At 64.0% G+C, this 55637-nt stretch carries 60 protein-coding genes and 1 pseudogene (1 of these 61 running past the window's edge); 38 read left to right on the top strand and 23 right to left on the bottom strand.

Features of this window, described 5'->3' with window-relative positions; translation table 11 throughout:
- Window positions 1-686 carry the start of a PrkA family serine protein kinase gene (locus tag ACWNC0_RS00470; protein WP_449468819.1) on the bottom strand. 1258 nt of this gene lie to the left of the window's left edge, so 686 of the gene's 1944 nt are visible here — the first part of the coding sequence; its start codon is at window positions 684-686; the stop codon falls past the left edge of the window.
- Between the two features lie 306 nt (window positions 687-992).
- Here ACWNC0_RS00470 and ACWNC0_RS00465 point away from each other — a divergent pair, with 306 nt between their 5' ends.
- The 14 genes from ACWNC0_RS00465 (at window position 993) to ACWNC0_RS00400 (ending at window position 15740) form a co-directional block, all read left to right on the top strand.
- On the top strand, window positions 993-1187 hold the full coding sequence (locus ACWNC0_RS00465) for a hypothetical protein (RefSeq protein WP_449468818.1): 195 nt from the start codon (window positions 993-995) through the stop codon (window positions 1185-1187).
- A 288-nt stretch (window positions 1188-1475) separates the two neighbouring features.
- Entirely contained in the window at window positions 1476-2291 is an 816-nt protein-coding gene (locus ACWNC0_RS00460; RefSeq protein WP_449468816.1) for a universal stress protein, read from the top strand.
- A 273-nt stretch (window positions 2292-2564) separates the two neighbouring features.
- Window positions 2565-3473 (top strand): Flp pilus assembly protein CpaB, encoded by a 909-nt coding sequence (gene cpaB / locus ACWNC0_RS00455; RefSeq protein ID WP_449468815.1) that lies wholly within the window; start codon window positions 2565-2567, stop codon window positions 3471-3473.
- A complete protein-coding gene (locus ACWNC0_RS00450; protein ID WP_449468813.1) occupies window positions 3470-4624 on the top strand; it encodes a type II and III secretion system protein family protein in 1155 nt (384 codons plus the stop codon). The genes cpaB and ACWNC0_RS00450 overlap by 4 nt, the downstream gene beginning before the upstream one ends.
- A gap of 2 nt (window positions 4625-4626) precedes the next feature.
- Window positions 4627-5787, top strand: a complete 1161-nt coding sequence (locus tag ACWNC0_RS00445) for an AAA family ATPase (protein WP_449468812.1) — start codon at window positions 4627-4629, stop codon at window positions 5785-5787.
- Window positions 5784-7118: a CpaF family protein gene (locus tag ACWNC0_RS00440; RefSeq protein ID WP_449468810.1), complete on the top strand. Its 1335-nt coding sequence runs from the start codon at window positions 5784-5786 to the stop codon at window positions 7116-7118. The genes ACWNC0_RS00445 and ACWNC0_RS00440 overlap by 4 nt, the downstream gene beginning before the upstream one ends.
- Complete coding sequence (locus tag ACWNC0_RS00435; protein WP_449468808.1) at window positions 7115-8014, top strand: type II secretion system F family protein; 900 nt, start codon at window positions 7115-7117, stop codon at window positions 8012-8014. The genes ACWNC0_RS00440 and ACWNC0_RS00435 overlap by 4 nt, the downstream gene beginning before the upstream one ends.
- Entirely contained in the window at window positions 8014-8901 is an 888-nt protein-coding gene (locus tag ACWNC0_RS00430; RefSeq protein WP_449468807.1) for a type II secretion system F family protein, read from the top strand. The genes ACWNC0_RS00435 and ACWNC0_RS00430 overlap by 1 nt, the downstream gene beginning before the upstream one ends.
- Window positions 8898-9506 (top strand): tetratricopeptide repeat protein, encoded by a 609-nt coding sequence (locus ACWNC0_RS00425; protein WP_449468806.1) that lies wholly within the window; start codon window positions 8898-8900, stop codon window positions 9504-9506. Before ACWNC0_RS00430 ends, ACWNC0_RS00425 begins: the two co-directional genes overlap by 4 nt.
- Before the next feature lie 214 nt (window positions 9507-9720).
- Window positions 9721-11481, top strand: a complete 1761-nt coding sequence (locus tag ACWNC0_RS00420) for a TadG family pilus assembly protein (protein WP_449468805.1) — start codon at window positions 9721-9723, stop codon at window positions 11479-11481.
- 69 nt (window positions 11482-11550) lie between these two features.
- Window positions 11551-11730, top strand: coding sequence for a Flp family type IVb pilin (locus tag ACWNC0_RS00415; RefSeq protein ID WP_449468804.1), 180 nt, complete (start codon window positions 11551-11553; stop codon window positions 11728-11730).
- A gap of 7 nt (window positions 11731-11737) precedes the next feature.
- Window positions 11738-12187, top strand: a complete 450-nt coding sequence (locus tag ACWNC0_RS00410) for a TadE family protein (RefSeq protein ID WP_449468803.1) — start codon at window positions 11738-11740, stop codon at window positions 12185-12187.
- A gap of 230 nt (window positions 12188-12417) precedes the next feature.
- Window positions 12418-13380 carry an aldo/keto reductase gene (locus tag ACWNC0_RS00405; protein WP_449468801.1) on the top strand — a complete coding sequence of 321 codons (963 nt, stop codon included), beginning with the start codon at window positions 12418-12420 and terminating at the stop codon, window positions 13378-13380.
- Window positions 13381-13586: 206 nt separating this feature from the next.
- Entirely contained in the window at window positions 13587-15740 is a 2154-nt protein-coding gene (locus tag ACWNC0_RS00400) for an oxidoreductase (RefSeq protein WP_449468799.1), read from the top strand.
- Between the two features lie 299 nt (window positions 15741-16039).
- Here ACWNC0_RS00400 and ACWNC0_RS00395 read toward each other — a convergent pair whose 3' ends face one another.
- The 7 genes from ACWNC0_RS00395 to ACWNC0_RS00365 all read right to left on the bottom strand — a co-directional run bounded on the left by ACWNC0_RS00395 (window position 16040) and on the right by ACWNC0_RS00365 (window position 23269).
- On the bottom strand, window positions 16040-17536 hold the full coding sequence (locus ACWNC0_RS00395) for a flavin-containing monooxygenase (RefSeq protein WP_449468797.1): 1497 nt from the start codon (window positions 17534-17536) through the stop codon (window positions 16040-16042).
- 99 nt (window positions 17537-17635) lie between these two features.
- Window positions 17636-19099, bottom strand: a complete 1464-nt coding sequence (locus ACWNC0_RS00390; RefSeq protein ID WP_449468796.1) for an FAD-dependent oxidoreductase — start codon at window positions 19097-19099, stop codon at window positions 17636-17638.
- A gap of 31 nt (window positions 19100-19130) precedes the next feature.
- Window positions 19131-19886 (bottom strand): SDR family NAD(P)-dependent oxidoreductase, encoded by a 756-nt coding sequence (locus ACWNC0_RS00385; RefSeq protein WP_449468794.1) that lies wholly within the window; start codon window positions 19884-19886, stop codon window positions 19131-19133.
- 22 nt (window positions 19887-19908) lie between these two features.
- The gene (locus ACWNC0_RS00380; protein WP_449468792.1) at window positions 19909-20724 is read right to left on the bottom strand and encodes an SDR family NAD(P)-dependent oxidoreductase; all 816 of its coding nucleotides are present in this window, start codon (window positions 20722-20724) and stop codon (window positions 19909-19911) included.
- Window positions 20725-20729: 5 nt separating this feature from the next.
- The gene (locus tag ACWNC0_RS00375) at window positions 20730-21521 is read right to left on the bottom strand and encodes an SDR family NAD(P)-dependent oxidoreductase (RefSeq protein WP_449468791.1); all 792 of its coding nucleotides are present in this window, start codon (window positions 21519-21521) and stop codon (window positions 20730-20732) included.
- Window positions 21522-21559: 38 nt separating this feature from the next.
- On the bottom strand, window positions 21560-22633 hold the full coding sequence (locus ACWNC0_RS00370; protein WP_449468789.1) for an alkene reductase: 1074 nt from the start codon (window positions 22631-22633) through the stop codon (window positions 21560-21562).
- A gap of 6 nt (window positions 22634-22639) precedes the next feature.
- Window positions 22640-23269, bottom strand: a complete 630-nt coding sequence (locus tag ACWNC0_RS00365; protein WP_449468788.1) for a nuclear transport factor 2 family protein — start codon at window positions 23267-23269, stop codon at window positions 22640-22642.
- Window positions 23270-23347: 78 nt separating this feature from the next.
- Between ACWNC0_RS00365 and ACWNC0_RS00360 the strand changes: the two genes are divergently transcribed.
- Entirely contained in the window at window positions 23348-24448 is a 1101-nt protein-coding gene (locus ACWNC0_RS00360) for an AraC family transcriptional regulator ligand-binding domain-containing protein (protein WP_449468786.1), read from the top strand.
- Here ACWNC0_RS00360 and ACWNC0_RS00355 read toward each other — a convergent pair.
- Window positions 24435-25304, bottom strand: coding sequence for an LLM class flavin-dependent oxidoreductase (locus ACWNC0_RS00355; RefSeq protein ID WP_449468785.1), 870 nt, complete (start codon window positions 25302-25304; stop codon window positions 24435-24437). The two genes, ACWNC0_RS00360 and ACWNC0_RS00355, sit on opposite strands and share 14 nt — an antisense overlap.
- A gap of 274 nt (window positions 25305-25578) precedes the next feature.
- Between ACWNC0_RS00355 and ACWNC0_RS00350 the strand changes: the two genes are divergently transcribed.
- On the top strand, window positions 25579-26367 hold the full coding sequence (locus ACWNC0_RS00350) for an SDR family oxidoreductase (protein ID WP_449468783.1): 789 nt from the start codon (window positions 25579-25581) through the stop codon (window positions 26365-26367).
- Between the two features lie 19 nt (window positions 26368-26386).
- Entirely contained in the window at window positions 26387-27199 is an 813-nt protein-coding gene (locus ACWNC0_RS00345; RefSeq protein WP_449468782.1) for a nuclear transport factor 2 family protein, read from the top strand.
- Window positions 27200-27345: 146 nt separating this feature from the next.
- Here the strand turns inward: ACWNC0_RS00345 and ACWNC0_RS00340 are convergent, their stop codons facing one another.
- Together ACWNC0_RS00340 and ACWNC0_RS00335 are read right to left on the bottom strand one after the other, a co-directional pair.
- Window positions 27346-27903 carry a carboxymuconolactone decarboxylase family protein gene (locus ACWNC0_RS00340; protein ID WP_449468780.1) on the bottom strand — a complete coding sequence of 186 codons (558 nt, stop codon included), beginning with the start codon at window positions 27901-27903 and terminating at the stop codon, window positions 27346-27348.
- Window positions 27904-27949: 46 nt separating this feature from the next.
- The gene (locus tag ACWNC0_RS00335; protein ID WP_449468779.1) at window positions 27950-28732 is read right to left on the bottom strand and encodes a glucose 1-dehydrogenase; all 783 of its coding nucleotides are present in this window, start codon (window positions 28730-28732) and stop codon (window positions 27950-27952) included.
- A 165-nt stretch (window positions 28733-28897) separates the two neighbouring features.
- On the opposite strand from ACWNC0_RS00335, the gene ACWNC0_RS00330 reads away from it, so the two are divergent.
- The gene (locus ACWNC0_RS00330) at window positions 28898-29686 is read left to right on the top strand and encodes an SDR family oxidoreductase (protein ID WP_449468777.1); all 789 of its coding nucleotides are present in this window, start codon (window positions 28898-28900) and stop codon (window positions 29684-29686) included.
- Between the two features lie 43 nt (window positions 29687-29729).
- On the opposite strand, the gene ACWNC0_RS00325 is transcribed toward ACWNC0_RS00330, so the two are convergent.
- The 12 genes from ACWNC0_RS00325 to ACWNC0_RS00270 all read right to left on the bottom strand — a co-directional run bounded on the left by ACWNC0_RS00325 (window position 29730) and on the right by ACWNC0_RS00270 (window position 39345).
- A complete protein-coding gene (locus ACWNC0_RS00325; protein WP_449468776.1) occupies window positions 29730-30242 on the bottom strand; it encodes a DinB family protein in 513 nt (170 codons plus the stop codon).
- Between the two features lie 105 nt (window positions 30243-30347).
- Complete coding sequence (locus ACWNC0_RS00320; protein WP_449468775.1) at window positions 30348-30854, bottom strand: nuclear transport factor 2 family protein; 507 nt, start codon at window positions 30852-30854, stop codon at window positions 30348-30350.
- Window positions 30855-30925: 71 nt separating this feature from the next.
- Entirely contained in the window at window positions 30926-31411 is a 486-nt protein-coding gene (locus ACWNC0_RS00315; RefSeq protein ID WP_449468773.1) for an Lrp/AsnC family transcriptional regulator, read from the bottom strand.
- The gene (locus ACWNC0_RS00310) at window positions 31408-31890 is read right to left on the bottom strand and encodes an Lrp/AsnC family transcriptional regulator (protein ID WP_196227017.1); all 483 of its coding nucleotides are present in this window, start codon (window positions 31888-31890) and stop codon (window positions 31408-31410) included. Before ACWNC0_RS00310 ends, ACWNC0_RS00315 begins: the two co-directional genes overlap by 4 nt.
- Window positions 31891-31998: 108 nt before the next feature.
- Complete coding sequence (locus ACWNC0_RS00305; protein WP_449468771.1) at window positions 31999-32955, bottom strand: alpha/beta hydrolase fold domain-containing protein; 957 nt, start codon at window positions 32953-32955, stop codon at window positions 31999-32001.
- Window positions 32956-32992: 37 nt separating this feature from the next.
- Window positions 32993-33811 (bottom strand): sugar phosphate isomerase/epimerase family protein, encoded by an 819-nt coding sequence (locus ACWNC0_RS00300; RefSeq protein ID WP_449468770.1) that lies wholly within the window; start codon window positions 33809-33811, stop codon window positions 32993-32995.
- 65 nt (window positions 33812-33876) lie between these two features.
- Window positions 33877-34935, bottom strand: coding sequence for a 4-hydroxy-2-oxovalerate aldolase (dmpG, locus tag ACWNC0_RS00295; protein ID WP_449468768.1), 1059 nt, complete (start codon window positions 34933-34935; stop codon window positions 33877-33879).
- Window positions 34932-35879 (bottom strand): acetaldehyde dehydrogenase (acetylating), encoded by a 948-nt coding sequence (locus tag ACWNC0_RS00290; RefSeq protein ID WP_449468766.1) that lies wholly within the window; start codon window positions 35877-35879, stop codon window positions 34932-34934. Before ACWNC0_RS00290 ends, dmpG begins: the two co-directional genes overlap by 4 nt.
- Window positions 35880-35928: 49 nt before the next feature.
- A complete protein-coding gene (locus ACWNC0_RS00285; RefSeq protein WP_449468764.1) occupies window positions 35929-36723 on the bottom strand; it encodes a fumarylacetoacetate hydrolase family protein in 795 nt (264 codons plus the stop codon).
- Window positions 36720-37235, bottom strand: a complete 516-nt coding sequence (locus ACWNC0_RS00280; protein WP_449468763.1) for a flavin reductase family protein — start codon at window positions 37233-37235, stop codon at window positions 36720-36722. The genes ACWNC0_RS00285 and ACWNC0_RS00280 overlap by 4 nt, the downstream gene beginning before the upstream one ends.
- The gene (locus ACWNC0_RS00275; RefSeq protein ID WP_449468761.1) at window positions 37228-38064 is read right to left on the bottom strand and encodes an alpha/beta fold hydrolase; all 837 of its coding nucleotides are present in this window, start codon (window positions 38062-38064) and stop codon (window positions 37228-37230) included. Before ACWNC0_RS00275 ends, ACWNC0_RS00280 begins: the two co-directional genes overlap by 8 nt.
- A gap of 60 nt (window positions 38065-38124) precedes the next feature.
- Window positions 38125-39345 carry an acyl-CoA dehydrogenase family protein gene (locus ACWNC0_RS00270; RefSeq protein ID WP_449468759.1) on the bottom strand — a complete coding sequence of 407 codons (1221 nt, stop codon included), beginning with the start codon at window positions 39343-39345 and terminating at the stop codon, window positions 38125-38127.
- A gap of 288 nt (window positions 39346-39633) precedes the next feature.
- Here ACWNC0_RS00270 and ACWNC0_RS00265 point away from each other — a divergent pair, with 288 nt between their 5' ends.
- From ACWNC0_RS00265 to ACWNC0_RS00170, 20 genes and pseudogenes are all read left to right on the top strand, one after another.
- A complete protein-coding gene (locus tag ACWNC0_RS00265; RefSeq protein WP_449468757.1) occupies window positions 39634-40560 on the top strand; it encodes a VOC family protein in 927 nt (308 codons plus the stop codon).
- 9 nt (window positions 40561-40569) lie between these two features.
- On the top strand, window positions 40570-41469 hold the full coding sequence (locus ACWNC0_RS00260) for a CoA transferase subunit A (protein WP_449468756.1): 900 nt from the start codon (window positions 40570-40572) through the stop codon (window positions 41467-41469).
- A gap of 11 nt (window positions 41470-41480) precedes the next feature.
- The gene (locus tag ACWNC0_RS00255) at window positions 41481-42044 is read left to right on the top strand and encodes a hypothetical protein (protein WP_449468754.1); all 564 of its coding nucleotides are present in this window, start codon (window positions 41481-41483) and stop codon (window positions 42042-42044) included.
- Entirely contained in the window at window positions 42014-42277 is a 264-nt protein-coding gene (locus ACWNC0_RS00250; RefSeq protein ID WP_449468752.1) for a hypothetical protein, read from the top strand. Before ACWNC0_RS00255 ends, ACWNC0_RS00250 begins: the two co-directional genes overlap by 31 nt.
- A gap of 2 nt (window positions 42278-42279) precedes the next feature.
- A complete protein-coding gene (locus tag ACWNC0_RS00245; protein ID WP_449468751.1) occupies window positions 42280-43182 on the top strand; it encodes an enoyl-CoA hydratase in 903 nt (300 codons plus the stop codon).
- Window positions 43179-44270 (top strand): NAD(P)H-dependent flavin oxidoreductase, encoded by a 1092-nt coding sequence (locus ACWNC0_RS00240; RefSeq protein WP_449468749.1) that lies wholly within the window; start codon window positions 43179-43181, stop codon window positions 44268-44270. The genes ACWNC0_RS00245 and ACWNC0_RS00240 overlap by 4 nt, the downstream gene beginning before the upstream one ends.
- Window positions 44271-44285: 15 nt before the next feature.
- Entirely contained in the window at window positions 44286-45035 is a 750-nt protein-coding gene (locus tag ACWNC0_RS00235) for an enoyl-CoA hydratase family protein (protein WP_449468747.1), read from the top strand.
- Window positions 45035-46189: an acyl-CoA dehydrogenase gene (locus ACWNC0_RS00230; RefSeq protein WP_449468746.1), complete on the top strand. Its 1155-nt coding sequence runs from the start codon at window positions 45035-45037 to the stop codon at window positions 46187-46189. The genes ACWNC0_RS00235 and ACWNC0_RS00230 overlap by 1 nt, the downstream gene beginning before the upstream one ends.
- Window positions 46190-46200: 11 nt before the next feature.
- On the top strand, window positions 46201-47241 hold the full coding sequence (locus tag ACWNC0_RS00225; protein ID WP_449468744.1) for an acyl-CoA dehydrogenase family protein: 1041 nt from the start codon (window positions 46201-46203) through the stop codon (window positions 47239-47241).
- A gap of 2 nt (window positions 47242-47243) precedes the next feature.
- On the top strand, window positions 47244-48395 hold the full coding sequence (locus tag ACWNC0_RS00220) for an acetyl-CoA C-acetyltransferase (RefSeq protein ID WP_449468742.1): 1152 nt from the start codon (window positions 47244-47246) through the stop codon (window positions 48393-48395).
- Between the two features lie 14 nt (window positions 48396-48409).
- Window positions 48410-49060, top strand: a complete 651-nt coding sequence (locus ACWNC0_RS00215; RefSeq protein ID WP_449468741.1) for a gamma carbonic anhydrase family protein — start codon at window positions 48410-48412, stop codon at window positions 49058-49060.
- Window positions 49057-49503 (top strand): nuclear transport factor 2 family protein, encoded by a 447-nt coding sequence (locus tag ACWNC0_RS00210; protein WP_449468740.1) that lies wholly within the window; start codon window positions 49057-49059, stop codon window positions 49501-49503. The genes ACWNC0_RS00215 and ACWNC0_RS00210 overlap by 4 nt, the downstream gene beginning before the upstream one ends.
- A gap of 13 nt (window positions 49504-49516) precedes the next feature.
- Entirely contained in the window at window positions 49517-50422 is a 906-nt protein-coding gene (locus tag ACWNC0_RS00205) for an SDR family oxidoreductase (RefSeq protein WP_449468738.1), read from the top strand.
- Window positions 50422-51498 carry an acyl-CoA dehydrogenase family protein gene (locus ACWNC0_RS00200; protein WP_449468737.1) on the top strand — a complete coding sequence of 359 codons (1077 nt, stop codon included), beginning with the start codon at window positions 50422-50424 and terminating at the stop codon, window positions 51496-51498. The genes ACWNC0_RS00205 and ACWNC0_RS00200 overlap by 1 nt, the downstream gene beginning before the upstream one ends.
- Window positions 51495-52286, top strand: coding sequence for an SDR family oxidoreductase (locus ACWNC0_RS00195; protein ID WP_449468735.1), 792 nt, complete (start codon window positions 51495-51497; stop codon window positions 52284-52286). The genes ACWNC0_RS00200 and ACWNC0_RS00195 overlap by 4 nt, the downstream gene beginning before the upstream one ends.
- A gap of 3 nt (window positions 52287-52289) precedes the next feature.
- Complete coding sequence (locus tag ACWNC0_RS00190) at window positions 52290-52751, top strand: MaoC family dehydratase (RefSeq protein ID WP_449468733.1); 462 nt, start codon at window positions 52290-52292, stop codon at window positions 52749-52751.
- A 5-nt stretch (window positions 52752-52756) separates the two neighbouring features.
- Window positions 52757-53197 carry a nuclear transport factor 2 family protein gene (locus ACWNC0_RS00185; RefSeq protein ID WP_449468731.1) on the top strand — a complete coding sequence of 147 codons (441 nt, stop codon included), beginning with the start codon at window positions 52757-52759 and terminating at the stop codon, window positions 53195-53197.
- 57 nt (window positions 53198-53254) lie between these two features.
- Window positions 53255-54457 carry an acetyl-CoA C-acyltransferase gene (locus ACWNC0_RS00180; protein WP_449468729.1) on the top strand — a complete coding sequence of 401 codons (1203 nt, stop codon included), beginning with the start codon at window positions 53255-53257 and terminating at the stop codon, window positions 54455-54457.
- A 3-nt stretch (window positions 54458-54460) separates the two neighbouring features.
- A pseudogene (locus ACWNC0_RS00175) lies at window positions 54461-54769 on the top strand (acyl-CoA dehydrogenase family protein); the annotation flags it as partial.
- 79 nt (window positions 54770-54848) lie between these two features.
- On the top strand, window positions 54849-55634 hold the full coding sequence (locus tag ACWNC0_RS00170; RefSeq protein ID WP_449469828.1) for an acyl-CoA dehydrogenase family protein: 786 nt from the start codon (window positions 54849-54851) through the stop codon (window positions 55632-55634).
- Window positions 55635-55637 lie beyond the last annotated feature (3 nt).

Below are 55637 nucleotides of genomic sequence, written 5' to 3'. Positions count from 1 at the left end.
ACCAGCGAGCTGATGTCCTGGTTATTCTCATCGCCCGGCTCGGTCTTGGCGATGGCGATCTGCCGCATGCGCGAAGGCATCAGGCGAATGACCTTGAACTGCGAGATGTCGCCGGAAAACTCGTCCAGCCTCTTGCGCGCCCATGGGCTGATCATGCCGGTCAGGCGGCGGCGGGGAATGCTGTAATTTTCCTCGATGAACGCGCCGTGCGTTTCCGCGTCGAACAGGGCCAGCGGGCTTTCGAAGATCGGGCTGATCTCATCCCCGGCCTTCAGCGCATAGATGGGGTGCGTTTCCATCAACGCCTTGAGCCGTTCGGCCAGCGAGGACTTACCGCCGCCGACCGGGCCGAGCAGATAGAGGATCTGCTTGCGCTCCTCCAGACCCTGGCTGGCATGGCGCAGGAAGCTGACGATATGTTCGATCGTCGCTTCCATGCCGTAGAAATTGGCGAAGCTTTTATATCGGCGGATGGTGCGGTTCATGAAGATCCGCCCGAGCCGCTGATCACGGGACGTGTCTATGATCTCCGGCTCGCCGATCGCCGCCAGCAGGCGCTCCGGTGCTGATGCATGCATCAAAGGATCATTGCGGCACCCCAGCAAATAATCCTCAATCGACATCTCGGCTTGACGCCGTTCGTCAAAATTCCGCGTGAAGCTCGAAAACAGTTCGCTTTTCGTCACTGACGACTCCCGCCGCAGTAGTCATGTTACGAATATAATACGCGCGAGCCGGCAAAAATAGTCCTACAAAATTGAATGACTGTAAAAATTATTCCTGACCATCCGGATATTTCACGATAAACTGCCTGCGGGACGCGGGCACCTTGGCCATGCGCGCCTCCCGCCGCGAACTCTGTCGAAGCGAGCGGAGCGAGCCTCCTCGCTCCGCTCCCGACGCCTTACTTTTTGCCGTTGCCCGAGCTTCCATTCCCGGAACTGCCGTTCCCCGAACTCCCGTTGCCGGAGCTGCCATTTCCGGAGCTTCCATTGCCCGAGCTGGTGCCACCCGTCGTAGTCCCGCCAGTGCTCGTCGTCGTGGTGCCACCTCCGCCGGTGCTGGAGCTACTTCCGCCGGTCGATGAGCCGCCACCAGCACTCGATCCGCCGCTGGATGAGCTTGACGAACTGGTCGAGCTACTCCCTGCGGATGATGCGAACAAGGCTACCTGCTGGTTCATCTGACTGCCTACCGCCTGCCCCAACAGCCAGGTCGCCCCGACCATCCCGCCGCCGATGATGGCCAGCAAAAGCGCGTATTCGGCAGCCGTAGCGCCTCCACGATCGCGCCACAGTCTTGAAGCTGAAAAGATTCCAGGCATGATGCTTCCCCCATTCGCCGATGCGCCTTCCCGGCGCACGACGTCCACACCCGCCTTTGGATATATAGCATAAATGCTATTAACCGCGATGGGCAAAGAAGGGTATAAGAAGGCGACCATTTTCGCGGTCTTAAGAGCATGGAGAGGTGCGATGACATCCATTCTGCTCCACATTCACGACGATAGCGCCATGGAGAGCCGACTCCAGGCCGCCAGTGACATTGCCCGCGCGCTCGACGCGCATATCCACTGCGTACAGGTCACCTCCATGCCTAACCTTGTCGCCGGGGATCTTTATGGCGGGGCGTCCATCGCCCCCGCGATCATGGCCGAACTGCACCAGATCGATGCGCGCATGCGTGTTAAGGTAGAACAACGGCTGCAACGCGAAGACGTGAATTGGGATTGGCGGCAGGTCGATGGCGACATCGTTCACGGCCTGCTTTCAGCGTCCGCCTTATGCGACTTCATGATCGTGACGCTGCCCGCTGGCCCTCGGCGCGAAATGAGCGATCCTTTGCATCTCGCCGCCGATCTGGCGATGGGCGGCCGCACGCCGGTCCTCGCCGTGCCGGAGGACGCACGGGGCATGATGATCAAGGGCCGGGCGCTCGTCGCCTGGGAAGGATCGCGCGAGGCATCGGCGGCGCTCCGTCTGGCCGTACCGCTGCTGAAGCATGCCGCAGAAGTGGATGTGGTGACCGTTGAGGAGGCGGGCAAATACCCCTTCCCCGCGACCGATGCGCCCGAATATCTCTCCCGCCATGGCGTCAAGACGCAATTCCACACATGGCCGCAGGATGGCCGCACCGTAGAGGCGACACTGAAAGCCGCGATCAATGTGCTGAAGCCCGACTGGATGGTGATGGGCGCGTTCGGGCACAGCCGCTGGCGCGAACTCGTCTTCGGGGGCGTGACCCGCACGATGCTGCGCGAGGCCCATGTCCCGCTGTTGCTGGCGCACTGACGAGGCCGCAGCGAAGCTCCGATCCGGAGAGATTGCGCCAAATTGAACCTTTCGCGCGGTCGATCACGCGCAAAAAAAGCCCTTGCGCGCGCGGCGCCACGCAAATGCCGGGCGAAGAAGTTAACGCCGGGCAATCTTTACCCCTCTGGTCCCATCAAATCGGCGGCATCTCCAGTCCCCTCGGCCGCCGATAAAGCATAGATTCCCCGAAGCTACAGGGTCTTGCCTCGATGCGGGGCGATTTGCGTGGACGCAAGATCAAGGGGGGAATTGATGCAATTGGGGTGGAAAGCCAGGATCATGATGGTTGCGGGCATGGTTGCCGCCATGCTGTTCCTGCTGCTGGGCGTTCGCGAAATGCAGCGGTCATCAGCCGCGACGGTCCCACCGATCCGGTCGGCAGCGGACAGTCGATCCCCCCAACCCGTAATCCTTGCATCCGCCGCCCGCCCGATCCGGACGGGCGAGACGATCACCGCCGCCATGATCCGCAATGCGATAGCTGACCCCTCTCGCCATCCCGCCGCCGCCACGCCAGCCGAACTGATCGGCAAGGTCGCCACTCGCGCCATCGCCGCAGGCGCGCTCATCCCCAGGGACGCGGTCGGCGGCGAGGAAAAGCTCGCGATCCGCGTGCCGGTCGGCATGCGGGCGATCAGCATCGACACCACGGCCGAAATCGCGGTGGCGGGCCTCGTCCGCCCCGGCGACCGCGTGGACGTGCAGGTCGTCTATCCCGGCGCCGACGCCATCAGCGGCGCGCGCGGCGCAGGCCGCAGCCGCGCCCAGACATTGCTCCAGATGGTTCAAGTGCTCGCCGTGGGTGAGGCGGTCCTCGGTACGACGCCAGCATCAGGGAGGAAAGACCAGCTATCCTCCCCGCCACCGCCCGCCCGAACCGTGACACTGGCACTCGATCCGCGGCAGGTCTCCATCCTGTCGCTGGCGAAAAGCACGGGGGCGCTCACGCTCTCCCTTCGCAATCCGGTGGACAGCGAACAGGTCGCGGTCGCACCAGCCAATTCCAACGGTCCCGATCCCGCCCCGCTCGCCCAAGCCCTACCCGCGCGCCCTGCGCCCGTGGCCGCGCAGGCCCGTATCGCCCCTACCCCCCGCCAACCGATCGAACTGGTCATCGGCGACCGCCGCGAAACCATCTATTCGGGGAGCGCCCGCCGTTGAAACTCATCCTCGCCCTCGCAGTGGCGCTCGCCGCAACACCTCCCGCCCAGGCACAGGATCAAAGGTCGCTGTCGATCCAGCAGAAGCGCACGCTCACCTACCCCCGCCCCATCGGCCGGATAGAGGTGGATCGCGACGACATCATATCAGTCGCCGCGCCAACCGCCCGGTCCTTGAGCGTCACCGGAATAGGCGCAGGCACCACCACGATCAGCATATTCGGCCGCGACGGGTCGCTGATGGCGGAAACGCGCTTTGCCGTGTCCTCCTCCCCCGCAAGCTCGCGGGAGCCGGGCGCGCTCATTAGCCCCCGCATCATCGCTGGCGAACAGGTCGTCGCCGTCGATGTGCAATTCGCCGCCGTATCCTCCTCCACGCTCAAGGCATTGGGTTTCAACTTCTCCAAACTCAGCGGCGACATTCAGGGCGCGGTCGTCTCCCCCAGCAGCTTCAAGAGCGCCAGCTTCTCGCCCGGCGGCTCCTCGCTCGACGCCAGCGTGCCAATCCAGAATGCGTTCAACCTGTTCCTGTCCGCCCCCAATCGCGGCATCAACGCGGTGCTGAGCGCCCTTTCCTCCAACGGCCTGTCCGAATTGCTGGCCCAACCCACCCTGCTCGTCCGCTCGGGCGAACAGGCGAGCTTCCTCGCGGGCGGCGAGATCCCCGTGCCCGTGCCGCAAGCGTCGGGAAATGGCAACGCTATCTCCATCCAATATAAGGAGTTCGGCGTCCGCCTGTCCGTCACGCCCTTTGTCCTGTCGCCCGACCAGATCGTACTGAAAATCGCGCCGGAAGTCAGCGAACTCGACTATAATAGCGGCGTCCAGTTGCAGGGGTATGTCGTGCCCGGCCTGCGCCGCCGTTCGGCAGAGACCACGGTCGAACTGGGCAGCGGCCAGAGCTTCGTGATCGCGGGCCTCAGCTATTCCAGCCAATCGACCACACGAGAAAAGACACCCCTGCTCGGCGACATCCCCGTGATCGGCGCCTTCTTCCGCCGCCAGCAGACGCAGAAGGAGCGGCAGGAGCTGGTGATCGTCGCGACGCCCCGGCTAGTGGGGCCGGTGCAGGCAAAGGACGTGCCCGCACTGCCCGGATCGCTGCTCGACACCAAAGACCCGGTCGTCCCCTTCGGCGTGGTGAGGCCATGACCATGGCGCGCATCATCCTCCTATCGGTCGATCACAGCCTCGCCGCGCGGATCGGCGAAGCCATGCAAGGCCGCGCGGCCGTCGAGCTGGCACAAGCAGTCACGCCGGATATCGTCGAGGGGCCTTGCGTAATCCTGGTGGATCGGGACGCAATCCCTCCAGAACGCTCGATAGCAACAGCCCTGTCGGCAGTGGCCGAAGGCGCGACCGGACGCCCGATCGTGCTTGTCACCGGCGACACAGGCGCGGACGAGATATTACACGCCATCCGTTCCGGCGCCGACGATGTCATCCCCCGTGCGGCAGAGGGTGACGAAATCGCCACCATTCTCGGACGCCTGCTCAACCGCTCAACCGCCGATCATGGCAAGGGGGGACGGCTGACGCTGGTCCTTGGCGCAGATGCCGAAGCCGCCGCAATGGTCGCGACCGACATGGCGATCAGCCGCGCCCGCGCCGGTTCCTCTACGCTGCTGATCGACTTCACCATGCCGACCAGCGCGGCGGAAGCCTATCTCGACCTCCCGGTAAACTACGGCATCGCCTCAGCCATCGCCGACATAGAGCGGCTGGACGCAAGCCTGCTGTCAAGCGCCCTCGCCCGGCATGAGCCAAGCGGCCTGATGCTCCTCACGCTGGACGGCGGCTCAGGCACCGAACCTGCGGGCATCGCGCCAGCCGACATAGCCGCGCTCGTCCGCCTGTTGCGGGCCTGCTGCGGCGATCTCATCCTCTGCGCGGGCAGCCTGCGCCATCCGGGCCTACTGCGCACGCTAGCTTCGCTCGCCGATCGCATCGAACTGGTCTGCGCGCAATCAATCCGCGAAATGGACGCCTGCCGCCGCTTGCTCGACCGCATCGGCGAGGATGAAGCCACGCTCGCCCGCACACGCCTGCTCGTCTGGGATCATCAGCCCGCCATATTGCTGGACAGCCGCCGCATGAGCGACATCCTGCGTACCAGCAGCACCCAACCGCTCCCCATCGACCAAATACGCATGCGCAATGCCCTGAATGCGGGCCGCCCGCTCGCCATGGAGGCCACGCCAGACCGCTACATGCGCGCCATCCGCACCGCCTGCGGCATCGAACCGCAGCGTTCGTCCAAGAGCCTCGAACGCCTCCGCCGCCTGCTCCAGCGCCCGGTGGAACCAGCGGCATGAGCCTGCTCTTCGACACCAGCCTGCCGCGCAGCGCCGCCCGCCCCGCTCCAGTGGCGCAGCCAGCCGCCCAGCGGATGAGCGACAGCTATCAGGCCGTCATGGCCCAGACCTGCGCGCAAGTCATCGAACAGCTGGAAGCACGCGGGAGCACCGCCGAAACGCTGGGCGCCCGTGCCCTCCGCACCGAAATCGAACAGGTCATCACCAGCCGCAGCAGGCGCGGCCAACTCGCCCTCAATTCAGCAGAACGGCTGCTGCTGATCGAGGATGTGGAGGACGAAGTCGCCGGGCTCGGCCCGCTAGCCTCACTGCTCCGCGACGGCAGCATCGATGACATCATCGTCAACGGCCCCGGCACCATCTATGTCGAACGCAGCGGCCTGCTGGAGAAGGTCGACCGGCGCTTCCGCGACGACGCGCACCTCATGAACATCATTCAGCGCATAGTCGGCCCGATCGGCCGCCGCGTGGATGAAGCCAGCCCCTATGTCGACGCGCGCCTTGCCGACGGGTCCCGCGTCAATATCGTCATCCCGCCGGTCGCCCTCGACGGCCCGATGCTGTCCATCCGCAAGTTTCGGATGCAGGCGCTGGGCATAGAGGATTTCATCAACCGCCAGGTGATGAGCGCCGAAATGGCCGCTTATCTAGCCGCCGCCGTGCGGTCGCGGCTCAACATCCTCATCTGCGGCGGTACGGGCGCGGGCAAATCCACCCTGCTCAACATGCTGTCGCACTTCATCAGTGATTGCGAGCGGCTGATCACCATAGAGGACGCCGCCGAGTTACAGTTGCGGCAGGACCATGTCGTCCGGCTGGAAACCCGCCCTCCCAATGTCGATGGCAATCGCGAGATCAGCGCGCGCGAACTCGTCCGCAACGCGCTGCGCATGCGGCCCGACCGCATCATCCTGGGCGAGGTGCGCGGAGTCGAGGTGGTGGAGATGCTGCAAGCCATGTCCACCGGCCACGACGGATCGATGGCGACGCTGCACGGCAATTCCCCACGCGACGCCTTCGCTCGTCTCGAAATGCTGATGGGCTTTGCCGGGGTGCAGAATGACATCCGCGCGATCCGGCGCTTCATCGCCAGCAGCGTCCATGTCGTGGTGCATATCCAGCGCCTGTCGAACGGCAGCCGCCGCGTCACCGGCGTGACGGAAGTCACCGGTATCGAGGGCGAAGCCTATTCCTTCAACGAGCTGTTCAGCTTTCACGAACAGCCCGCCATGTCTGGCATAGGCGAATTTCGCAGCCACTCGCCCCGCCCCCATTTCGCCCCACGCCTGCGCGATTATGCGCCCGCCCCCTTCCGGCAAGGCATAGTATGAAGGCGGCGGCGTTCCTCCTGCTCGCGCTGTTGACGCTAGCGGCGACGGCCTCCCCGCTGCTGACCCTGCGCATGCGGGAACAGGCGCGGCTGTCGCGGCGGCTGGCGGCAATCGCGCCCGGCGACGCCCCAGCATCCCGCCAAAGCGTCCGCCTGACCGTCCCCAGCCTCGCCGCGCCACTGCTGGCCCGCGCGCAACTGGAGATCACCACGCGCGCGATAGGCATCTTCGGCGGCTGCATGGCGTTGTTCACCCTCGCCACATTGCTGGCAACCGGCCCAGTGATGACGGTCATCCTGCTACCGCTCCCGCTAGCCCTATTGTTCCTGTGGATCAGGTCGCGCGCTCAGCGCCGCGTGAACGCCCTCATCGAAGCGCTGCCCTTCTACATCGACGCCGTGCGCCAGATGCAGGCAGTCGGCAGCTCCCTGCCCCAAGCGCTGGAACGATCGCTCACCGACGCACCCGGCATCGTCCGCAGCTATTTAGCGCCAGCCGCACGCCGCCTCGAACTCGGCGCCCCGGTCAGCGAGGCAATGCAGCAGCTCGCCGACCGCCTGCGCGTTCCTGAAATGTCGATGCTGGCCGCCGCAATCCGCACCAACATGCGCTATGGCGGCCCCGTCAGCGCGGTGCTGTCGAACCTGTCCGCCATCCTGCGCGAACGCATCCGCATCGCGCGCGAACTGAAAGCCGCAACGTCCGAAGCCAAGGTCAGCTCCCGCGTGCTGATCGCCATGCCGATCGTCGCGATGGCGCTCCTGATGGCGTCCAACCCCGCCTATATCGACTTCTTCCTCGACGACGCGCGCGGCCACCGCATGGCTGTGATCGCAATCGGACTTCAGATCGCAGGCATGCTGGTCATGCGCCGGGTGATGAGGCTCGCCTTCTGATGCCCTCGGCCTTTCTCCTCGCCTGCCTCCTCATGGCGCTCATCGGAATTGGCATAGCGCTGCTCGGCGGCCGGATGCTGATCGCCGATCGACGGCTGGAGGCACGGCTCGCCCGGTTTACGCCAATCGGACAAGCCAAGCCCTCGCTGCGCCTACCCACCATACTCGGAGCCGAAGGCCGCAACCGGTCGAGCCTCGAACGCCAGTTACAGCTCGCAGGCTATCAAGACCCACGCGCCATCAACCACTTCCTCTGGCTGCGCCTAGCCGCAACCCTGCTAACCGCGCTGCTGGCCGCCCTCCTCTGCCGCGTCGCCTGGGGCGGCTGGCTATCCCGCCCGATGCTCATCATCATCGCCGCAGGACTCGCCTTCGTGGGCGCGCGCCAAACGCTGAATCTGCTCGCCTCCGGGCGGGCAAGAAAGATCACCGCCGAATTTCCCTTCCTGCTCGACCTCATGCTGATGATGCTGGAAAGCGGCGTATCGCTCGACCAATGCTTCCGCTCGATCGCCCGCGACGAACAGGTCGCGGTGCCGCACCACGGGCAGTTGATCGGCTTGCTCGTCACTGACCTAGACCGGGGCATGCGCTACGAACTGGCACTCGACCGCTGGGCCTCACGGGTAGCGGTCAGCGGCGCGAAGGAACTCGCCGCCCTGTTCCGCCAGGCCATGTTTCAGGGGATAGAGCTTGCCCCCGCCCTGCGCGAATTCGCCCGTGAATTCACCCAGCGCCGCGTCGCCCGCGCGCGCGAAGCGATGGGCGGCATCACCGTGCGCATGGTCGTGCTGATGATCCTCTTCTTCATGCCCGCCCTGTTCATCGTTCTGGGCGGGCCTCCCGTGGTCGCCATCCTCGACACATTGCGGGCGAGCGCACGATGATGTGGCTCCTCCCCCTGCTCCTCGCAGCCGCCGACACGTCCGGCGCGACCCGCAACCTCTACTTGCAACTCATCCATCAGGCCCGCGCCGATGGCAGGCCCCGCGCCGCCATCGCCTATCTCGACGATTTCGACCGCCGCTATCCCGGCGACCGCGACGCCCGCATCCTGCGCGTCAACAGCCTGCTAGATCTCAATGATCTCAATGGAGCCGAAGCAGCAGCCGCAGCGCTCCCCGATGGCGGCGGCAGCGCAGTGCGCGGCCACCTGCTCGCTGCGCGCGGACGCTGGTCCGAAGCCATCGCGCCCTACAGCCAAGCGGTTCAGGCAAGCCCCGCCGACCCCATGCTCCGCAACGCCCTCGGCTTCGCCCAGCTACGCGCGGGGCTAGCAGCGGAAGCGGTGGAAAGCCTGCGCGGCGCGCTGGACCTGTCGCCAGGCACCCCAGTGATCCGCAACAACCTCCTGCTCGCATTGAAGGCAGCCGGTCAAAATGCCGAGGCGGAAACCCTCCTCTCCACCATCCGCGATGAGCCTCAGCGTGACGCCCTCCGCCGCCAGATCGCCGCGCAAGCCGCTCGTCTCCCCGCACCAAAGGACCGCTGATGCTCTGCCTTTGCTTTCTATTGGCTTCCGCCCCCACGCTCCCTGAGGCCGATCAGGCACGCCGCGTGATCGAATGGCAGCTACGCTCACCACCCCGCGCGCAAGAAAGCGCCGGCCTCAGCGCGGAAGAAGCTGAGGTCATCCGCAACCGCTACCTACAATCCATCGGCCAACGTCTGCCCCGCTCCGCCGATCAGGACGCCCCCACCTTCCCATGATGCTGCTCCGCCGCCTCCATCCCCTGTGGCACGACCGGCGCGCGGCCGTGGTGCCGATGGTCGCGGCATTTGGCGCCGTGCTGGTCGGGGCGATGGGCTTCGCTCTGGACGCGGGCCTCTATTATGCCGGGAGCCGCGACCTGCGCGCCGCCACGGAAAGCGCCGCCCTCGCCGCCGCCATGTATCCCGCGCAAGCAGAGGCGCGCGCACGCGACAGCCTCATCCGCAACGGCTATGATCCCGCTATCCTGCGTTCGGTGGAGCTTGGCCGCTATTGCGCCGACGCGGCCCTTTCCGCGCCCCAGCGGTTCGACGCCAGCTTCACGCGCTGCCCCGGCAATGGCCAGCCCAATGCCATCCGCATCCGCACCGGCAATCCGAGCCGTCAATTCTTCACCCGCGTCCTCGGTGGCGCCAATCCCATCCCCGAACTCGCCGCCACCGCCACCGCCGCGCGCATCGACGAAGCAGGCGTAGGCGTCAGCTCCGGCATCCTCACCGTCACCAACGCGCTGGTGAACAGCGTCAACGACCTGCTCGGCGGGCTGCTTGGTATCCAGTTGCAGTTGGGAGCCAGCGACGTCCAGACGCTTATGGGCGGCTATGTCGATGCTGGCCGCTTCTTCGACGCACTGGCTCAGCGCGTCGGCGAAACGGGCAGCTATGGCACCCTGACCAGCCGCAGCGTGGGATTGCGCGACCTGATGCTGGCGGCGGCAAGCGCCGCCGACCAACCAGCCACCGCCGCCACCCTTACCCTCGTCGCAGGCCGGGTGAGCAACAGCTACGCCGTGCCATTGCAGGGCCTGTTCGGCCTTGGCGTATGGAAGAATATGCCCGTCGGCGAGGCGGACGAGCAACCCGGCCTGCGCGCAGGGCTCAACGCCTATCAGCTTTTCGCCTTCGCCGTTCAGGCGGGCAATGGCAGCATCGACCTGTCCGACGCCATCAGCCGCCTCGCATCGGGCAGCACGATCCGCCTCGCCGCCGTGGCCACCGGCCCCATCGACAGGCCGCGCTTCTCCTTCGGACCAGCGGGCGAGACCAGCGCCAGCACATCGGCGCTACGGTTGCAGCTGAACCTTGGCCTCAACCTCAACATATTGGGGATCGGCGTCGAATCCGTCCCCTTGCTTATCGACGTCGCCGCAGCCCGAGCGGACGTCAGCGCCATAGATTGCGCCAACACGGCGGAGCAGGCGCGCGACAGCCGGGTGAGCATTCTGGCCAGCTCCGGCCTCGTCAACGCCTATATCGGCCAGGCGCCCGCCAACGCCATGAGCCGCCCGATGCCGCCGCTTTCCGCCAGCGACATAGCGCCCGCGCGGATCCTGAGCGTCCTCAACCTCATCACCGCCGACGCCCGCGCGGTCGCGCAGCCGGTGATGGGCAATAGCGGAACGCTGCTTTTCGGGCCGGGCGGTCAGGGGACGATTGGCCGCCCCGGCACGCCCGGAACACCCGCCACCATCGGCAACGGGTCGCAAACGGGGCCACTGCTAACGTCCCTCACCAACAGCCTCAGCGGCCCGAACGGCCTTCAGGTGAAGCCGCTCAACCTCTGCATCTGGCCGGTCTGCGACGCAAGCGCCACGCGGTCCCAGCTGCTCGGCGCGATCACCACCCCGCTGGCCGCGCTCATCGGCAACACCGCCGATCCACTGCTCGACAATCTGCTCGCCGCGCTCGGCATCCAGCTTGGCCATGCGACCGTATGGGTCACGGGCGCCCGGTGCGGTGTGCCGGTGCTGATTTAAAGGAGACCGGCGGCGCGATCCCCTCCACGCGCCGCCGATCATGACCGGAGGGATTTAAGGAGAATGACGATGATCATCGATGTGGCACGAAAGTTCATGAAGCGCCTGGCGCGCGACGAAAAGGGCCTCACCGCCGTGGAATATGCCGTGCTGGGCGGCGTGGTCGTAGCCGCCATCTCTGCACTACGCGGCGACTTCACCGCAGCGCTGGACGGCGCCTTCACGTCCCTGTTCAACAGCGTCACCTAAACCCCCGATGAAAGCCCATCGCAGGAGGAGCCGCGCCCCCGCGTCCCGGCTCCTCCACTGTCAGAAAGGCATCGCGGCGCTGGAATTCGCGCTCGTCACTCCAGCGCTGCTGATGCTCATCTTCGCGATCATCATCTATTCCTTCTGGTTCTCGGCCCTGCTCGGCGTCCGCCATGCCGCTGCGGAGGGCGCGCGCGCCGCGATGGCGGGGCTTTCCTCCAGCGAACGCGCCACACTGGCCCGCACCCGCGCACAGGCCGTCATCAACGGCTATGGCGCACTGCTCTCTTCGGGAGGGACAGCCGACATTCAGGCCGCGCCAGACGGCATAGGGCAGTTCAAGGTTCAGGTTAGCTACGACATGAGCGGGTCGCCGCTCATGCGCTACGCCACCTTCATCCCGCTCCCCTCGACAACGCTCGGCGCGACAGTGATCGTCACCAACGGCAGCTATTGACCGGCCCGGATGCCCGCCTTGCCGTAACAGCTACGAATATCAACAATCCCCCTTTCCTTTTCGCCGACGGCTGCGTAACTGTCCGCTCTCGCCATGACGCGCGCGCAACATTGATTGTCCGCGCGTTACGGGATGTCCGGAGCGGCGCTGAGCACTAGTTCGGATGTCCGCGGGGTAGTTTAGGGCACGCTTTTGCACCCGCAAGAGACGCCGCCATGCAGGAGTTAGCCATGCTTTCAAAGGTCACGCTCGCCAATACCGACCTCTCGGTCAGCCGTCTGTGCTACGGCACCAACATGCTCGGCTGGTCGATCGACCAGGACCGCAGCAACGCGATCCTCGACAAGTTTCTGGAACTGGGCGGCAATTTCGTCGACACCGCCCGTTCCTACGGCGACTGGATGCCCGACGCGCCCAAGGGCGCCAGCGAACGCGCCATCGGCGCCTGGCTGAAGGGCAAGAAGCGCGAAGACGTCATCGTCGCGACCAAGGGCGGCCATTTCGACATGCGCGCTGGCGACTATCGCAACCGCGTCAACGCCACCGACATCGGCAGCGACCTCAATGAGAGCCTTGAGCATCTGGGCGTCGACACCATCGACCTCTATTGGGTCCACATGGACAATCCGGAAACCCCGGTTGCCGAACTGATCGACTTCCTGAACGAAGCGAAGAATGCGGGCAAGATCCGCTATTTCGGCGCGTCGAACTGGTCCGACGCCCGCGTGCTGGAAGCCAACGAATACGCCAAGGCAAACGGCAAGGCTGGCTTCATCGCCGTCGAACCCTTCTGGGGCCTCGCCAAGCCCAATGAAGAAGCTGCCACGGCCCAGGGCTACCAGATGTATTTCGAAGATCATGGCGGCAAGCTCAAGGATGCTGGTCTCGCCATCATCCCCTATTGCTCGCAGAGCCGCGGCTACTTCGCCTTCGCTGAAAAGGGTGAAGTGCCCGAGCATCTTCAGGGCTTCTACGACAACCCGGTCAACAAGGACCGTCTGGCCGCTGCCAAGGACGTCGCCGCCAAGCATGGCGTCAGCGTTTCGGACGTAGTGCTCGCCTATCTGCTGAACCAGCCGCAGCAGGTGATCCCCATCTTCGGCGCGTCCAGCCCAGCCCGTATCGAGGAAGCCGTCAAGGCCGCCTCGCTCACCCTGTCGGCTGACGAAGTCGCGGCGCTGAAGATCGGCTGATCTTCCTAAGCTCGAAAAGAATGAAAGGGGGCGATCGGGTGATCGTCCCCCTTTTTATTGTTCATCCCGATCAAATTTGCGCGAAGCGATCAATCGGGAATAGATCGCGCAAATTCTTACGCGATCACCATTATTTTTGCCTGACTAACGACAAAGAACGCGATAAAAGGATGACGACCATACGCATGTGGCAAATCTAGGAGATCATGATGACCGCTGCCCCTGCCCTTTCACAATCACGGTCTGGCGCAGCGCCTGCATCTCTCACCACACCGGGCCAGATCGGCGCGCTGACCCTCCCCAACCGAATCATCGTCACCGCCATGGGCGTCAGCCTGGCCGAAGCAGACGGCACGGTCAGCCAGCGCCTGATCGATTATCATGTCGCGCAGGCAAAGGGCGGCGCGGGCCTGATCATCATGGGCGTCACCGGCGTCGCTTGGCCCGTGGGCGCGGTTCAGCCTAACCAGACCGCAATTTCCGACGATCGTTTCCTGCCGGGTCTCACAAAGCTGACCGAGGCCGTTCACGCCGCTGGCGGACGGATCGCGGCACAACTCCATCATGGCGGCCTCGTCGCCGGGCATAGCGCGCAGGACGGCCATCCCCTCTGGGCTCCGGCTTATCCGCCCCCCTTCGCGGGCGATTTCCCCGACTATTTCCTGCCCGAAGAGATGGCGGCATTCGCGGGCGGCGTGGTGCCGGAAATCAAGGTTCTGGAGAAGGCCGACATCGACCATGCCGTCCGCCAGTTCGCCGACGCAGCACTCCGTGCCAAGCGCGCCGGAATGGACGGCCTGGAAATCCATGGCGGCCATGGCTATCTCCTTTCCTCCTTCGTCTCCCCGTCCACCAACACGCGGCAGGATGAATATGGCGGCGACGTGGCGGGCCGCGCGCGCCTGTTGCTGGAAGTCGTGCGCGCCGTTCGCGCGGCGGTCGGTCCCGACTTCCCGATGTGGGTCAAGATGGACTCGCGCGAACTGGGCAAGAAGAACGGCATCACCATCGACCATGCCCTCGAACTGGCGCCATTGGTCGAAGCAGCGGGCGCCGACGCCCTCACCGTCACCGCCTATCATGATGTGGGTCAGGGCAAGCTCCATTCGGGTTCAAACATCCCGCACGAACCCGCCTTCAATCTGGAAGCCGCCGCCGCCATCCGGAAGGTCGTTTCCATCCCGGTGATCGCATCGGGTCGGGTGGAAATCGATCGCGGCGAAAAGGGATTGGCGCAGGGCGAATTCGACTTCCTCGCCATGGGGCGCAAGCTGCTCGCGGACCCGGACCTGCCCCGCAAGTTGGCGGAGGGCCGGATCGCCGACATCCGCCCCTGCATCTACTGCTATACCTGCGTCAGCACCGCCTATCTGCGCGAACAGGTGCGCTGCGCCGTGCGATCGGAAACCGGCTATGAGGACCTCGATTGGTCCCCGGCCAAGGTCCCCGGCCATGTCGTGATCGTGGGCGGCGGCCCCGGTGGTATGGAGGCTGCGCGCAGGCTGGACCTTGCGGGCGCCAAGGTCACGCTCATTGAAAAATCCGATCGTCTGGGCGGTACGCTGCGCTTCGCAGGTCTCGCTTATGAACCCAATGAGCGGCTGCTCAACTGGCTGCGTGACCAGCTTGGCAAGTCGAAGGTCGATGTGCGCCTGAAAACGGTGGCGACCCCGGAACTGATCGCCAGCCTGATGCCCGACAAGGTGATTGTCGCGACCGGCGCCGTGCGCGACATGCCGCCGATCCCCGGCAATGATCAGGACTTCGTGCTGTCGGGCGACGATCTGCGCGGCATGATGCTGGGCGAGGACTCCGCTGAAATCCGCCGCAAGACCAGCTGGACGACCCGCGTGGCGACGAAGCTCGGCGCGGCCACCGGCGCGACCGCCAATCTCGACCTGGTGCGCAAGGCGACCCACGCCTGGATGCCGCTCGGCAAGCGCGTCGTGATCATCGGCGGCGAACTGGTCGGCGTGGAGCTAGCCGAATTCCTGATGGAGCGCGGCCGTGAAGTCACCGTCATCGGCGAAGCCCCCAGATTCGGCGGCGGCCTGCTGCTGGTGCGCCGCATGCGCCTGCTGGCGGAACTGCGCGAACATGGCGTGGCGATGTTCCCCGGCGCGAGCGGCATCGCGATCGGCAAGAACAACGTCAGCTTCACCAATACAGACGGCGAGCAGAAGAGCGTCGCTGCCGACCATGTGGTGGTGGCCATGGGCGCCCACGGCGACTCTACCCTCGCCAATGCGCTCCGTGCGCAAGGCCATGATGTAGTGGAGGTCGGCGACGGCACCGGAGTCACCTACATCGAAGGCGCAATCCGTGGCGCGGCTGAAGCCGTAGCCGCCATGGGCCGCTGATCGGACGTTCAACGTCAAAGAAAAGGGGAGCGCCGCAACGCTCCCCTTTCCTATTTGATCTGCCCCCTCCCCCGTTCGGGCTGAGCTTGTCAAAGCCCTTCACTTCTAAAGCCCCCTTCGACTGCCTGCTCGCAGGAGCCGCTCAGGACAGGCTTCGACAGGCTCAGGGCGAGCAGTAACGTGCAGTGATTTTTAGGGCATGATCATCTTTGAGTGATCGTCACCCCGGACTTGATCCGGGGTGACGGAAGGGAGCCTTATGCATCCGCGTAAGACGATCACGCTCCAACGCAAATGTCCTACCCCCCAACCAACTCCGCCCCAGCCTCAACCCGATAATCCGCCATCACCGGCGCCGCCATGGCATCGGCAAACGCCTCATAGCTCCAAGGCCAGCTAGCCGGGACGCCGGTCGCATCCAGATACCAGCTGTTGCAGCCCGATCCGAAGATCGTGGTGCGCGCCGCCGCGATGCGCCTTTCCTCATAATCAGCATGAGCGTCAGAGCTCGGTTCAACCGTCCGCACCTCTCCGGAGCGAAGGAGATCCAGCAACTGATCGACATAGGCCCATTGCTTCTCCGCAATGTCGATCAGGGAGAAGTTGCCGACAGGCCCGGTCGGCCCATTCAGCATGAAGAAGTTCGGAAAGCCCGGTATCGTCACCGCATAATAAGCGGTCGGCCGAACGGACCACACATCGTCCAGCGAAACGCCATCCCGCCCCAGCACCGTTGTCGGCCGGATGAAGCGATCAGCATGAAAGCCCGTCGCCAGCACCAGCGTATCGAGTTCATGGAGCCGTCCATCCTCCATCCGCACACCCTTGGCTTCGACGCGCGCGATGCGGTCACGCTCCACCTCGACATTCGGGTGCTGCACGGCGTCATAATAGGACCAGCTGTAGATCAGCCGCTTGCACGCTGCCCGATAATTGGGGCGCAACTTTTCCTTCAGCTCAGGATCGCGAATGCTGTTTTCCAGATTGTCGAGGCAATATTGCTCGATCGCCGCGATCTCCGGACCATGCGTGTCCGTGATCGCGTGAGTAAAGCGGAAGATGTTGTCCCAATATTCCTTATTGTTGCGAATGTCGTCGATCAGCGCGGGATCGCGACGGAATGCTTCCTTCTCTTCCTCGCTATACTGGAAATAGGGAACAGGCATGATCCACTGCGGCGACCGCTGGAAATGCACCAGTTTCGACGCACATGTATTGAGTGCCGTGATGATCTGCACGCCGGTAGACCCATTGCCGACCACGCCCACCCGCGCGCCATCGATCGCGGCATCATCCTGCCAGCGGGCACTGTGGAAAGCCTGCCCCTCGAAACTGTCCAGACCTTCGATGTCGGGCAGCTTGGGATGGTGCAACACACCAGAAGCGGCAATCACGACTTCGGCCTCAACCTCTTCGCCGGTGATCAGCCCCAACCGCCAGAGGCCAGCGCCCTCGTCCCATACAGTGGACACGACTTCGCTGTTGAAACGAACGTGCGGCATAATGCCATATTTCTCGGCCGTCTTTTCGAAATAGGTCTGTATTTCACCGCCCTTGGCATAATAGGCGTCCCATTCCGCATAGGGCTCAAAACTATAGGTATAGGCGTGCGCTGGCACGTCGCAGGTCAGGCCCGGATAGCGGTTTTCCCGCCAGGTGCCGCCCAGCCGCCCGGCCTTTTCATAAACGGTGAAATCCTCGCCCGCCTGGCGCAGGCGGATGGCGGCAAGGATGCCCGCCATGCCCGCTCCAATAATTGCGAAACGCAGACCTTTGCGGCCCTGATCGATGGACAAGTCACTCTCCTGTCGGTTGTGTTTCTGACCATCATGATGATGCGACGGGCAGCGCCGCGCATCATGCAAATGGATCAGGTCTTGACCGACAGGCGAAGATCAGCCCCGCGCCGCCTTCCGCCCGGCCTGACGCCCGAAGAAAGTGCAGTCGGCAAGGCTGAGGCCGGAGCTATAACCATGCCCCCAGGCCGGAAGACCCGAAGTACAGCGCCCCGCCGCGAACAGGCCCGCGACCGGCGCGCCAGCGCGATCCAGCACCTCGCCATCGGTCGATGTCCGCAGTCCCCCGAGCGTGAAGAAGCTGAAATAGCTGGTGGCGAAATTCAACTCCAGCGCCACGAACGGTCCCTGATCCAGCGGCGTCAGGATCGGCGCGCGCTTATGGAACAGCGGATCGCGCCCCTCCCGCGCATGTTCATTATAGAAGGCCATGGTGGCAGACAGCGTACCCGGCGCCATCTCCAGTTCGGCTTCCACCTCTTCCCAGCTGTCGCCAGTCCCCGCGATCGTCATGCCAGCCATCGGGAGCGGCTCGTCAAAATGGGCGATGTCGAGCAACAGATAGACCCTGTCGCCCATCTGGTCGACCGCAACGCGGCTCACCCGGCCATGATAGCAATCTTCGTTGATGAAGCGCTGGCCCATCTGGTTGACGAACACGCCATAGGCCTGCGGTTCGGGCATGGTCCAGGGACAGGTGGTGAAGAACTGCTCCATATGGACGGCGTCACCGCCCGCGCTGACGCCCAGTTCGATCCCCACGCCATCATCCTGATCGCCGATCGGGCTGCTGATCTTGAACGTTTCCGGGCAATAACGGCGGCGCATATCTTCGTTGAAGGCAAAGCCGCCCGTGCAGAGGATAACGCCCTTCGCCGCACGGACGAAGCGATTGACATTATCGATGCGCACGATGACGCCCACGACCCGGCGATCGTCATCCTGCACCAGCGCCACCGCCCGCGCGTCCGTCGTCACTTCAACGCCAAGCGCCTTCGCCCGCGCTTCCAGCAGATCGACCATCGGCCGACCCCCGCCCCAACCCATATGGGCGATCACATGCCCGCGCGGCGCAGGCTTCGCCTTCTCGCAAAAGGGCCATGCCGCTTCGCTGCCCGACCAGATCAGGGTGGAATCGTCCGTCGGTTCGATATGCTTTCCGGGCAGATAATTGCCGCGATAGGGGATGCCCTGCTCCTTCAGCCAAGCATAGTGGTTGAGAGACTCCTGCGCATAAAGATCGCACTTCGCCTCGTCCGCGCACGGCCCGCCCGCCGCCTTCAGATAGGCGGCCATATCCTCCGTGCTGTCCTCGAACCCCGCCGCGCGCTGGGCATCCGTCCCACCGCTGCCGCCGATATAAATCTCACCGCCCGACAAGGCCGACGCGCCGCCACTGCCCGAACCACGTTCGAACAGCATAACCCGCGCGCCTCCCGCCGCCGCTTCGATCGCCGCGCACGCACCCGTCGCGCCAAAGCCGATCACCGCGACGTCGGTTTCGAAATCCCACCGTTCGACCTTGCTGGCGGGATAGGGGCGATGAAGCGAAATGTCGGTCACGAAAAGCTGTCCTCTCCTTATGCGATCGAGATCAGAAGGCCTTTGTCTGCCCCCCATCCACCATCAGCGTTTGGCCGGTGATATAACCTGCCGCGTCGCTTGCCAAGAATACGGCGGCCGCGCCAATATCTTTTTCGCAATCGCCAATGCGCTTCAGTGATACCTTGCTGATCTGCGTATCATAATCGGCGGGCGCCCATTCCTTCCACGCCATCACGCCCGGTGAATTGGCGAACGGGCAAATGATGTTCACCCGCACCGCCTCCGCGCCCCATTCGCTGGCGGCGATCTTGGAAATGGCGCGGATCGCTTCCTTCGCCGCGCAGTAAGACCCCTGCGTCGGGATCGCATCGAACGCCGCGCCGGTCGCGAAGTTGATGACCGACCCCTTGGCTTTAACCAGATGCGGATAGGCTTCACGCATCAACACGAAAGTCGGCCAGAAGCCGGTGTCGAAAGCAAGTTCCATGGCCTCGTCGGTCGTTTCGGCCATCGGCAACTGGCGCGAAGCCTGCGCCGCGTTCACCAGCACATCCAAACCGCCGAAATGCCCGACCGCCGCCTCGACGATCTTCGGCAACTCCGCCCGCTGCGCCAGGTCAACCGCCAGGAAATGCACATCCCCGCCCAGCGCCCGCAATTCCGCCTCGGTCGCACGGCCAAGCTCTTCCTCCCGATCGACGATCAGCACGCGGGCTCCCGCCTTGACGAAGGCCGTCGCCACACCTTTGGCCACCCCGCGCGCGCCGCCGGTTACGATCGCTGCCTTGCCTTCCAGTGCCTTCATGTCCTGCTCCGATCCGCTCTGATTATGTGAAGTAAGCCCCGCCATTCACGGTCACGATGCTGCCCGTGGCAAAGCTGCCGTCATCGCCTGCCAGAAACGCCACGGCCCCCGCGATCTCGTCGGGCTGGGCCAGACGCTTCATCAGGCTGTCCGCCGCGATCATGTCCTTCATTTCCGCGGGCAGCGTCGCATAGATCGGCGTCTCGGTTGCACCGGGATTAACCGCATTGACCCGGATGCCACGATCCGCCAGCTCCCGCGCCATCGCCCGCGTCATGCCCAGCACCGCCGCCTTGGCCGCGCAGTAAGGGATAGGCCCATCGCCCTTCACGCCAGACGTCGATCCGATGTTGACGATGCTCCCGCCAGTCCCCTGTTCCGCCATCAACCGAACCGCCGCCCGGCTGCATTTGAACGTACCGTCCAACGTCACGGCCAGCACGCCGGACCAGCCCTCATCCCCGCAATGGATTGTCTGATCGACAAAGGTCGTCGGCGCCTCGCCCCGCGCGATTTGCTCAGCCCGCTCCCCCTGCGCCGCATAATAGCGGTCCATGCCGTCCCCTGCCGCGCTACCCCGCCCGGCATTGTTGACCAGCACGTCGACGCCGCCCAGCGCCTCCTTCACCTGCGCAAAGGCCCTGTCCACTGAAGCTGTGTCCGCAACGTTGCAGGCAATCCCCACATGCGGCGCAGGCAACACCGCGCCAGCCGCCGCCGCATCCAGATCAAGTATCGCGACCGTCGCCCCTTCGGCAGCGAGGCGCCGCGCAATAGCCGCACCAATCCCCTGCGCGCCGCCGGTCACGACAGCGCGTTTTCCTTTCAGCCGTTCCATGGCGATCAATCCTCTACTTCAGGACGCCAGGCGACGCCGTTCACATGCGCACCACCATCGGCAAAGAGGGTGTTGCCACTCATATAGCCGCCGCCCTCGCTAGCGAGGAACACCGCGATCGGACCAATATCCGCTTCCGCGTCGCCAAATCGCCCGGCCGGAACCTGTTGCAGGATCGCCTGCGTCATCTCAGGATTGGCCGCGAAATAATCCTTAGCCTGCGGACTCGTCGCGGAAGGACAAATGGTGTTGCAGGTGATGCCATGCGGCCCCCACTCCACCGCCGCCGTCCGGGTCAGCGCCCGCATCGCTTCCTTGCTGGCATTATAGGCCACGGTGAACATATGCGCGTTGACGCCGTTCAGCGATCCCAGGTTGATCACGCGGCCATAGCCTTGCGCCTTCATGATCGGGAAAGCCGCCTTCATGGCCCAGAACACGGCATAATAGTTGAGGGCGAAGGATCCCTCCATATCCTCGTCGCTATGCTTCTCGATCCGCTTGGGGAAGCTGGCGCCCGCATTGTTGACCAATATATCGAGCCGCCCGAACCGCTGGTGCACGGCCTCGACCATGGCTTCCACCTCGGCGCGCTGCGTCACGTCTGTACGGATGAAAAAAGCATCAACCCCATGCATGTCGCGCAGATATTGCGCCTCTTCCTCGCCCTGATCAGCCTTGCGCTGGGCAATAGCGACATTCGCCCCGGCGGCGGCCAGCGCCCGCACGATGCCCTGACCAACACCCTGCCCACCCCCGGTGACGAGCGCCGTGCGCCCTTCCAGCAGCTTTGCCATATTACCTCTCCTTATATTCTTGTGACCCTACCCGCCGCTCATGCGTCCAGCAGCGCATAATCCAGATAACCGACCCGATCGTCGCCACTGCCCGTGTAGAAGCTGGCCTTGTTGGCCTTGTTGAGGGCAGCCCCCGTCTGGAAACGCTCCACCAGATCGGGATTGGCGATGTAGAGATAGCCGAAGGACACGGCCTCGGCCTTCCCTTGCTCGACCACCGCCGAAGCCTTCTCCAGGTTCAGGCCGCCATTCTCGATCACCGCGCCGCTCCAGTTGGCACGGACCAGCTCCAGCGCGTCCTGCCCTTCCAGCGGAATGTGGATCAGATGGCAGTAGGCCAGGCCCATGCCGTCGATAGCGTTCAACAACGCCGCATAGGTTTCATGCGGGTTCGCATCATCCATGCCGTTGAACTTGACGCCCGGACAGATACGGAAGCCGACCCGGCCCGCACCCACGGCATCGGCCAGCGCTTCCAGCAACTCCACCACGAAACGAATGCGGTTCTCGACCGTCCCGCCATAGCGATCCGTGCGCTGGTTGCTGTTCGAAGACAGGAACTGCATCGGCAGGTAACCGCTGGCGCAATGCAGCTCGATCCCGTCCAGACCAGCGGCGATCGCGTTGCGCGCCGCCGTCACATATTCCGCAATGACGCCGGGAATCTCATCCGTTTCCAGCGCGCGCGGCACGACCGTTTCCACCGGAACGCCATCAGGGCCGGGGATCTTGTCCGGGCACTGAATGGCTGACGGCGAAATCGTCTCTGCGTCCGCATCCTTGTTCGCCTGCACGGCGGCGCGGCCGACATGCATCAGCTGCATGACGATCTTTCCGCCCACGCCATGGACAGCGTCGGCGACCTTGCGCCATCCTTCGACCTGCGCCACGCTATGGATGCCCGGCGTGCGCCAATATCCCTTGCCGGCGGGCGAAGGCTGCGTCCCCTCCGTCACGATCAGCCCGGCACTGGCACGCTGACGATAATATTCGACCATGATGTCGGTCGGCACGTCGCCCGGCCCCGCCCGGTCGCGGGTCATCGGCGCCATGACGATCCGGTTGGACAGCGCAATGTCACCCAATGTCACGGGCGAGAAAATATCCGTCATAGCAAATCAGCTCCGTACGCGCGGCTTGGGCAGCGGAGCGCCGCGCCGCATCGTTTCAATGAATTTTTCCAACGGCGCGGGCGCATCGACCGGGCCATCATGCGGCTGCCCATGCCGGTCCCAATAGCTTTTCCAGCTCGGGAACAGGTCGTGGAAACTGCCATGATAGGGCTGCACGCCCGGCCAGCGCATCTTGCGATCACCGATCGGCGGCTTGTTGAGGTCCGTCGCATACCAATAAAGCGGCAGGCGGCGACGGAAATACCAGCGCCCATCGATCCGCTCATATTTATCGAAATACATCATCTGCATGATGACCCATTCGGCGCCGGTCTCATGCTCATTCTTTGAATAGACGACGCCCTGCGCATGATCGGGATCATCGAAATCGATGATGTGGCCGCCAATATGGTGGGACGTGCCATCGAACTGCATCGAATGGGTTTCGTCGAACCAGTCGCGGAGCGCCTTCCGCCCCTGCTTGCCGCCACCGACCTTCACATCCTCAGGAAACAGGTTCACCCAGGCGTCGGAATCGCGCATGTCCAGCGCCAGCGAATATTTCGCGGCCAGCTGACGGATCGCATCCAGCGATTCCAGTCGGTCTATGCGCGCAATCAGGCTCTCGTCCGCCACCCTCTCGATCCTTTCTATTTAGACCGTTTGTTTCCCCTTTCTCCCTGCCTCTGGAAATGCCAGAATAGCTCAAAGGTCATGACAAAAAAGCTCAACGCCAAACATCTGTCCCGCCCGGTGGCGACGCGTGTCCCCGTCGCCATCGCTCGCGATCTGCTACGGCTGGTGGCGGAAATCGGAGTCGATCCCGCCGATCTTCTGCGGCAGGCGCGCCTGTCCCACCTCATAGGGCCGCCGATCGGCGGAACCGCCGCGCAGCGCGGGCTTTCGCAGGATGATTTCACCCGCCTCTACGCCCATTGCACCTGGGCTCTCGATGCGCAGGCAGCCCGTCAGGAAGGACGCGAGCCCCTGACCAAGGCGGGGGTGGACATGCTCTGCCACTGCATCATCACCTGCCGCACATTGGCGGACGTGATCGATCGCACGGATCGCTTTTCCGAGCTTATCGGGCCACGCGCAGGGCGGCTGCGGCTGAAGGTCGATGACGGCGTCGCGCGGCTCGACATGGCGACCCCGCGCCAGATCAGGAACGCCAGCGCCTATGTGTCCGACCTCGCGGGCCTCTCCACCTATTACCGGCTATTCGGCTGGCTGATCGGCGAGGATATTCCGCTGCTCGGCGCAGCGATGCGCTATCCACCGCTGCTGGACGAACAGACCATTTCCTACCTCATGCCCGTGCCCATGCAGCATGGCGCGCCCGAAAACAGCCTGCGCTTCCCCGCCAGCTATCTCGACCGCCCGGTCCTACGCAGCCATCATGAACTGGAGCATCTGCTCGAACGCTTCCCCTTCGACGTCGAACAGTCGCAATCGCTCGACGCGCCATTGTCGGAGCGCATCCAGCACCTCTTCAGCGCCATGCTGGGAAGTGGCGAAGCGCCCGCAACCGCATCGCAACTCGCCCGCCAGTTCAGCATCAGCGTCGCCACGTTGAAACGCCGCCTCGCTGATGAAGGCACATCACTGGTGCAACTCAAGACCGAAGCACGCCGCGCCCTCGCAACCCGGCTCCTGGACGACCCCCGCCTCACCATCACCGAAGTCGGCCGCCGCACCCAGTTCAGCGACACGGGCGCTTTCCGCCGCGCTTTCCAGCAATGGACCGGATCATCGCCTAGCCGCTGGCGCGAACTGCGCCAGGGCGGCGGCGAAAGGCCGATCAGTAGCGGCTGATGATCTTGTCGGCAAAGCGGTTGAGATCGTCAATCTTCTCCTGCAACGGCTGACTATCTTCTTCCACCGCATAGAGATTGCGGAAAGAGGCGACGACATCAGTCACGCCCGCATCCTCCTGCCGACGGATCATATCCAGATCGACCTCCCCCATGGCCGAACCGAAGATGCGGAATGGCGCGTCCTTGCGCCCAAGCTCCTCCCGATACGCCGCCAGCTTCTCCAGCATCGGCAGCATCATATCCATGCCACCCCCCGCAAACATCCAGCCATCGTTGCGCGCCGCGCGCTTCAGCGCCGGGTCGGAATGACCGCCGATCAGGATCGGCACCGGCTTTGTCGGGACAGGATTGAGCTTCACGGGGGGCAAGTCGAAAAACTCGCCATGATATTCGAAATAGCCGCCATTGGTGAGGCCCCGGACGATATCGATGCACTCATCGAACCGCTTGCCCCGCCCTTCCCACGGCACGCCCATGACCGCATAATCTTCCGGCCATACGCTCAGGCCCACGCCAAAGTTGAAGCGGTTGTCGAACAAGGCCTCGATCGACGCCACGATCTTTGCGACATAGAGTGGCGGCCGCACCGGCAGCTTCACGACATTGGTAGTGACCTCCAGCGTCTGCGTCGCGGCGAGCATCGCGGTCACATGGATGAACGACTCCAGGAACGGCTTGTTCTCCAGGAATTCGCGCCCGCCATCGTCGGTATAGCTATATTTGGTGCCGGAACTTTGCGGGTAGATCAGGCTATCGGGCACCGTGAACCCTGCATAGCCCGCCGCTTCGGCCGCCTTTGCCAGCGGCGCGTAATATTGGATCGCGGTCATCGACTCGCCCAGATGAAAGCGCATCGTCCTCTCCTTCCACATATTATTCTCAGGCCCGGCGGGCTGCGCCGATCAGACCCGATGCTTTCGACCTTATCCCTTCAGCGGGAAATTCAGTCAACTCCGCCTATGATCCGGTTCGTGCGCATTCGCGCTCGCTGCTACGCATATGTCGGCGTAAATGGCATACAGCGTTGCAAAAAGCGCATTGATCAATTGTTTTTTTCACCTATCCTATGCGCCAAAGCTGCACCCCGCATGACGGGCAGGCGGCCAAAGGATCAGGAAAGGAAAGAGGATGCTTCTCAAGGACAAGGTCGTGATCGTCAGTGGCGTTGGCCCCGGCATGGGTCAGGCGCTGGCCCGGATAGCGGCCGCCGAAGGCGCGAGCGTCGTGCTCGCCGCCCGTAACCAGGCCTTCCTCGATGAAGTGTGCAGCGACATCAAGGCAAAGGGCGGCAAAGCCATCGCCGTCCCCTGCGACGTCAGCGATGAAGCTCAGTGCAAGACGCTGGCCGAACGCGCCGCCGCCGAATTTGGCGGACGCGTCCACGGCCTCGTCAACAGCGCCTATTTCCACGGCGACTGGTGCTTTGTCGATAATGCCGACCTGGGCGACTTCGCCAAGGCGTTCGACGTCAACTGCCTCGGCGCCCTCCGCCTCACGCGCGCCTGCGTCCCCTATCTGCGCGACGGCGGCGCGGTCGTGAACGTGTCCACCATGGCGACGGTCAATCCCTATGGCACCGAAGGCGGCATGGAAATGCCCTATGCGGTGGCAAAGGGCGCGCTCAACACGCTGGGCAAATATATGGCGTCCGACCTTGGCCGCCACGGCATCCGCGTCAACACCTGCCGCATGGGCTGGATCCATGGCGAACCGGTCGAAGGCTTCATCGCATCGCAGGTCGACGCCGGTTTCAAGCGTGATGATGTGATCGCGGGCGTCACCAAGAATATCCCCATCGGCATCATCCCGCCCGAAGATGACTGCGCCCGCGCCGTGTTGATGATGATCTCCGACTATTCGCGCGTCGTCAGCGGCGCGGCGCTGGACGTCAACGGCGGCCAGTGGATGGCGCCCTAATCGTCAAGGAGGTGCGCTCATGTTCAAATGCATCGCACTACTGAAACGCAGGCCGGATCTCTCGCGCGAAGACTTTATCGCTTATTATGAAACCCAGCACGCGCCCCTGATACGGCGCGTGCTGCCGGGCATAGTCGATTATCGGCGCAATTATGTGGAGCTGGAGGGCGCCTTCCTGTTTCCGGGCGCCGCGCCGATCGACTTCGACGTGATCACCGAAATCTGGCTCGCCGACCGCGAAGCCTATGACCGCTTCACCGCCGCCGCCGCGCAAGAGTACATCGCCAACCAGATCGCGCAGGATGAGGAAAACTTCCTCGACCGCACGGCAACGCGCATGCTGGTGGTAGACGAAAAAGGCGCAAACATGCCCAACGCCATCACCCTCCAGGCATTGCTGGACGAACGGGAAATCATACGAGGTCTGTCCCGCTTCGCCCGCATCCTCGACAATAAACAGTGGGACCGCTTAAGCGACGTCTTCGCGCAGGACATCAGCTTCGACTATGGCACCGGCGGCGACCAGCACGGTATGGCGGCGCTCACCGCCAACATGCGCCGCTTCCTCGACCGCTGCGGCGGCACGCAGCATCTCATCGGAAGCATCCTGGTCGATGTCGATGGCGACCGCGCGACGAGCCGATCCTATGTGCAGGCCCGGCACCAGCGGGTGGACGACCCCGCCGGACCCATATTCGATTCCAACGGCGAATATGTCGATCAGTGGGAAAGGCGCGCCGAAGGCTGGCGCATCGTCCGCCGCGACGCGATCTGGGCCGCGCATACGGGCGACCCGATGATCCTGCACGCTGAACCCGGCAATCTCGGCTGACACCCAACTTCCCCTCTCCCCTTTAGGGGAGAGGGTGGCGAGCGCAGCGAAGCCGGGAGAGGGGCCTGCTCATTCCCCTCTCCCCAACCCTCTCCCCTGAAGGGGAGAGGGAGCAAGTCGCTTGGACACAACCAACCGTCTACTAATCACGCCACCTCGGCAAAGGGCAGACACACGCTATCAAACCCCAGCACATGGGCCACGCGGCCCAATCCGACCCACGCCGCCACGCTATGCGCCAGGTCGACAATCTCCTCGTCGGAAAACAGCGCATGCGCCCGCTCCCAGAAATCCTCATCTTGCGCAATCGACTTCGGCTCCTGCGCAAAGCGCTCCGCAAATTCAATCGCCGTCCGCTCGCGAGGACTGAAGACAGGCGACGTCCGCCAATTCTCGACCGCCGCATAAAAGTCCTCATCGGGCGCTGATCCATTGTCGGCAACCGTATGCCCCGGCCGCTGCCCCGATGCGGCAAACATCGATTGAACGTCCCGCGCCGCGCGAAATTGCTGGCAGATGACACAACCGTTTATCTGCGCCGTCCGCGACCGCGCGCCTTCAAATTCCCGCAGCGACAACAGGCTATGCTGATAGACCGCTTTCGAAAAGCCGCCCGCTGCCCCCATGATCTCGCGCGCATAATTGCGCGATGCATAGCCATAGGGGTCGGCGGCATCCTGCTCGGGTAAGTCGATACGGATCATGGCATCTCTCCTTATGTCGCTGTTTTGTTGTTCACACGCCCGCTATTCAATCCACGCCCGGCGCACCGGGAAATTGTGCATAATATTGCCCGGTCAGCATGCCGCCATCCACGGCGATCTCCGCGCCCGCCAGATAGGATGCCTCGTCGCTCGCCAGGAACAGGGTCGCGCGCGCCACTTCCTCCGGCGCGCCGACCCGTTGCAGCGGCACATTGCCGAACCGCTCGCTCACCTTTTCCCGCGTCGATCCGTCATGATTGGTCATCACCGTATCCACGCCGCCCGGATGCACCGAATTGACGCGAATGCCCCGATGGCCAAGCTCCAGCGCGGCGACACGGGTCAGCCCCCGCACGCCCCATTTGCTGGATGAATAAGCGGCAAGCCCGTTCGCCCCCTTCATCCCATCGACCGAAGAGATGTTGACGATCGCACCCTTGCCACGGGCGATCATCCCCGGCGCGACGGCCTTGATGCCCAGAAATTCGCCGGTCAGATTGACCTTCAACACGCGCTCATATTCGGCAAGGCTGGTGTCCAGCAGCGTGCGGAACAGCAGGATGCCCGCATTGTTCACCAATATGTCGACCGGCCCCAGATCTGCTTCGACGGCGCCGACCAGTTCGGCCCAGCCCTGCTCGCTCGTCACGTCATGATGATAGAAGCGCGCTGCATCGCCCAGTTCGGTCGCCAGTTGCGTGCCCACCTCATCCAGCACATCGGTGATGGCGACCTTCGCGCCCTCCTCGGCAAAGAGTCGGCTGGTGGCGGCGCCCATGCCGCGAGCGCCTCCGGTGATGATCGCAACCTTACCCTGCAAACGGCCCATGCGCCCTGCCTCTCCAAAAAAATTTCCGCACCGCGATACGCATTCTGGCGTTATTTCTTCGCAGGCATCTTGATACGCGTGGATAAACCGGCGCAAGAACAAGGGCAACCGGAATCGGGCCTTGGCCTCAAAAGGCGCCAGAATCCCGGAAAGGAGAGCGCAGCGATGCTGTTGAAGGACAAGGTGATCGTGATCAGCGGCGTCGGCCCCGGCATGGGTCAGGCGCTCGCAAAACTCGCCGCGCAGGAAGGCGCAAAGGTCGTCATGGGCGCCCGCAACATCGATTATCTCGAACAGGTGCGCGCCGAAATCGCGGATCAGGGCGGACAAGCCATAGCAGTTAAATGCGACGTCAGCGATGACGGGCAATGCCGCGATCTCGCTGAAAAGGCGGCCACCGCATTTGGCGGGCGCATCCACGGCCTCATCAACAGTGCTTATTATCACGGCGAATGGACTTTCGTTGACAATGCGGACGAAGCCCAATGGGCCGAAATCTATGACGTCAACTGCCTCGGCGCACTGCGCCTGACACGCGCTTGCGTGCCCCATCTGAAAGGCGGCGGCGCGGTGGTGAATGTTTCGACCATCGGCACGCTCCGGCCCGCTGGCGGCGAACATGGCATGGAAATGGGCTATGCCGTGTCGAAAGGCGGCCTCAACGTCCTCACCAAATATATGGCCGCCGATCTCGGCCGGTTCGGAATACGGGTGAACAGCTGCCGCATGGGCTGGATCTACGGCGCGCCCGTGCAAGCCTATATCGACTCCCTCGTGACGGAAGGAACCAGCGCGGAAGACGTCATCGCGGCGGTGACCAAGGACATTCTCCTCGGCATCATCCCGCCCCAGGATGACTGCGCCCGCGCGGTACTGATGATGCTTTCCGATTATGCGGCAGTCGTCACCGGCGCGGCGCTGGACGTAAACGGCGGCCATTGGATGGCGCCCTGACACGATCATGCGAGTGGCAGGGTCAGGCGAAGCTCGTCGCCGTCTACACCTGTTCGGAAAATATCAGGAAAGGCAGATCAAGCGGTTCATACTGGAAGCCCAGCATTGAAATCGCAGCGGTAATTTGGCCTCTGTGATGCGTGCCGTGATTGAAGACATGGAGCAGCGCGCTTGACATCGGAAGCGCGCGAGCCTGCCCCGTCGTCATTATATAGCGAAGATCGTCAGCCAATGCGGCCTCGTCCAGATTATCGACATAGCCGTGCCAACGGGCCGTTGCCGCGATCAAGCGGGACGCGAGTAGCGCGCGATTGCTCTCCAACTCTGCATCAAGGGAAAGGGCCGTTGTCTGCGCCTGCGTAAATCTCGGATACCAAATCTCGCTGTCTGTCAGCAGCAGATGATTGAGCGTTCCGTGGATCGATCCGAAAAAGAGGCCGCATGACTTATGATAAGGTTCGTCCGGGATCGACGCCACGGCCTCCAAAAGGCGTTCAGTCGCCCAACCATGATAGCGCGCCATCTGCATGAGCTGCATTTTGGCAGAGGCGGCCATACAATCCCCAATTTGCCGGAAGCTGCCATTCTCCAGTTCGTAAGAGCCAGCTTAGTCACCAAATAAAAAGGCAGGGACCGCAATCGCGCCCCTGCCCTCACGACATCAAGCCGCAGCGGGCATCTCACCCCAGGCCAGATAACGCGGCGTGCCATCCTCGCCAATCTCTTCGGTCAGGATAGACGTGACGCGGCTCACCGACTCCGCGATCCACCAACGCCCGTCCTGCTTGCGGTAGACATCCTGATATTCCACCGCGAGCCGGGTCACCGATCGGGTGGCGAGAATGATCGTCCGGAAATTGAGCGACCACAGCCCACGCGCTTCATCCGCGCTCACCAATTCAATATCCGCATTGGTCGCATGGTGAATGTCATAGACGCCGCCCGCCATCGCCATTTTCTGGAATATGGCGATAAACTCGTCGCGATCCGTGAATAGCGGGAAATTCTGGTAATCCAGCCTTATGCCCTGCGGCAGAAACGTCTCACGCAACTCGTCCACCAGCTTCAGGTCACAGGCGCGCAGGTAACGCGCCTTCAACTGACGGATGGCGTTGACGTCCTCCAATGCCGTCACGCGGGCGGCAAGCTCTTCCAGATTGATCGACATGATACTCTCCTCAGGGGTTGAACCTCCCCCCGTTTTTCTGCGGTTGGACAGATCGACCGTCCCCGCCTGTTTTAGGGCGTCTCTCGCGTGATTTTCGCGATGCCAGCCTCATATTTCAAATTATGGACGGACACGGACGTTTCCACCCGCTGGACGCCCGGCATGGGCCGAATGCGCTCCGTCACCAGGTCGTTCAATTGCTCGATATTGGTGAACAGCCCCATCGCCAACAGGCTGTAACGGCCCAGCAGAACGATAACGCAGGTGATTTCCGGAATTTCGGATAGACGGCGCGCCAACTCCGACACATGGGATGGATCGGCATCGATCCCCATCATGCAAAGGTTGGGCGATCCCGCCATGCGGAAATCGGTGACGACGGTGAACTGGATCAGCCCTTCATTCTGCAACCGCTTGACGCGTGTGCGAATGGTGCCCTCCGTCACGCCCAGTTCGGCGGCGATGGCGCGGTTGGAAATGCGCGCGTCGCGGGCCAGCTTTTCGACGATCCCCTGGTCCAGCTTGTCCAGGCGCGCCCAATCGGCCTTCCCGGTCACAGCGGCACCACGTTGAATTCATATTTCACGATATCCACCGCCACCCCTGATGTGATGTGAACGACCCCGTCCACGCTGGCGATATGCTCGAACAACATCTCCTGCACCTCGCCAAAATCCCTCAGCGCGACGAGCAATTCCACATCATGGTCGCCGCTCATGACATTGACGCTCAGCACTTCGGGAAGATCGGCCAGATCGCGGCCAACCTCCTGAACATTGCGGCCCTGGACCTTCACGCCCAGGGCGATGATCACATTATAGCCATGGGCCGCAAAATCGGTGACGGCAACAACGCGCATCGCTTTCCCGTCATCCATTTTTTGCAGCCGGGCCGAAACGGTGGCGGCGGTAACGGACAGCCGTTCTGCAATTTCCTGATTGGTTGCGCGGCCGTTGGTCCGGAGTATCTCTATGATATTCGTATCGAGAGTATCCAGCGATGGCGGCGTCGTTTTCCGCCCGCTTCTGATCTGCATTCTTGCCCCGCCTTCAAAAATGTAGCCGGTTTAATAGCGCGCACTTGCGGGCAGCACCAGTGTCAAAGCTGATGCCGCCGCAATTTGCGTGGCTATCTATCGCTCATCCTACAGTGTTTCGGCGGGATGCAGCGCCTTGCGAAGGGCCGTGACCGCGTCGCGCTTCATCTGGCGGACTGGCGCGGCGTCGGGCGTCACGTCAAAACCGTGATAGGCCCCCGGATAGACGTGCAGTTCTGCCGCAACGCCTGCTTCGATCAGCCGCCGGGCATAATCCATGTCCTCCACCAGGAAGAGATCGAGCGCGCCCACGCAGATGAAGGCGGGCGGCAGGCCAGCCAGGCTCTCCGCCCGCGCGGGGGCCGCGTAGGGCGATACGTCCGCCGATCCGGGCTCCTTGCCCAGCAGGGATCGCCAGCCAAAGACATTGGCCTGCGGCGTCCAGACAAATGCGCCCAGATGTTCGGGCTGGCGAGTGATGCAGGTGCGGTCGTCCAGCATCGGATAGATCAGGTTCTGGTGCGCGATCGCCGGGCCGCCCCGGTCACGTGCCAGCAGCGCGAGGGCCGCAGCCAACCCGCCGCCCGCGCTCTCGCCGCGAATGGCGATCCTCTTGGGATCGACGCCCAGCTGCGCCGCGCCGTCATGCAACCATCGTAGCGCCGCGTAACAATCCTCGACCGCGCCCGGCGCCACCGTTTCCGGCGCGAGCCGATAATCGACCGAAACGACGAGGGCGGAAGCGGAAAGCGCAAGCTCGATATTGGAAAGGTGATTGGTACGCACCGACCCCAGCACATAGCCGCCGCCATGGATATGCAGGATCGCGGGCAGAGTCCCTTGCGCATCGGCCGGACGATAAACCCTGACCAGCAGCTCATGCCCATCGGGCGCGATGATCCGCTCCTCCCGCCATTCAACACCACTATCCTGCGGCTCGGGCGCCATCGCGGTCATCTGCTCCATGCCTTCGCGTATCGCAGGCAGGCTCTCTGCCGTGATGTCCAACGCCGGCATGAACTCCAACCCCGGCAACAGGGTCGGGTCGATCAGGTCACGCATCATACTCTCCTATTTTTCCTATTTTCCTATTTCTGTCTTCTCAGTGCGTTCTTTTCACCACTTCCTTCACGCAATCCACCGCCCACTTTGCCCGTTGATGTGCGTTGCTGCCTTTGTCGATGGCGTTTTGCTGGGGTATTTCGACGCTGAGGGGTGTGTTGGGATTGAGGGCGTTGACGAACGCGGGGATGTTGAACGTGCCTTGTCCGGGGAGTTGCCGCTGGATGCCGGCTTCGCGTTCGATCTGGTCGGGATCGATGGTTGTTGGGCCGTCGGCTATCTGGGCGATGGCGATGGCGGGATGGGCAAGGAGGGGGAAGCTGGTGTCTGGTTCGGGTCCGCGCATGATGTGGAGGAGGTCGGCTGTGACCTTGATGTCGGAGCGGCCGGAGCGGGCTATTTCGTCGAGGGCGGCGCTTAAGGTTTGGACCTGGGAGGGGGGATAAAATTCGATTGCGAGGGCGATGTCGAACGGGGCGGCGAGCTCGGCCAGTTCGACGAGCTTCTCGGTGCGGCGGATGGGATCGCGGTCGTAGCAGAGCACATTGGCGAGGGGCGCGCCGAGCGCGGCGCCGGCCTCGAGCGCGGGGATGAAGTCAGCGGGATTGGTGCGCCCCGCCATGGTGAAGGGGTAGACAAGGTCGACCGTGACCCCGGTGGCGGCGAGCGCGGCGCGGGTCTGGCGCAGCGCCTGGGGGTCGCGCACCAGGTCATAGGCGGGCATGGCGGGCAGCACCTCCATGGAATGGAGGAACGGGCAGATGCCTGCGCAGCCCACCTGTGCGGCGATTTGCGCAAGCTGCCAGGGGGTGGTGTCGGTGACGGTGATATGGTCGAGCGACAGGCGTCTTTCGGCCATATCCTCTCCTCCTTGCGTGGCGGGTAAGCCGTGCCGGGCGCGAACAAGCCGCGCCCGGCGGCTGATCAGGCCGCGGCTTCGCGCGCCTTGACCATATCCAATGCGACGTCGACGATCATGTCCTCTTGGCCCCCGACCATCTTGCGACGGCCGAGCTCGACGAGGATAGTGCGGGTGTCGAGGCCGTAGGTTTCGGCGGCCTTCTCGGCATGACGCAGGAACGAGGAATAGACCCCGGCATAGCCCAGCGCGAGAGTCTCGCGGTCGACCCGAACCGGCCGGTCCTGCAAGGGGCGAACCAGATCCTCGGCCGCGTCCATCAGCGCCATGACGTTGCAGCCATGGTTCCAGCCCTTGCGCTCGGCAGCGGCGATGAACACCTCGAGCGGCGCATTGCCAGCGCCCGCGCCCATGCCGGTCAGCGACGCGTCAATCCGCACCGCACCGCACTGCGCCGCGACGATCGAGTTGGCGACGCCGAGCGAGAGATTATGGTGGGCGTGGATGCCGCGCTGGGTCTCGGGCTTCAAGACCCGGTCATAGGCTTCGAACCGGGCCTTGACCCCGTCCATGTCGAGCGCGCCGCCGCTGTCGGTCACATAGACGCACTGCGCGCCATAGCTTTCCATGAGGGCCGCCTGGCTCGCCAGCTTCTCCGGCTCGATCATGTGGCTCATCATCAGGAACCCCGAGACGTCCATGCCAAGATCGCGGGCGATGCCGATATGCTGTTTCGAGACGTCGGCCTCGGTGCAATGGGTCGCGACCCGCACCGAGCGCACGCCGATGTCATAGGCGCGGCGCAGTTCCTCGACCGTGCCGACGCCCGGCAGGATCAGCGTGGTGAGCACCGATTTGGTCAGCACCGAGGCGACCGCCTCGAGCCATTCCCAATCGGTATGCGCGCCGAAACCATAGTTGAAGCTCGCGCCATTGAGGCCGTCGCCATGGGCGACCTCGATCGCGTCGACGCCTGCGTCATCCAATGCCTTGGCGATCGATTTCACATGGTCGATGCCGTACATGTGGCGGATGGCGTGCATGCCATCGCGTAGCGTCACGTCCTGGATATAGAGCTTGTCGCCCGCCTCGACGTTGAACGGAGATGTGATCTGGGCGCTCATGCGGCCACCTTCTTTCCTTGCGCGATGCGCTGCGCGAGCAGCTCGCCGGTCGCCTTGGCGGCGGCGGTCATGATGTCGAGATTGCCCGAATAGCTCGGCAGATAATCGCCAGCGCCTTCGACCTCGAGCAGGATCATGGTCTTGACCCCGGTGAACTCGCCGCGACCGGGGATGGTGAGTTTGTTGTTGTCGCCAAAGCGCTCGAACTGCACGTCCTGCTTGAGGCGATAGCCCGGCACATAGGCCTGCACCTTCTTGACCATCGCCTCGACCGAGGCGCGGATCGTCTCTTCATCCGCGCCTTCGGACAAAGTGAACACGGTGTCGCGCATGATCATCGGCGGTTCGGCGGGATTGAGGATGATGATCGCCTTGCCCTGCGCCGCGCCGCCGACCTTTTCGATGGCGCCTGCGGTGGTGCGGGTGAACTCGTCGATATTGGCGCGGGTGCCGGGTCCTGCCGAGCGCGAGGAGACCGACGCGACGATCTCGGCATAATGGACGGTCGCGACCTGGGAGACGGCGGCAACCATCGGGATCGTCGCCTGCCCGCCGCAGGTCACCATGTTGACGTTGCCAGCATCGAGATTGGCTTCGCCGTTGACCGTGGGGATGGTGTAGGGGCCGATCGCGGCGGGGGTGAGGTCGACCACCTGCTTGCCGTCCTTGCGCAGCGCTTCGTCATGGACCTTGTGGGCATAGGCACTGGTTGCGTCGAACACGATGCCGATCTCGGGATAGACATCCATCTTCATGAGGCCTTCGAGGCCCTCATGGGTGGTGGCGACGCCGCGCTCGCGCGCCATGGCGAGGCCTTCGGACGCCTCGTCGATGCCGACCACGGCCACCAGTTCCATATTCTGCGGATATTTGATCATCTTGATCATGAGGTCGGTGCCGATATTGCCCGACCCGATGATCGCCGCCTTGACCTTGCCCGTCATTACTTACTCCTCACGGCATCGCCCGCAAGCGATGCGCCACTTTTCATATTCAGATAAAGCGCGCGGTGCAGCTGCCAACCCCGTGGAGCTGCATCTCGAACACGTCTCCTGCCTTGGCCGGTTCGAGCGGCACCAGGCTGCCCGACAATATCACATCCCCGGCGTCGAGCGTTACCCCATAGGCGCCCAGCGTGTTGGCGAGCCAGGCGACCGCCTGTGCGGGCGAACCCTGCACCGCATGGCCATAGCCTTCCGACAGGGGCTGCCCATTCTTGGTGACGGTGACATGGAGATTGGGGAGGTCATGGTCGCGTGGGTTTGCGCGCGCCTCGCCCAGCACATAGACGCCGCAGGAGGCATTGTCGGCGACGGTATCGACGATGCCGATCTTCCAGTCCTGGATGCGGCTATCGACGATCTCGAAACAGGGAACGATGCTCTCCGTCGCAGCGATCACATCTTCCGCCGTGACGCCCGGCCCCTTGAGGCTGTCTTTCAGGATGAAGCCGATCTCCGCCTCGGCGCGCGGCGCGATGAGGCCGTTTGCCGCGACATCGATATCGCCCTCGATATACATGCGGTCGGTCAGGAAACCGAAATCGGGCTGGTGCACGCCCAGCATGTCCTGCACGGCCTTGGAGGTGACGCCGATCTTCTTGCCGATGACGCGCTCGCCGTCCGCCTTGCGGCGTTCGAGCGCGCCCAGGGAGATCGCATAGGCATCATCGATGGTGAGTTCCGGATGGCGGGCGATGAGCGGCGGCACGGTGCGCCCCTCGCGCAGCGCCTGGTAGAGCTCGTCCGCAAGGCTGTCGTTCAGGCTCTGGGCGTTAAGGTCGCTCACAGATAGGCTCCGTCCTGGAAGATGAGGGGATCGACCGCGTCGGACAGGCGCACCGCCTTGACCCGGGCGATGACGATGCTGTGGGTGCCAAAGGGGGTCATGCTCTCGATCGTGCAGGAGAGGTTGGCCTGCGCTTCATCGAGGATGGGAAGGCCATGGGCATCGGGGGTCCAGCTGCCAACGCCAAAGCGCGCCTCGCGCGCCACCGCGCCGCCGAATGCTGCCGACACTTCGCGCTGGTGGCGCGAGAGGAGGTTGATGCTGACCGGACAGCCAGGCGAGAGATGGGCGTGGATGCCCGCTGTCTGGTTGACGCAGACGAGGACCGCTGGCGGATCCATGGTGAGTGAGGTGATCGAGGTCGCGGCCATGCCGACCGGCGTCTTGCCCTCGCCCAGCGCGGTGACGATCGCCACGCCCGAGGGCAGGCGGCGCATCGCGCCCTTAAGGCCAGCGGTGACATCGACGGGCTCTGGAACAGGCACGGATTGCGCAGGAGCAGCGTCAGCCATTCTTCAGGAAGTCCAGCGAGTAGCGGTTGAACTCTGCCGCCCGCTCGACCTGCACCCAATGGCCGGTCTGCGAGAAGGTGAGGCAGCGCACGTCGGGGCAGGCGTCGAGGAAGAGACGGGCGTGGCTTTCGGGACAGAATTCGTCATTGAGGCCCCAGAGGACGAAGATGGGCTGCTTGACCTCGCCCAGGCGCGGCCCAAGGTCGGGGGTCTTGACGCGGGCGAGCACATCCTTGGGCTGGGTGCGCGCGACGGCAAAACGTTCCTCGACCAGCGCGTCGGTGACGTGATGGAGCGAGGAAGGATGCATGAGGTTGCCGATCAGGCGGCGCTGTTCCTCGATGTTGAATTCAGGGCTGCCAAAGCCCGAGCGCATCTTGGCGATGCCGGGCATGGTGAAATAGCTCATCTGTTCCGCCACGCAGCCCGGCGCCATCAGGACGAGCTTGCCGATGGTGAATTCAGGGTGGTCGAGCGCGATCTGGAGGGCGATGCCGCCGCCCAGCGAATTGCCGATGAGGTGGCCGCCGGTGATCCCATGCTGCGCGAGGGCATCGAGCAGGGTCTGGGTAAACAGCTCGAGGGGATAGTCGGTCTCGGGCTTGGAGGAGGCGCCATAGCCGATGAGGTCGGGCAGGATGACGCGGTAACCGGCATCGGCAAAATCTTGCGCATTGTTGCGGAAGTTGGACGCGCCCGATGCGCCGGGGCCGCTGCCATGGATGAAGATGACGGTGGGGGCGTTTGCCTGCGCCCCTGCGATTTCCGCGATCGAAATCTCATATCCGCCCGCAACGCTATAGGTCTTGCGGATCAATTCACTGCCCATGGATATCCTCTTTTGTCCTGGCCCGATGCTGTCCAGATGTCAGATGGTCAGATGCTCGCTTCAGATAAAGGTGAAAGCGGGCGGTTCGCCATTGATCGTGCCGATGACATCGCTGGTGCGGTTGGCCGGGTCATTGGCGACATGAGCGCGCGCGGCGTGGAGGTCGAGCCAGGGCTGGAGGATCGGGCTCGACATATAGACCGCCCGGCCGCCCAGCAGCTTGACCATGCCGTCGGCGAGTTCGGCCATGCGGCGCACGACGCTGGCGGACTGGTAGGCAAAGAGCGCGCGCTTTTCCATCGGCACGGGCTCATTGCGGCCCGCATAGTCCATGAGGTCATTGAAGGTCGTGCGGTGGGTGAGTTCCATCTCGTTGGTCTCGGCGATCGCGCGGGCGATGGCGGCGTGGAGATTGGGGTCGGCCTTGGACGCCTTGCCGGTGTTGGTCGAGACGCGGTTGCCCATGATCTCCATCGCAGCGCCAGTGGCGGCGCGGATGCCGCCGAAGGCGGCGCTGGAGACCGAGCGGATGAAGAGCTGCGCCCAGGGGATGCGGTAGAGCGGGGCGGTGTTGGTTTCCTGGCCCGGATTGGTCCCGGCAAAGCCGTCGCTGGCCTTGTGGGTGCGGTGTTCGGGCACGAACACGCGCTCGACGACGATGTCGAAGCTGCCGGTACCCTGAAGGCCGAACGTGTCCCAGGTGCCTTCGATCACCTGATAGTCGGAGCGCGGCAACAGGAAGGTGCGCATGTCGGGCGGGCCGCCATCGGTGTCGAAATTGATCGCGCCAAGCAGCACCCAACCGCAATGGGAGGAGCCTGAGGAGAAGCCCCAGCGGCCCGACAGGTAGAAGCCGCCTTCGACCTTCTCCACCTTGCCGACCGGCTGATAGGTGGAGGAGACGAGCATGTCGGGGTTATCGCCCCACACTTCCTTCTGCGCCTCGTCATGGAAGAGGGCGAGTTCATAGGGATGGCAGCCCAGCACGCCGTAGATCCAGCCTGTCGACATGCAGCCTTCGGCCAGCGCCTTCTGGATCTCGAAGAAGACATTGGGGTGCATCTCATAGCCGCCGTAACGCTTGGGCTGGAGCACGCGGAAGAAGCCTGCTGCCTTCATCTCGGCGACGGTTTCGGGGGGCACGTCATGGGCGATGGTGCAGGCGCGCGCGCGCTGGCGCAGCGTCGGGATCATGGCCCTGGCTTTGGCGATCAGACTTTCGGGTGAAGGTATCCCGGCATTCGCCTCGTCAATGGGTCGGCTTGCTACTGCCCCGGTCATGATCTTCTCCATTGTAGGCGACTCTACTTCAGATTTGCTATATGCGTAGTTTATGTAAACTGCTATTACGCAAACTGTCAAGGCAAACAGGGCTTGCGCATTTGGGCCGTTGCTTATAGGCGGATTGGGAACGAATTGCCATAAGCTCGTGAGCGCGCTTAACTGCGCCTCCCCCTGCAAGTGCGAAACAGGCGGCAGCGCTTGCCATATGCGTATGGGGAAGGCCATTTTGAAACGCTCTGCGGCAGAGCATGGCTGGCAGACAGGAAAGAAGGCGAGGCGCTTGAAATGGCAGTGATATCGCTAGGCTATGTAGTGATCGAGGCGCGGGACCTGGGCGCCTGGCAGGATTTTGCCTGCAATATCGCAGGGCTGATGGCGGCGCCTTCGGCAAGCGAGGACGTCGCGCTGTTCCGCATGGACGACCGGCCCTGGCGCCTGCGGGTGCAGAAAGGCGCGGCCGACCGCTTCGTGGCGCCGGGCTGGGAATGCGCGAATCGTGACGCTTTCGAATCAGTGCTGGCCCGCCTCGAGGCGGCGGGCCGTCCGGTGGAACGGGCGGGGGTCATGGAAGCGCGTGGCCGTCAGGTCTATGAACTGGCCCGCTCGTCCGACCCGGCGGGTAACCCGATGGAGCTCTTCTACGGCCGCTTCGTCGACTATGCCCCCTTCGTCTCGCCCGCGGGCGTCAGCCGCTTCGTGACCGGCAGCCCCCATGGCGCGGACGGCGACATGGGGATGGGCCATGTCGTGCTCACTGCCCCCAATTTCGACGAGACCCACGCTTTTTATAAAGACGTTATGGGCTTTGGCGACACCGACCTTGGCCGCTTCTACCTGATGGGTGGGGGCGCGGACGATCCGGGCGTGGGCTTTGCCTTCATGCACTGCAACCCGCGCCACCACAGCCTGGCGCTTGGCCAGCTGCCCGAAAGCCCCAATGGCGCTGTCCACATGATGCTCGAGGTCGGCTCCCTTGAGGATGTCGGCCGCGCCTATGACCGGGTTTTGAAGAGCAAGGGCAAGGTGCCGCTCTCGGCAACACTGGGTCGTCATGTCAACGACAAGATGACCAGCTTCTACATGCAGACGCCCGGCGGCTTCGACATCGAATATGGCTGGAACGGCCTTGTAATCGACCCGGCGACCTGGGTCCCCACCACCAGCCTTTCTGTAAGCGACTGGGGCCATAAATGGGCTCATGAGCAGGACTGACGCAAAAGGATGACTGACATTATGCTCGACAAGCGCATGAGCGTCGACGACATCGTCGACCAGATTTCCGACGGGATGACCATCGGCATCGGCGGGTGGGCCACGCGCCGCAAGCCCATGGCGCTGATCCGCGCCATCGCCCGATCGAACCTGAAAGACCTGACCGTCATGGCGGGCTATGGCGGCATGGACATCGGCCTGCTCGCCGCCACCGGCAAGATCAGGAAGCTGGTCTTCGCCTTTGCCAGCCTCGACCATTATCCGCTCGAACCCCATTTCCGCAACGCCCGCCAGGCGGGCGCCTTCGAGGTGCTCGAGCTTGACGAGGGCATGTATCATTGGGGTCTGCGCGCAGGCGCGATGAAGCTGCCCTTCCTGCCGACGCGCGTGGGCATCGGCACCGACATCATCACGCAGGACGGCTTCGACTTCAAATTCGTGAAGAGCCCCTATGCCGATGGCGAGGAATTCGTCGCCATGCCAGCGCTGGTGCCCGACATCGCCCTGATCCATGCCCATCGTTCCGACGAGCGCGGCAATATCCTCACCCTCTCGGTCGATCCGATCTTCGATGAACTGCTCGTGCGCGCAGCCAAGAAAAGCTACGCGACGGTCGAGAAGATCGTGCCGACGGCTGAGCTCGATATGAAGAAGAACAGCCGCTACAACCTCGTCGAGCGCGCGATGATCACCGGCGTTGCCGAGGCACCCTTGGGCGCGCATCCCTCGAGCGCTGACCCCGACTATCAGCTCGATCTCAAGCACATCAAGACCTATGTCGAAAGCGCCGCCTCGCCCGAAGCCTGGGCCGAGTATAAGGCGAAATATATCGACGTGTCGGAAGCCGATTATCAGGCAGCGATCGGCGGCGCGGACGCCGTCAAGCAGCTCCCCGTCCCCATTTACTAAGCGAGAGACCCATGACCCAGAACAGCTATTCGCTCGCTGAACTCGTCATCGCCGCCTGCGCCGAAGTTTGGCGCGAGAATGGCGAGGTGATGGCGACCGGCATCGGCCCCCTCCCCCGCATCGGCGCTGGCCTTGCCAAACTGAGCTTCGCGCCCGCGATCCAGACCACCGATGGCGAGGCCTGGTACACCAGCGAGCCGGTCGGCCCGGGCAAGCGCACCGCCGAGCCGGAATTTGAAGGCATCGCCAATTATGACCGCGTCTTCTCGGCGCTCTGGAGCGGCCGCCGCCATGCGCTGGTTGGCCCGGTGCAGATCGACCGTTATGGCCAGGCGAACATCTCGGTGATCGGCGACCATAAGAAGCCCAAGGCAGCGATGCTCGGCGCGCGCGGCTTCCCCGGCAACTCGATCAGCCATCCCAACAGCTTCTTCTTTGCCAACCACAACAAGCGTGCGTTCGTGGAAGGCGAGGTCGATTTCGTGTGCATGGCGGGCTACAACCCGGCGCGCTACCGCAATGGCGCTGCGCCCAGGGCCTGGACTTGCGCCGCATCATCACCAACCTTTGCGTGATGGATTTCGGCGGGCCGGATCACCAGATCCGCGTGATCTCGCTGCATCCGGGTGTGACGTTCGAGGAAGTGCAGGACAATACCGGCTTCCCGCTGGCAAAAATCGATGGCGAAATCCCCACCACGCCCGCGCCAACGGCCGAGCAGCTGGAGCTGATCGCCAGGATCGACCCCAATAATGTCCGCGCGACCGTGTTCAAGGACAATCCGGCCGGAGACAGAAGGGCAGCCTGACGATGAACGAGACCGACCGCCTGGTCGAACCGCAGCAGGTCGACATTGTTTACGAAACGGATGAGCCGGTCACCTATGAGGTGATCGACCATGTCGCGTGGATCATGATGAACCGTCCGGGCTTCAACAACGCCCAGAACGGCCAGATGACCTATGCCCTTGATGACGCGTTCGTACGCGCCGTGAACGATGACGATGTGCGCGCGATCGTGCTGGGCGGCAACGGCAAGCATTTCTCCGCTGGCCATGACATCGGCACGCCGGGCCGCGACGTGCACCAGCATTTCGAGAACCGGCTGCTGGTGCCCGGCCATGTCAACAAGCCCGCGGCCGAACTGCTCTACACCCGCGAGAAGGAGCAATATGTCGGCATGTGCCGGCGCTGGCGCGATGCGCCCAAGCCCACCATCGCCATGGTGCAGGGGGCCTGCGTCGCGGGCGGCCTCATGCTCGCCTGGGTGTGCGACCTCATCGTCGCGACCGACGACGCCTTCTTCCAGGACCCGGTCAACCGCATGGGCATCCCGGGCGTCGAATATTTCGCCCACGCCTATGAACTCCCCCCGCGCGTCGCCAAGGAATTCCTGCTACTGGGCGAGCGGATGAGCGCGCAGCGGGCCGAAAGCTTCGGCATGGTCAACAAGATCGTCTCCCGCGAGGCGCTGCGCGAGACGGTGGCAGGCATGGCGGCCAAGCTCGTCGCCCAGCCCCGCCTTGGCAACTGGCTGACCAAGCAGGCGATCAACCATGTCGAGGAGCTGATGGGCAAGCGCAACGCGATGGACGCGCAATATCATATGCACCATTTCGCCCATGCCCAGAACGACCTCGTCCAGGGCAGTTCGATCGCGGGCCTCGATGCCAAGAAGATGGCCGAGGCCAATAAGAAACAGGCGAGCGAATGATGGGCGATCCGCTGCACACGATCCTGACGGAGCGGCTTGGCTGCCGCTGGCCGATCATCCAGACCGCGATGGGCTGGGTGGCGGAACCCAGCCTCGTCATCGGGTCGAGCAATGCGGGCGCCTTCGGCTTCCTCGGCGCGGCGGTGATGACGCCGGACGAAGCGCGCGAGAAGCTGCTCGCCGTCCGCAAGGGCACCGACCGGCCCTTCGGCGTCAACTTCCACAGCTTTCAGCCCGGCGCTGACGCAATCGTCGAGCTGATCCTCGCCAACAAGGATCAGGTGCGCGCCGTCTCCTTCGGGCGCGGCCCCAACGCGAAAATGATCGGCCGCTTCAAGGATGCGGGCATCCTGTGCATTCCCACGGTCGGCGCGGTCAAACATGCGCAGAAGATGGTCGAACTGGGCGTCGACATGGTCAATGTCCAGGGCGGCGAAGGCGGCGGGCATACAGGCTCTGTCCCCACCACCGTGCTGCTCCCCCAGGTGCTGGATGCGGTCAAGGTGCCGGTGATCGCGAGCGGCGGCTTTGCCGACGGGCGCGGGCTGGCGGCAGCACTCGCCTATGGCGCGGTCGGCATCGCGATGGGCACGCGGTTCCTGCTGACCAGGGAAAGCCCGGTGCCCGACAGCGCCAAGGCGGAATATCTCAAGGCCTCGACCGACCGCATCGTCGTCACGACCAAGCTCGACGGCATTCCGCAGCGGATGGTCCGCACCAAATTGATGGACCGGATCGAAAAGTCCGGTTCCTTGGGCATGTGGCTGCGCGCGATCGAGGCGGGCATGGCTATGAAGAAGCAGACCGGCGCGAGCTGGATGGATTTCATCAAGTCGGCGCGCGGCATGACCGCCCATGGCGCGATGCCATTGAAGCAGGCGATGATGGCCGCGACCATGCCGATGCTGATCCAGAAGGCGGTGGTCGAGGGCGACATCGAACATGGCGTGATGGCGACCGGCGTGGTCGGCGGACGCATCGTTGAAATACCCAGCTGCCAGGACCTGGTCGATCGCATCGTCGCCGAGGCGCATGAGCGCCTGGCCGCGCTCGCCGCGATGGGCCGCGAGACCGCCAGCGCCGCCTGAGGAAGAGGGAAGACAATGCCGATTACGCTGACCGTCAAGGGCGCCATCGCCGAAATCCTGTTCGACCATCCGCCGGTCAACGCCTTCGACACCAAGGGTTGGGAATCGATCCCGGCCATGGTTTACGAAGCGGCGGCGAACGAAGATGTGAAGTGCATCCTGATCCGCGCCGAAGGCCGCGGTTTCTGCGGCGGCGTCGACATCAAGGAGATGCAGGCCCATCCCGAGCGCATCGCCAAGCTCAACAAGGATAATTACCTGACCTTCAAGGCGATCCGCGAATGCGCGATCCCCGTGGTCGGCGCGCTCCACGGCTTCGTCATCGGCGGCGGCGTCAATATCGCGGGCGCCTGCGACGCGCTGATCGCGGCGGAAGGCGCCTATTTCTCGCTGCCCGAGATCGATCGCGGCGCGATGGGGGGAGCCGCCTTCATGAGCCGCATGCTGCCGGTCCAGATGGTGCGCGCCAATTTCTTCACCGGCGGGCGCATCCCGGTTGAGGATGCCTATCGCCACGGCTCGGTGCACAAGGTGGTGCCCTTGGAGAAGCTCAAGGACGAGGCCTACGCTTTCTGCGAAATCATCGCGTCCAAGAGCCGCGCGGCGCTGGTCATCGCCAAGCAGGCGCTCAATCTCATCGAGCCCACCGACCCCTCGGCCCATTACCGGATCGAACAGGGCTTCACGCTCGAAATGTACATGCATGAAGACAGCCAGAAGGCGCGCGACGCCTTCGTGGAGAACAAGGGCGCGGCGAAATTCTGATGGACCTGAATTACACTCCCGAGCAGCAGGCGTTCCGCGCCGAAATGCGCAGCTGGCTTGAAGCCCATGTGCCTGAGCATCCGCTCGAGCATTTCGACGCCACGCGCGAGGGTTTCGAGGCGCACCGGGAATGGGAAAAGACCTTGAAGTCCGGCGACTGGGGCATGGTGACCTGGCCACGCGAATATGGCGGGCGCGGCCTCGACCTCATCCAGTGGCTGATTTTCGAGGAAGAATATTATCGCGCAGGCGCGCCCGGCCGCGTCAACCAGAATGGCATCTTCCTGCTCGGGCCCACGCTCATCGAATTCGGCACCCATGAGCAGAAGCAGCGCTTCCTCCCCAAAATGGCGTCGGGCGAGGAAATCTGGGCGCAGGCCTGGTCCGAACCGATGGCAGGCTCGGACCTTGCTGGCGTGCGCGCTACCGCCGTCCGCGAGGGCGACGACTATATCCTCAATGGCCACAAGATCTGGTCGAGCCGCGCGGTGTTCGCCGACTGGGCGTTCGGCCTGTTCCGCGAGCCGGGCAGCGAGCGGCATAAGGGGATGAGCCTCATCTTCTTCCCACTGAATGCGCCGGGCGTCACGGTGAACGCGATCAAGAAGATCAACGGCCATGTCGGTTTTGCCGAGATCTTCCTTGAAAATGTCCGCGTCCCCGCCTTCAATCGCCTCGGCGACGAGGGCCAGGGCTGGCATATCTGCATGGCGACCGCCGGTTTCGAACGCGGCCTCATGCTGCGCTCGCCCGCCCGCTATCAGGTGGCAGCGAAGAAGCTTGCCGAGCTGTGGACCGCCAACAAGGAAACGGCCGACCCGGCCCTCGAAGCCGATGTCGTACGCGCGCACATGAATGCCGACGCCTATGCGCTCAATATCTACCAGACCGCCTCGCGGCTGATGGCGGGCGCCAAGATCGGCCCGGAGGCGTCGACCAACAAGATCTTCTGGTCGGAACTCGACATTCACCTCACGCAAACCGCGCTCAATATCCTGGGACCGCAGGCCGAACTCACGCACGAAGCGCCGGACGCAAACCCCGTCGACTGGATCGACGACTATATCTTCGCGCTCGCAGGCCCCATCTATGCAGGCTCCAACGAGATCCAGCGCAACATCATCGCCGAGCGCATGCTCGGCCTGCCGCGCTAAGGGGATTTAAGATGGATTTCACCTTAAGCGAAGAACAGCTGATGTTCGCCGAGACCGCGCGCTCGCTGTTCGCCGACAGCTGCACGCCCGATCATTGGCGCAAGATGATGGAAGCAGGCGTGGCGCGCGACGATGCGCGCTGGGCCTCCATCGTGGAAACCGGGCTGACGCTGGTGCTGCTGCCCGAAAGCGCGGGTGGCATCGGGCTTGGCGAGACTGACTTTGCCCTGATTGCGCAGGAAGCGGGTTATGTCGCGCTGCCCGAGCCGTTGGTGGAAAGCGCAGGGGTCGCCGCGCCGATGCTGGCGGCGCTGGCCCCCGACAGTGACGTGCTGGCCGATCCGAGCGCGACGATTGCGATCCAGCATCCGCTCAACCCCTTCGTCGCCAATGCGGACAGCGCGGCGGCTATTATCCTGCATGATGGCGGTGAGGCCTATCTGGTGACGCCCGATCAGGTGATGCTGACGGCGCAGCCCAGCATCGATCCGTTCCGCCGCATCTTCTCCGTCGCGTGGAGCAAGGACAAGGCGACGGCTTTGGGCAAGGCGGATTGGGACTTGGCGCTCGACCGCGCGGCGCTGTTCAACGCTGCCTTTGGGCTGGGCCTTGCCCAGCGGTCGGTCGACCTCGCCGTCGACTATGCCAAGGAACGGCAGCAGTTCGGAAAGCCCATCGGCAGCTATCAGGCGGTCAAGCATCACCTGGCCTCCGCTCAGGTCGCGATTGAATTCGCCAAGCCGGTGGTCGCCGCCGCCGCTGCGGAAATCGGCGCCCGCGACGTGCAGGCCCGCGCCCGTGTCAGCCATGCCAAGCTGGTGGCCCTTGAGGCCGCCGACAAGGCCGCCCGCGCCTCGATCCAGGTGCATGGCGCGATGGGTTACAGCTGGGAGGTGGACGTCCACCTCTTCTTGAAGCGCGCCCTTGCCCTGACGCAAAGCTGGGGCACCCCCGCTCATCACCGCGCGCGCATCGCCACGCGCATCTTCACCCAGCCCATGGGGCCGGACCAGACCTTTGCCAGAGACGCTGGACAAAAGCAGGAAGCTTGAAAATGCCTGAAGCCTATATCGTCGATGCCGTCCGCACCCCCATCGGCCGCAAGAAGGGCAGCCTCGCCGCCGTCCATCCCGCCGACCTTGGCGCGCACCCGATCCGCGAACTGGTCAAGCGCACCGGCATCGACCCGTCAGGCGTCGATGACGTGGTGTGGGGCTGCACCGAGACGATCGGCGGCCAAGCAGGCGATATCGGCCGCACCGCATGGCTGGTCGCAGGCCTGCCGGAGGAAATCCCCGGCGTCACCGTCGACCGCCAATGCGGCTCCTCCCAGCAGGCCGTCCACTTCGCCGCGCAAGGCGTCATGAGCGGCACCCAGGCCCTGGTGGTCGCGGGCGGCAGCCAGGCGATGAACCAGATCCCGATCATGGCGGCGATGATCGCAGGCGCGCAATATGGCTTCGACAGCCCCTTCCACGGGTCGAAGGGCTGGGTCGAACGCTATGGCATGGAAGAGGTCAACCAGATCAAGTCGGCCGAGATGATCGCCGACAAATGGGGCATCAGCCGCGAAGCGATGGAAGCCTTCGCCCTCGCCAGCCATCAGCGCGCGCAGGCCGCCTGGGACAATGGCTGGTTCGACAAGGAAGTGACGGCGCTCGAGGGCCTCACCCGCGACGAAACCATCCGCCCCACCACCTCGCTTGAGGGCCTCGCGTCCTTGAAGCCCGTCAATGAAGGCGGCATCGTCACCGCAGGGGTCGCCAGCCAGAATTGCGACGCCGCCGCCGCGCTGCTGATCGCCAGCGAGCAGGCGGTCAAGGACCATGGTTTGAAGCCCCGCGCGCGCATCCACCATCTCTCGGTCCGCGCCGCCAACCCGGTATGGATGCTGACCGGCCCGATCCCCGCCACCCAATATGCGCTCAAGAAGGCGGGCATGGCGATCGGTGACATCGATCTGTTCGAATGCAATGAGGCGTTCGCCAGCGTCACCATGGCCTGGATGAAGGAACTCGCCATCCCGCACGACAAGGTCAATGTGCAGGGCGGCGCGATCGCGCTCGGCCATCCGATCGGGGCTACCGGCGCGCGGCTGATGACCACGCTGCTGGGCGCCCTTGAACGCACCGGCGGCCGCTATGGCCTCCAGACCATGTGCGAAGGCGGCGGCCAGGCCAACGTCACCATCATCGAGCGGCTCTAAGGGACCCAGCCCCGATGCCCGCCTACGCCTATCAGGGGATTGTTCCCGTTGTCGATCCGACCAGCTACGTCCATCCGCTCGCGTCGCTGATCGGCGACGTGATCGTGGGGCCGGGCTGCTTCATCGCGCCGGGTGCTTCGCTGCGGGGCGATTTCGGGCGGATCGTGGTGGAAGGCGACAGCTCGATCCAGGACAATGTGTCGGTCCATGCCAACCAGTTGCGCGACACGGTCATCCGCCGGGGAGCGACCATCGCCCATGGGTCGATCATCCATGGCTGCGAGATCGGCGAAAATGCGCTCATCGGCATGAACGCCGTGATCCTCGACAATGCGGTGATCGGCGCGGAAAATCTCGTCGCCGCCCTTGCCCTTGTGAAGTCCGACACGGTGACCCCGCCGCGCAGCCTGGTCGTCGGCAACCCAGCCAAGGTGGTCAAGACGTTCGAGCCGCACCAGGTCACCTGGCGCAACGATGGCGAGGGCGAATATCAAAAGCTCGCCAAGGCCGCGCTGACTGGGCTGGTCGAGGCCGAGCCGCTGCGCGCAGCCAGCCCGGAGCGGCAGGCGCAGCGCGTGGCGTCGGACGCTGTCGCCGTGCGCCTCACCGGCGAGACCGCCCAGCATCGCGAACGCCAGGCGGCGCAGCGGGAAGGCCAAGCATGAACAGCGCTGTCGCCATCACCAACCTCCTCTACCGCTATGCCGAACTGATGGACGCAGGCGATCTGGAAGCCGTCGCCGCCCTGTTCGCGCGCGCCCGGATCAAGACCGGCGGCGGCGAAGTGGTCGAAGGGGCAGCGCCGATGCTGGCCCTCTGGCAGGCCCATGTGCGCATCCATGACGATGGCACGCCGCGCACCAAACATGTCATCACCAATCCCATCGTCGAGGTGGACGAGGACGCGGGCACCGCCACCTGCCGCTCTTACTATACCGTGTTTCAGGCAACGCAGGACCTGCCGCTCCAGGCGATCTGCGCGGGCCGCTATCATGACGCCTTCGTCCGCACGGACGGGGCATGGCATTTTTCCGGGCGGGATTATTCCCTGCTCGATCTCGTTGGGGACTTGAGCCAGCATCTGCTGATCCCCGTCGCAGCGCAATGAAGGAGTAAGGCAAGTGGGTATCTGCGAAGGACGTGTTGCGATCGTGACCGGGGCGGGCAATGGGCTGGGCAAGGCCTATGCGCTGGGTCTCGCGGCGCAAGGCTGCAAGGTCGTGGTCAACGACCTTGGCGTTGGCACCCATGGCGAGGCGGGCGAGACCAAGGGCGCGGCCGAGCAGGTGGTCGATGAGATCAAGGCGATGGGCGGGCAGGCCGTCGCCAACACCGACGATGTCGCTGAATGGGACTCAGGCAAGCGCATGGTCGAACAGGCGCTCGACAGCTTTGGGGCGCTTCATGCCGTAGTCAACAATGCAGGCTTCGTGCGCGACCGCATGTTCTTCACCTGTAGCCCGGAAGAATGGGACGCGGTGATCCGCGTCCATCTGCGCGGCCATTTCTGCACCTCGCGCCACGCCGCTGAATATTGGCGCGCGCAAAGCAAGGCCGGCAACCCGGTCGATGCGCGCATCATCAACACGACGTCGGGTGCGGGCCTGCAAGGGTCGGTCGGCCAGTCGGCCTATTCGACCGCCAAGGGCGGCATCGCCACGCTCACCCTCGTGCAGGCCGCCGAGCTTCGCCGCCTGGGCATCACCGCCAATGCGCTCGCGCCCAATGCCCGCACCCGCATGACCAATACCGGCGCGTTCGACATGGAGGCGAAAGAAGGCGAGTTCGACCTGTTCGCGCCGGAAAACATGGCGCCGCTGGTCGCCTATCTGGTGTCGGAACAGTCGAAGGGCGTGACGGGCCAGGTGTTTGAATTGAAGGGCGGACAGGTCTTCCTCTCGCAAGGCTGGACCGACAGCCCCGCCTTCGACAAGGGTGCGCGGATTGACGCCAGCGAGATGGACGCGATCGTGCGGGGGCTTCTCCAAACCCGCGAGCCTGCAAAGCCCGTTTACGGAGCCGCCTGATGGACTTCGCGCTCAGCGACGACCAGCGCGCGATCCAGGAAGCGGCGCGTGACTTCCTGACCGACGCCGCCAACCCGGATGTCATCCGCGCCGCCGTCGAAGGGACGAGCGGCTTTGACGAGAGCCTGTGGTCGAGCCTTGGCGAGATGGGCTTTACCGGGCTGATGATCCCGGAAAGCCTGGGTGGCCTGGGCCTGGGCGCGGTCGAAATGGCGCTGGTCCTCGAAGAAACCGGCCGGGTCCTCGCGCCCGTGCCCTTCTTCGAAACCGCCGTGCTCGCCGTGCAAGCCATCCTGGCGGCAGGCAGCGAGAAACAGAAGGCAGCGCTGCTCCCCCGCCTCGCGTCGGGCACGCGCGCGAGTTTCGCCGGGACCGCAAGCCGCCCGACCTTGTCAAACGGCAAGCTCAGCGGCACCGCGCAGTTCGTGACCTTCGGCCATGTCGCACAGCTGATCGTGGTGGCCACCGCTGACGACAGCCTCGTCGTCCTCGAAGCCGACACCCCCGGCCTTGTCATCGAGGCGCTGCCCGCGCTCGACCGCACCCGCCGCTTTGCGACGCTGACCTTCGCTTGCGAAGTGACCGACAGCATGATCCTCGGCGCGCCCGGCAGCGCCAAGGCCGCGATCGAGCGTACCCTCACCATCGGCGCTGGCCTGCTCACCGCCGAACAGACCGGCGGGATGCAATACAGCCTCGACGCCACGGTCGACTATGCCAAGCAGCGCGTCCAGTTCGGCCGCCTCATCGGCTCGTTCCAGGCGTATAAACATATGCTCGCCGACATGATGTTGCTGGTCGAAGCCTCGCGCTCGGCCGCCTATTATGCCGCCGCCGCGATCGATGAAAATGGCGAGGAACTAGCCGAGGCGGCGCACGCCGCGCGCGCCTATGTGTCCGACGCCTATTGCTCGGTCACAGGCGACGCCATCCAGCTTCATGGCGGCATCGGCTTCACCTGGGAACATCACGCCCATCTCTATTTCAAGCGCGCCAGAGCTTGCGCCAGCTGGCTCGGAACCCCCGACCAGCATCGCGAAGCCCTCGCCCAGATCATCATGAAGGACGCCGCATGACCCCGACTTCTCCTGTGCCCCCCTATCCCACCCCGCTGGGCATGCTCAAGGGCAAGACCGTGGTGGTGACCGCCGCGGCCGGCACCGGCATCGGCTTTGCCGCCGCCAAGCGCGCCGCCGAGGAAGGGGCAAAGCTCCTCATCAGCGACTTCCATGAACGCCGCCTCAATGAAGCGGCCGACCGGATCGCCGACGAGGCGAAGGTCGAGCGTCCCGCCACCTTCGTGTGCGACGTCACCAGCGAGGAGGCCGTGCAGGCCCTGCGCGACGCATCGCTCTCGGCGCTCGACAAAGTCGATGTCCTCATCAACAATGCGGGCCTTGGCGGCGAGGCCGACATCGTCGATATGACCGACGAACAGTGGGCGCGCGTGTTCGACGTCACCCTGACCTCGCTGTTCCGCATGACCCGCGCGTTCCTGCCCAGCATGTACGCGAACAAGTCGGGCGTCATGGTCAACAACGCCTCGGTGCTGGGCTGGCGCGCGCAAAAGGGCCAGGCTCATTATGCCGCCGCCAAGGCAGGGGTCATGGCCTTCACCCGCTGCGCCGCAATCGAGGCGGCCGAACATGGCGTGCGCATCAATGCGGTCTCGCCCAGCCTTGCCATGCACCCGTTCCTCGCCAAGGTGACCACCCAGGAAGCTTTGGACAAGCTGGTCGAGAAGGAAGCGTTCAAGCGCCCCGCCGAGGTCTGGGAAATCGCCAATGTGATGATGTTCCTCGCCTCTGACCTCTCCTCCTACATGACCGGCGAGATCGTCGCGGTCTCGAGCCAGCGGGCTTAAGCGATGGCGACCATCTTCGAAAGCCCGCGCGACCTGCTCGGCAAGGAAGGCGCCAAGCTCGACACCGCCGACTGGCTCACCATCGACCAGTCGCGGATCGACGCCTTTGCCGAGTGCACCGGCGACCATCAGTGGATCCATGTCGATCCGGTGCGCGCCAAGGACGGTCCGTTCGGCGCGACCATCGCGCATGGTTACTTGACCCTCTCCCTCGTCAACCTGTTCATGCCCCAGATCATCGAGGTCCGGCGGTTTTCGGCAGGGGTCAATGTCGGCATGGACAGGACCCGCTTCCTCAATCCGGTGGTCGTTGGCTCGCGCATCCGGGGCACCGGCGAAATCGTCTCGGTCGAGGAAGTGAAGGGCGGCGCCATCCAGGCGGTGATCCGCGTCACCGTCGAGATCGAAGGTCAGGACAAGCCCGCCTGCGTGGTCGACACCATCAACCGCTATTTTCCGGAATAACGGCCTTGGCCCGCGCCATCCTCGCCCTCACATTGAGCCTTCTCGCCGCTACCCCAGCTGGAGCCAAAACCATGCCCGATCCCGTCAAGATGGAATCCGCCGTCCACGCCTATGTCGCCGCGTTCGAAGCGGGCAGCGCCGACCAGGTCGCCGCCCTCTATGCGCAGGATGCAACCGTTGAAGACCCGATCGGCTCGCCCATCCACAAGGGCCGCGAGGCGATTCGCGCCTTTTACGCTGAATCGATGAAGACCGGCGCGAAATTGAAGCTCGAAGGCCCGGTGCGCGTGGCAGGCGACTATGCCGTCTTCCCCTTCTCGGTGAACCTCAACTATGATGGCGGCCACAAGCGCATCGACGTCATCGACACCTTCCGCTTCAACGAGGCGAACGAGGTCGTCGAAATGCGCGCCTTCTGGGGCCCCACCAACATGCACGGCTTCTAAGCCGCCCACCTTCTCCCGGCGGGCGCGAAACATAGAAATAGACAAGGACATTTACCCATGCGTGAAGCAGCCATCATCTCGACCGCCCGCACTGGCGTCGGCAAAGCCTATCGCGGCGCGTTCAACGACACCGAAGCGCCGTTCATGTCCTCCCATGTGGTCGACGCCGCCATCGCCCGCGCTGGCATCGATCCCGCCCGCGTCGATGACGTGTATCTGGGCGTCGCCAACCAGTGGAACACGCAAAGCTACAATGTCGGCCGTTTGACCGTCCATGGCTCGGTCCTCCCCGACACCACCAGCGGTTTTTCGATGGACCGCAAATGCTCGTCCGGCCTCAACGCGCTGGCGTTCGCCGCACGCGGCATCATCGCCAACGAGATTGACTGCGCCGTCTCGGGCGGCGTGGAAAATGTCTCGCTCACCATCGACAAGCATTATCCCGCCTTCCGCAACCGCTCCGAGTTCATCAAGGCGCGCGATCCCAACGCCTATATGGTGATGATCGAGACCGCCGAGATCGTCGCCGAGCGTTACGGCATCTCCCGCGAGGATCAGGACCGCTTTGCCGCCCAGTCGCAGCAGCGCGCCGCCGCCGCCCAGGCAGCGGGCAAGTTCGATGACGAGATCGTGCCGATCACGGTCACCAAGGCCCTCTTTGACAAGGAAGGCAATGAGACCGGCAAGGAAGAGCTGACCCTGACCAAGGACGAGGGCATCCGCGCGGGCACCACCTACGAAAAGCTTTCTGAATTGAAGCCCGTGTTCAAGAACGGCTCGGTCATCAAGGAAGGCAAGCATGTGACCGCGGGCAATGCCAGCCAGCTGTCCGACGGCGCCTCGGCCCAGGTCGTCATGGACCTGGCCACCGCGCAGAAGGAGGGCCTGCCCATCCTCGGCATCTATCGGGGTTTTCAGGTCGCAGGCTGCGGCGCGGATGAAATGGGCATTGGTCCTGTGTTCGCCATCCCCAAGCTGCTCGAGCGCGCAGGCCTCAAGATGGACGACATCGGCCTGTGGGAACTCAACGAAGCCTTCGCCAACCAGGCGATCTACTGCCAGCGCACCTTGGGCATCGATCCGGACAAGCTCAACGTCAATGGCGGCGGCATCGCCATCGGCCACCCCTTCGCCATGACCGGCTCGCGTCTCGCGGGCCATGCCCTCATCGAAGGCAAGCGCCGCGGCGTCAAATATGTGGTCGTTTCCATGTGCGTCGCTGGCGGCATGGGCGCTGCCGGTCTGTTCGAGGTCGCCTGATCCATGCAGCTCGCCTTCGCCCCTGAATTGAAAGCCTTCCGCGAGGAGGCCGCGAGCTGGCTCAATGAACAGCTCGCCGGTCCCTTCAAGGCCATTTGTGGCCAGACCAACCAGGTCGACAATGTCGAGGAACGCCGCGCCTGGGAAGCCGCCCTGGGCGAAGCGCGCTGGAGCGTCATTGGCTGGCCTGAGCAATGGGGCGGGCGGGGTGCCTCGATCGCCCAGCAGATCATCTTCGCCGAGGAATATGCCAGAGCCAAGGGACCGCCGCGCGCCGGGCACCTGGGGGTCGAGCTGCTCGGGCCGACGCTGATCGCCATGGGCAGCGAAGAGCAGAAGGCCCGGTTCCTCCCCGACATCGCCACCGGCAAGGCGATCTGGTGCCAGGGCTATTCTGAACCCGGCGCGGGATCGGGCACTGGCCAACGTCAAGACCAAGGCCCGGCTCGAAGGGGACAAGTACATCATCGACGGGCAGAAGATCTGGACCTCGATGGGCACGATCGCCGACTGGTGCTTCGTGGTTGCCCGCACGCAGCCCAGCAGCGTCGGCAACAAGGGCCTCTCGTTCCTCATGGTCCCGATGGACCAGCCCGGGGTCACCCCCCGCCCGATCCGCCAGATGACCGGCGAGGCCGAGTTCGCCGAAGTGTTCTTCGACGGAGCCAAAGCCCTCGCCATCGACCGCATTGGCGAAGAAGGCGAAGGCTGGAAGGTCGCCATGGCCCTGCTCGGGTTCGAACGCGGCGTCTCCACGCTGGCCCAGCAGATGCAGTTCAAGAACGAACTCGACGACATCATCGCCATCGCCAAGGCCAACGGCAAGGCGAGCGACCCGCTCATCCGCCAGAAGATCGCCACCGCCCATGCCGGGCTCAAGATCATGCGCTATAACGCCCTGCGCATGCTATCGGGCGGCGAAGCCAACCCCGAACTCACAGGCGCCGCCTATACCTACAAACTCTACTGGTCCCGCTGGCACGTGGCGCTCGGCGACCTCGCCATGGCGGTCATGGGACAACAAGGCGAAATAGGCATCAACGACGAACGCATGGGCTCGCTCACAACCATGCACCTCATGTCTCGATCCGACACCATCTACGCCGGTACAGACCAGATACAACGCAACATCATCGCTGAACGCGGACTGGGACTGCCACGCGAACCTAGAGGGTGAGAA

Source organism: Sphingobium chungangianum (assembly GCF_977014255.1).
Note: the sequence above shows the minus strand (reverse complement) of the source record. Positions and strands in the feature narration are given on the sequence as shown.

What these genes read in the sequence shown, in the direction of transcription:
- ACWNC0_RS00405 (WP_449468801.1), top strand. Translation starts at nt 12,418, where the DNA reads ATGCTTTCAAAGGTCACGCTCGCCAATACCGACCTCTCGGTCAGCCGT.
- ACWNC0_RS00380 (WP_449468792.1), bottom strand. Translation starts at nt 20,724, where the DNA reads ATGGAACGGCTGAAAGGAAAACGCGCTGTCGTGACCGGCGGCGCGCAG.
- ACWNC0_RS00305 (WP_449468771.1), bottom strand. Translation starts at nt 32,955, where the DNA reads ATGATGCGTGACCTGATCGACCCGACCCTGTTGCCGGGGTTGGAGTTC.
- ACWNC0_RS00340 (WP_449468780.1), bottom strand. Translation starts at nt 27,903, where the DNA reads ATGATCCGTATCGACTTACCCGAGCAGGATGCCGCCGACCCCTATGGC.
- ACWNC0_RS00225 (WP_449468744.1), top strand. Translation starts at nt 46,201, where the DNA reads ATGGATTTCACCTTAAGCGAAGAACAGCTGATGTTCGCCGAGACCGCG.
- ACWNC0_RS00345 (WP_449468782.1), top strand. Translation starts at nt 26,387, where the DNA reads ATGTTCAAATGCATCGCACTACTGAAACGCAGGCCGGATCTCTCGCGC.
- ACWNC0_RS00375 (WP_449468791.1), bottom strand. Translation starts at nt 21,521, where the DNA reads ATGGCAAAGCTGCTGGAAGGGCGCACGGCGCTCGTCACCGGGGGTGGG.
- ACWNC0_RS00300 (WP_449468770.1), bottom strand. Translation starts at nt 33,811, where the DNA reads ATGGCCGAAAGACGCCTGTCGCTCGACCATATCACCGTCACCGACACC.
- ACWNC0_RS00460 (WP_449468816.1), top strand. Translation starts at nt 1,476, where the DNA reads ATGACATCCATTCTGCTCCACATTCACGACGATAGCGCCATGGAGAGC.
- ACWNC0_RS00360 (WP_449468786.1), top strand. Translation starts at nt 23,348, where the DNA reads ATGACAAAAAAGCTCAACGCCAAACATCTGTCCCGCCCGGTGGCGACG.
- ACWNC0_RS00290 (WP_449468766.1), bottom strand. Translation starts at nt 35,879, where the DNA reads ATGACGGGCAAGGTCAAGGCGGCGATCATCGGGTCGGGCAATATCGGC.
- ACWNC0_RS00195 (WP_449468735.1), top strand. Translation starts at nt 51,495, where the DNA reads ATGACCCCGACTTCTCCTGTGCCCCCCTATCCCACCCCGCTGGGCATG.
- ACWNC0_RS00230 (WP_449468746.1), top strand. Translation starts at nt 45,035, where the DNA reads ATGGACCTGAATTACACTCCCGAGCAGCAGGCGTTCCGCGCCGAAATG.
- ACWNC0_RS00330 (WP_449468777.1), top strand. Translation starts at nt 28,898, where the DNA reads ATGCTGTTGAAGGACAAGGTGATCGTGATCAGCGGCGTCGGCCCCGGC.
- ACWNC0_RS00420 (WP_449468805.1), top strand. Translation starts at nt 9,721, where the DNA reads ATGATGCTGCTCCGCCGCCTCCATCCCCTGTGGCACGACCGGCGCGCG.
- ACWNC0_RS00270 (WP_449468759.1), bottom strand. Translation starts at nt 39,345, where the DNA reads ATGACCGGGGCAGTAGCAAGCCGACCCATTGACGAGGCGAATGCCGGG.
- ACWNC0_RS00435 (WP_449468808.1), top strand. Translation starts at nt 7,115, where the DNA reads ATGAAGGCGGCGGCGTTCCTCCTGCTCGCGCTGTTGACGCTAGCGGCG.
- ACWNC0_RS00240 (WP_449468749.1), top strand. Translation starts at nt 43,179, where the DNA reads ATGATGGGCGATCCGCTGCACACGATCCTGACGGAGCGGCTTGGCTGC.
- ACWNC0_RS00190 (WP_449468733.1), top strand. Translation starts at nt 52,290, where the DNA reads ATGGCGACCATCTTCGAAAGCCCGCGCGACCTGCTCGGCAAGGAAGGC.
- ACWNC0_RS00385 (WP_449468794.1), bottom strand. Translation starts at nt 19,886, where the DNA reads ATGAAGGCACTGGAAGGCAAGGCAGCGATCGTAACCGGCGGCGCGCGC.
- ACWNC0_RS00445 (WP_449468812.1), top strand. Translation starts at nt 4,627, where the DNA reads ATGGCGCGCATCATCCTCCTATCGGTCGATCACAGCCTCGCCGCGCGG.
- ACWNC0_RS00215 (WP_449468741.1), top strand. Translation starts at nt 48,410, where the DNA reads ATGCCCGCCTACGCCTATCAGGGGATTGTTCCCGTTGTCGATCCGACC.
- ACWNC0_RS00355 (WP_449468785.1), bottom strand. Translation starts at nt 25,304, where the DNA reads ATGCGCTTTCATCTGGGCGAGTCGATGACCGCGATCCAATATTACGCG.
- ACWNC0_RS00400 (WP_449468799.1), top strand. Translation starts at nt 13,587, where the DNA reads ATGATGACCGCTGCCCCTGCCCTTTCACAATCACGGTCTGGCGCAGCG.
- ACWNC0_RS00410 (WP_449468803.1), top strand. Translation starts at nt 11,738, where the DNA reads ATGAAAGCCCATCGCAGGAGGAGCCGCGCCCCCGCGTCCCGGCTCCTC.
- ACWNC0_RS00425 (WP_449468806.1), top strand. Translation starts at nt 8,898, where the DNA reads ATGATGTGGCTCCTCCCCCTGCTCCTCGCAGCCGCCGACACGTCCGGC.
- ACWNC0_RS00370 (WP_449468789.1), bottom strand. Translation starts at nt 22,633, where the DNA reads ATGACGGATATTTTCTCGCCCGTGACATTGGGTGACATTGCGCTGTCC.
- ACWNC0_RS00245 (WP_449468751.1), top strand. Translation starts at nt 42,280, where the DNA reads ATGAACGAGACCGACCGCCTGGTCGAACCGCAGCAGGTCGACATTGTT.
- ACWNC0_RS00235 (WP_449468747.1), top strand. Translation starts at nt 44,286, where the DNA reads ATGCCGATTACGCTGACCGTCAAGGGCGCCATCGCCGAAATCCTGTTC.
- cpaB (WP_449468815.1), top strand. Translation starts at nt 2,565, where the DNA reads ATGCAATTGGGGTGGAAAGCCAGGATCATGATGGTTGCGGGCATGGTT.
- ACWNC0_RS00310 (WP_196227017.1), bottom strand. Translation starts at nt 31,890, where the DNA reads ATGCAGATCAGAAGCGGGCGGAAAACGACGCCGCCATCGCTGGATACT.
- ACWNC0_RS00325 (WP_449468776.1), bottom strand. Translation starts at nt 30,242, where the DNA reads ATGGCCGCCTCTGCCAAAATGCAGCTCATGCAGATGGCGCGCTATCAT.
- ACWNC0_RS00335 (WP_449468779.1), bottom strand. Translation starts at nt 28,732, where the DNA reads ATGGGCCGTTTGCAGGGTAAGGTTGCGATCATCACCGGAGGCGCTCGC.
- ACWNC0_RS00430 (WP_449468807.1), top strand. Translation starts at nt 8,014, where the DNA reads ATGCCCTCGGCCTTTCTCCTCGCCTGCCTCCTCATGGCGCTCATCGGA.
- ACWNC0_RS00440 (WP_449468810.1), top strand. Translation starts at nt 5,784, where the DNA reads ATGAGCCTGCTCTTCGACACCAGCCTGCCGCGCAGCGCCGCCCGCCCC.
- ACWNC0_RS00415 (WP_449468804.1), top strand. Translation starts at nt 11,551, where the DNA reads ATGATCATCGATGTGGCACGAAAGTTCATGAAGCGCCTGGCGCGCGAC.
- ACWNC0_RS00320 (WP_449468775.1), bottom strand. Translation starts at nt 30,854, where the DNA reads ATGTCGATCAATCTGGAAGAGCTTGCCGCCCGCGTGACGGCATTGGAG.
- ACWNC0_RS00350 (WP_449468783.1), top strand. Translation starts at nt 25,579, where the DNA reads ATGCTTCTCAAGGACAAGGTCGTGATCGTCAGTGGCGTTGGCCCCGGC.
- ACWNC0_RS00255 (WP_449468754.1), top strand. Translation starts at nt 41,481, where the DNA reads ATGACCCAGAACAGCTATTCGCTCGCTGAACTCGTCATCGCCGCCTGC.
- ACWNC0_RS00275 (WP_449468761.1), bottom strand. Translation starts at nt 38,064, where the DNA reads ATGGGCAGTGAATTGATCCGCAAGACCTATAGCGTTGCGGGCGGATAT.
- ACWNC0_RS00260 (WP_449468756.1), top strand. Translation starts at nt 40,570, where the DNA reads ATGACTGACATTATGCTCGACAAGCGCATGAGCGTCGACGACATCGTC.
- ACWNC0_RS00265 (WP_449468757.1), top strand. Translation starts at nt 39,634, where the DNA reads ATGGCAGTGATATCGCTAGGCTATGTAGTGATCGAGGCGCGGGACCTG.
- dmpG (WP_449468768.1), bottom strand. Translation starts at nt 34,935, where the DNA reads ATGAGCGCCCAGATCACATCTCCGTTCAACGTCGAGGCGGGCGACAAG.
- ACWNC0_RS00220 (WP_449468742.1), top strand. Translation starts at nt 47,244, where the DNA reads ATGCCTGAAGCCTATATCGTCGATGCCGTCCGCACCCCCATCGGCCGC.
- ACWNC0_RS00200 (WP_449468737.1), top strand. Translation starts at nt 50,422, where the DNA reads ATGGACTTCGCGCTCAGCGACGACCAGCGCGCGATCCAGGAAGCGGCG.
- ACWNC0_RS00180 (WP_449468729.1), top strand. Translation starts at nt 53,255, where the DNA reads ATGCGTGAAGCAGCCATCATCTCGACCGCCCGCACTGGCGTCGGCAAA.
- ACWNC0_RS00210 (WP_449468740.1), top strand. Translation starts at nt 49,057, where the DNA reads ATGAACAGCGCTGTCGCCATCACCAACCTCCTCTACCGCTATGCCGAA.
- ACWNC0_RS00280 (WP_449468763.1), bottom strand. Translation starts at nt 37,235, where the DNA reads ATGGCTGACGCTGCTCCTGCGCAATCCGTGCCTGTTCCAGAGCCCGTC.